The organism is Lentilactobacillus fungorum (assembly GCF_016860605.1).
In the GTDB taxonomy this organism is placed as follows: Bacteria; Bacillota; Bacilli; order Lactobacillales; family Lactobacillaceae; genus Lentilactobacillus; species Lentilactobacillus fungorum.
The window spans coordinates 173,014-226,767 of the sequence record NZ_BNJR01000010.1 but is presented as its reverse complement, the minus strand read 5'-3'; the positions used below and the strand labels follow the sequence as shown (position 1 = coordinate 226,767).

The following is a 53,754-nucleotide window of genomic DNA, read 5'->3' as shown; positions in this document are numbered from 1 at the left end:
ACCGCCCAAACCTACAACTTCCACCCAGCCTAGCCGCCCTAAAAAGTACACCTTCATTATGCCACAGATAAAGCGCAACCAAAACACTTTGAAAGTTTTTTCACGAAAGGATTGTTATCAATGACTTCATTTGAAAAATTTCATCCCGTCTTAACAGCCCACTACACCCTCGATTGGTTAACCCAAACACCCGTTAAACAAATCGACGACCTATTCAGCCAGCCTGTCGTGACAACCGTCAAGGCCGAACAACTGCCGACCGCAATCTTAGAGACGGTTAAACGTGTCAACCGGGTGATGCAAAAAGTCATGAACGGCACTGAACTCACGTGGGGGATTACTGATTCTCGTTCACAAATTTTTATTGGAATTGTCACTATCTCTGGATTTCAAAATAATAGTGGCATTGGTAACTTGGATTTCATCGTTACTCAAGTCGCCGCGAATTCAATCGGGGAAGTCGTTGAACGGGCTCGTCAGTTCGTGAGCGATCATTTTGATTTTGAGCGTCTTCAAATTCAATTAACCAAGCAAAACAATCAGGTTATCGATTCATTAATTTCAAAAGGATTTTCTCAGTCTGCACCATTAACTTTTATCATAAAATTATGAGCTATGCCAGTTAGTTTAAATTGATTTTAATTATTACCTTAATTAATTCATTGTGGCGAGCTTATTATTGAATAATTCGTCAAAACATATTAGAATGATTCTAAAGTAAAGGTTACGATTAATACTTATCCTTGGCAAACGGTTTTTATGCACTTAAAATAAGTCGTATCACTAATTAAATTTGTCAGCTATCCCGCTAACTTGTGATTGATAAGGAGGCAACTTATGCCCGCTACAACTAATACCACTTTAAAACATTCATTGGCCCGCCTCAAAAAACAGGGAATTCGAATTACGCCACAGCGAGAAATCATCCTGGAATATTTAATCACGCATCATAACCACCCCTCGGTTGAAACGATTCGCGATGGGATCGAAGCTAAGTTGCCCAATTTAAGCGTGGCAACCATTTATAATACTCTCAGGTTGCTAGTCGATAATGGGCTCGTCATTGAACTTCCTAACAACGACGGCGGCATCCGCTATGACTTTTTTGGGTTCCCCCACTATCATGCGATTTGTGAAAATTGCGGTAAAATTATCGATATTTTCGATGATGATTATCCAGCGCTTGTGCAACATGTTCAGGCAACCACCAGAGAAAAAACGGGGTTTCTCATAACGGGAACCCAGCTTGAAGTTTCCGGTATCTGCCCCGAATGCCAGCAGAAACTACACATTGCCAATCTTAAAAAAGATTAATTATTACAAGGGGTAATCCGTATCATACCAACGGATTGACGCTGTTTCTCGCAATTTTGTCAACAACTCTTAATATGATTGATAATAAGTATCGCAAACCCCATCAGGGTGCGTTAAATCGCGCTTGATGGGGTTTTTATTGACTTGAATTCTATAGTAGTAATCGTTTATATTAACACTCGTAGCAATTAACAATGTAAATATATAATATATGAACTAACTTTAACTAATAAACGTTTTACCAAAACAATATTGATCATTCTGAAGGGGACATCATTTTGAAAAAGCAAACTATCTTGACTGCCATCTGCTCGCTGTCATTGGCGGCAATTGGCCTATTTTCAGTTAACAGCGTCACAACCCACGCCAGTAGCGTCAACACTTACATTGCCAGCAACAATATTAACCACACCAGCATTACGTCAGCTATTTGGAGCGGGTTTCCGAAAAACAAATACCGTAACAGTAAGCCAGAGGGCGTCGTCGTTCACGAAACCGCAAACCCGAATTCAACAATCTATAATGAGATTGCCTATATGAAGAAAAACTACTCGAATGCGTTTGTACATACATTTGTTGACGCAAGTAGAATCATTAATATCGCTAACACTAATTACTTGGCTTGGGGGGCGGGTTATCCTGCCAACGCCAGGTTCGTGCAGTTTGAACAGGTTCGCGTTCATAGTAAATCTGCCTTTGCCCACGAAATTGCCAACGCCGCTTATTATACTGCCTATATCTTAGACAAATACGGTCTCACACCAAACGATGCCGCTTATGACGGTAAAGGCACCGTTTGGTCACATGGGGCTGTGTCCAAATACCTTGGCGGCACCAATCACACTGATCCCAAGGACTACTATGCTTCAATGGGTAAGAAATACTTTGGTGCCAGCTACACCTTTGCCCAGTTCTACCAGTTAGTTAAAACCAATTATGACAACTTAGCAACTAGTGATGGTTCAGCCCACGGAGCAATTACATCCAACGTGAAAAAATCGTATGATAACGTGTCATATGCAAAAGCTGATTCACAAGCGTTATTAGGAGATAACTACAAATCATACCGATTATATAACCACGTTAAAAACTCCCGGGCTAACGTCAAAAAGTATTCTTGGTCTTCAGTTAGCGCTAAAGTTGGCAAGAAAGTCTATATTGATGATATCGGCACCAAAGATAACGGCCACGATTGGTATCGTATCCGATTTACCAACAGCGACAACGCCAAAAAATATTGGGTCTATGAAGGGGCACTTGATTTAGAGCAATAGTTACCAAATCAGTTGACAATTAATTTTTCATAGGATATGATTACGGTGTTTTAGAAGACCAAGTAGTGTCAATTTAGAGAGGGCCCCAACTGCTGAAAGGTGCCTTTAGCACACGAATCCTATCTTCGATCTTAATTGTCTTAATTCGACACGGATTTTTCCGTTATAAAATCAAAAGTGTGAAGCCTAGCTTCAAACGAGAATGGTACCGCCCATCTGGGTGTCTCGATTGAAGCTAGGCTTTTTTTGCACAAAATTCAGGTGAAAATAATGACAAGTAGACATATTCAAGCAAACCGCATTGTAATTAAGGTTGGCACCAGCAGCCTTATCCACCCCAATGGCGCCATTAACCTAGAAACTTTTGACCAGCTGGCATATACATTGAGCGCCTTAAATAACCAGGGCAAGGAATTAATTCTGGTCTCTTCAGGGGCAATCGGGGTTGGTTTAAACAAGATGCATCTTAAACAGCGGCCAAGCGAAATTGGCGCCCAACAAGCATTGGCTGCCATTGGCCAATCAGAACTAATGACATTATTTACGCAACGCTTTGATCACTATTTAACGGACATTGCCCAAGTCTTATTAACTCACGATATTTTTGATTATCCTAAGAGCAATAAATTCGTTATGGATACGTTTAACTGCTTGCTCAACGACAACGTCATCCCAATTGTTAACGAAAACGATACGGTCGCTACTGACGAATTAGATCACCACACCACTTTCGGCGACAACGACCAGCTTTCAGCCATCGTTGCCAGTCATATGAATGCCGATCTCTTAATTGTCTTATCCGATATTGATGGCTTTTATGATCGCAACCCGAAGAAATTCGCGGATGCCAATTTAATCCAAACCGTTTCCAATGTAGGAGACGATGACTTTACAATCGCTGGCGGTTCTGGCAGCCGATTTGGGACCGGCGGGATGCGCACGAAGCTACTGGCTGCCAAACGAATGATTGATGAAGACCGGCAAATGGTGCTGGCAAACGGCCAGGATCCCCAAATTATTTTTGATATCCTAGCTGGTAAACCCGTTGGAACGTTATTTTCAAAGGAGTGTGTTTCTCATGAATGAAGCGTTAATCCAAATTGGCCAACAAGCCAAGACAGCTGCTTATCAACTCAGTTTGTTAGACACAGTGACCAAGAATCGCATCCTAACACTGTTTGCCGAAGCGCTGATTGACCATACCGATGATATTTTAGCCGCTAACCAAAAAGATCTCCAAAACGCCGATCAAATGCCTGCCAAGTTCTCCGACCGGCTTAAACTAACTGAACAACGGGTTGCCGATATGGCTGCTGGCCTTCGTCAGGTTGCTACGCTGCCTGACCCAATCGGCAATATTGATAAAGGTTGGCAAAATGATGCCGGCCTCATGATCGAAAAAAAGCGGGTTGCCCTAGGCGTTATTGCCATGATTTTTGAAGCCCGGCCAAACGTAACCGTGGATGCTTCGGCGCTCACGTTTAAAAGCGGCAATGCCGTCATCTTACGTGGTGGAAAAGAAGCGCTTAACAGCAACCTCGCTCTCACCAATATTTTACGAACGGTCCTTAAACAAAATGGCTTGGATCAAAACGCAATCCAGATTCTTCATGATACCAGCCACGAAACGGCTAATGAGTTGATGCATCTGAACCAATTCGTTGATGTCCTCATCCCAAGAGGCGGCGCCGGCCTCATTCAAGCAGTCGTTAAGAACGCCACCGTCCCAGTGATTGAAACGGGTGCTGGTAATTGCCACGTTTACGTTGACAAGGCGGCCGAAGCACAAATGGCCGTCGACATTATTGTCAACGCCAAAGTCCAGCGGCCATCCGTCTGCAACGCTGCAGAAAAACTACTCATCCATCAAGATGTTGCCGAGAAGCTTTTGCCGCCAATTGCCAAGGCCCTTAGCGACCATGGGGTTGAATTGCGCGGCGATGACCGCAGCCGCCAAATTGTTGCAACCATCAAACCGGCAGTCGAAGCCGACTGGTCAACCGAATACAATGACCTGATTATGGCCGTCAAAGTCGTTGATGATGAGCAAGCCGCCATTGAACACATTAATCGCTATTCAACCGGTCATTCTGAAGTAATTATCTCAGACGACTATCAAAGCGGCCAGGAATTCCTCAACCAAATTGATTCCGCCTGCGTTTATGTCAACGCCTCTACTCGGTTCACTGACGGCTTTGAGTTTGGGTTTGGTGCCGAAATTGGGATTAGTACTCAAAAGCTACACGCTCGTGGTCCGATGGGCTTGGCTGAATTAACCACCACTAAATACATTATTCGTGGGAATGGTCAAATTCGAAAATAGTGTAAGGAAGAACCTCCATATTTGGATTAAGGCTGCGAAAGCGGCCTTAAAACACCCAGCCTATTTGACAAACGGCTAATTCCAATTCTGACCATTTATATTTTATATTCAAAAGGGTTCTATCACTCATGCCAACAATCTTGGAGGTGATAGAACCCTTATTTGATTTTAATTATTTCGGCTTCTTTGCCTGCAGTCGCTTTAGTCGAAAGCTCATCATCCAAGTTGTAATGGGAATGGTCAAGACAACCCCAATCAACGACACGACAATCGCAATTAATTCGGCGGCAAAGATCTTATCGTTTATGATTTCTCCTAGTGAATAATTCAAACCGTAAAACCAAATAAATAAAGCCAAGGCACTGCCAAAGAAGCCAAAGAACAATGTATTAACGGCGGTGCCAATGATTTGCTTGCCAATAAAGACCCCATCGGCAAATAACGCATCCCCCGTAATTTGGCGATGCTGGGTCACAATTTCATCTAACCCAGAAGCGATCGCAATGGCGGCTTCAGCAATCGCGCCTAGCGAACTTAAAATCGCCGTGGCAATCGCAATTTTGGTGAAGTCAATCCCGACATAGATGGACAACCCTTCAAGCTCCTCGCTGTCCTCCAAGCCAAAGCCGCCCACTTGTGCCCAATATTCAATTGGAATGATAATCGCAATCAGCAGCACTAAAATCACACAGGACGCCTGGAAGGCTGTAATTGAGGCGTTGTCACTGGCACTACTCCAAAAAATCGTAATCGATAAAAGCACAACGCTAGCGACAACCGTGACGATAATCGGTGGCAAGTGAAATGCAATCAGCACGATTGAGAAAAATAAAATACCAAAGTTGACCACCATGCTTAAAAACGACGTGATTCCCTGCTTGCCGCCAACTAGTACCATGAGTGCCAATAACACGATTCCTAAAGCGGTAATCGCCCCCATTAGCGTTCATCTCCTTTAATCCATAGTCCGGCAAATAAGCTCGATAAAATAACTGTGAGTACGATGCCAATGCCACTAATCAAGCTGGAGGTCATCCCCAACGACATGTTCATCGAAAATGAATATTGCCAACTATTGCCATTTTTAAGATAGAGCAAGGTCATCGGCAACGTTTCGGCCATGAAGATAAAAAACAGCACGTTAATCAAAGGACCCATAATTGATTTACCAATTTGGCGGCCCGAAGTAAATACCTGCATCTTTGAGAGCTCGGGGCGTTCAGCCTTTAACGTTGCCAATGAAGCAACAATATCGGTCGCCTCGTCCATAACGGCTCCCAACACCCCAATTAAGACTTCGGCGATAAACAACGGCTTAGGCAGTTGGGTGACGTATTGCATGGATTCATAATAAATCCCCTTTTCGTGGGTCAAAGCAAAAACCGTCAACGTTATTAAAATCGTAAGCGCCGTAGCGGCCAAAACTGCCGATAACGTCACTAACATCTTCTTACTCCAGCCCATGACCAGCAGTAAGGTTACGAAGCAGAAAATGACGGCCAATACGCTAAAGATCATAATAACGGCTGCCCCATCGTTATTGTGGTCAATCATAATTGCAATCCAAAACAACATCGTATTGACTAGGATGCTGGCAATCACCGTGACGCCCTTCCACTTAAGAATGACAAACAGTAAGCTAATCGCCAGCGCAAACAAAAAGGCAATTGGCGCATCACGTTTCAAATCTTTAACCGTTGCGTGCAGGTGGGGCTTGGTATGTAGCGTAATGAAGAGTTTTTGTCCTTTTAGATAATGATGATCCATCGCATGGGAATCTGAATAGGCATTATTAATGGCCAAATGTTTGCCCGCGTATCGACCATTGGTAATCTCGCCGTAAAGTGTTTGTTGATGATAATGGTCCACATTTTGAAATTCGTCGGTCATTTTGCTTTTTTTGCCCGCCTGAACCCGAGATACTTGAAAAATTGGCTGGGTATACAAGGCATCATTATGCATAAACACAACTGTCGTTAAAAAGCAAAACAGCACGACACCGATTACTTGAAGCCAAGTCATTTTACTCGTTAATTTAGAATTCATCTCACCCATCTTTTCAACTTAAGTTAGTGTTATTGTACCATTTGGCATTCCGAGTTAAAGGGTAATGATTACAAATTAAAAGAACCGCAAACTTTTGCTGTTTGCGGCAAACTGATCGATTTATGAAAACAGACGAAGTAAGCAGGAAACTACATCACCCCGATGACTTTGCTTCCAGCCGCTTGAGTTGGAACCGCGGAGCAAAGCAGGAAGCTGCACCTAAGGCCACTTGACCAAAAATCCAAGCCCGGGATTTCTGGTTTCCGCCACTACTTTGCCAAGGACCGCGGAGCAAAGCAGGGATCTGCGTGTAAGCACCTCTAACAAAAATTCCCAAACCGGGGATTTCTGTGGACCCCCTGCTACCTAGCCGAGGACCGCGGAGCAAAGCAGAAAGCTGCACCTAAGCCACTTGACCAAAAATCCAAGCCCGGGATTTCTGGTTTCCGCCACTACTTTGCCAAGGACCGCGGAGCAAAGCAGAAAGCTGCACCTAAGGCCACTTGACCAAAAATCCAAGCCCGGGATTTCTGGTCAAGTGGCCTTAGGCTCCGCTTTCTAAACGCTTTGCTCCGCGCACTACTTTTTATAATCCACCACCATCACGTTCACTTCAGAATGGCGAACCACATAAGCCGTAGTTGAGCCAAGAATTGCTCTTGAGATGCCGTTAACACCTGATTTACCCATCACGATTAATGACGCGTCATACTTTTCTGGTAACGTCTTTGAAATTTGAACTTTAGGCACGCCGATTACAAAATGGGTCTCGAACTTGACGCCTTGCTTTTCTGCCATATCGGCTGCATCGGCTAAGATCTCTTCGCCACGCTCACGGAATGACTCCATCACATCTTGACCCAGTGTTACCCCATACTGAACATAGCGTTGATCACTAGCCACCGAGACAAGTTGCAACGTTGACCCAAAACTTTTAGCTAACCGAACGGCTTCTGCCACCGCCTGTTTCGAATTTTCACTACCATCAACCGGCACTAAAATTGTTTCGTACATACCCAACACCTCCAAATTGATTTTTCACTTTTAGTTTACCATTTTGCTCATCATTGGACATACAATATGCCACTTAATAATTCAAATGACCAAGAATTGCCTTATTAGCCATTAAGTCCGTTTTCCTTGCTGCCAAGCGCCGTTCATAGCCCGAACAAACAAATCGTTCTTCTTCGCTTTCCGGGATCAACTCAGGCAGTTGAATAGGCGTATGCCGATCCGTCACAATCAACGTGCAAAACGCAATTAGTGCTGGCGTCAGCTTGCGGCTGTCTTTGTTAAACGTCGTAAACTTGGTAAATACTTCAATTGTTCGACCATGGGCACCCGTAACGTAAGAAGTACACTTTAAGATGTCTTCAGGCGTCGCCGGATTAATAAACTGGACGTGATCATACCCAGCCGTTACAAATGATAAGGCTGGCGGGATGAATTTAGCGGCCGCCAGACCGGCATTCGCATCCAGAATTGCTAACGTTTTGCCACCAAATTGAATGCCGCCGTTATTAAGGTCAGCCGGAAAAACATAGCTTTCATGAATGGCATAAGTCTGCGAACACGTCACTGCTTCGATAACAATCTCCTCCAAACGCTAAGTGAATTGGTCTTTTGCTAACTATGATAACCTTTTCAACCGTCTAAAGCGAGTTTGAGCCATCCTTAAATTAACCAATCCCTGTAATCTAAGTCGAAAAGTTTTCTAAATGAATCATTTTTGGTCTTCATGGTTGTATTTCCACGTTCATATGTTATGATGCTCATATGAAGAAGGTGACATATGTGGTTGCTGATTTAACACGACTAGACCGAATTGCTTTAATCGATCAACAGCACTTATCAGAGTCAGAGCGGATTTTCAAGCTACTCAGCAACGCCACTCGCCTACAGATGCTAAAAGCACTGGAACAGCGAGAGCTAAACGTGACCGAGCTAAGCGAGCTACTGAAAGTTGAACAATCAGTTGTGTCACATCAATTGGCACTATTAAGAAAGCATCAATTGGTTTCAGCCAAACGCGTTGGCAAGGCCAATTACTATCAATTAGATGATCCACATATTTTAGACGTAATCAATGAAATGCTGGCGCACGCAGATCATGTGATTAGGGGGAAACAGCATGGCGAGTAATTCACAAAGCCAATCATTAGTCGGTCGAGGCCTCCGCACAGAATATTTTTCAACTGGGTGGATGGCCTTTGAGTTTATGATTGGCCTGTATTCTGGTCTCAAAGCCGGATCGATCCTGCTCATCGCCTTTGGCCTGGACAGCTTTTTGGAAATCATCTCTGGCAGCACCTTAATTTGGCGGCTTAAAAAGGAAGGTCGGGGAGCCTCTCAATCAGTAATCAATCGGGCTGAACGCCGATCGTCACTAATCGTTGGCAGTATTTTATTGCTATTGGCAATGTACGTGATTGCCGTTTCGCTTTATAATCTATTGACTCACCAAGCGGCTGAACCCAGCCTGTCAGGGATGGCAATCGCGATGGCATCCGTTATTTTGATGCCCATCCTAACGTTAAAAAAGCGGTCACTAGGAAACGCCCTTCATTCCAATGCATTAGTAGAAGATGGGATGTGCAACATCACCTGTGCCTATATGGCTGCAACGGTGCTTGCTGGAGCTGTCCTCGTCGCCTTGTTTAATTGGTGGTGGGCAGACTCGCTGGCAGCGCTTGTTCTTGTCTACTTCATTGGCAGTGAAGGCTGGGAGTCGATTCAGGCGGCTAAAAAGAATGATTAGATTAAGAATGTCGGTATCATACGATTAAAAAAAGCTGGAAATCATTCGTTCCAGCTTTTTTAATCGTTATTTTTCAACAATGTGTGTATCATGGCGGGCGGTACTTGCTTATCTGTCTAGTCCAGCTTCTAAGCCCGTCTTTGCAAACTTATAATTGCTTCTCCATCCACAAATCCGTCGTCTCAAAACCACTTTTTTGATACACATGAATCGCTCGTTCGTTATGCCCAAACACGTGCAAAGCAATCTTTTTGAATCCTAACTGCTGGGCCTCTTGATCGATCAACTGTAGCGCTTTGGTTCCAAATCCCTGGTTCTGATAAGCCGGGGAAATGGCAAAATCATAGATAAAGGCTTCTTCGGCATCCGCCCCTCTGGCAGCAAGCCACACAACGCCAACTTTGGTATTGCTGGCCACGATATCATAGAAATAATGCCCGGGAGTCGATAACCCATCTGGTAATAATTTTTCGAATTCTTGTTTTGCTTGTTCTTTAGCTTGATCGGCTTTCCAAGTACCAGCTCTAACCTTTTCGTTGGCATAATTTGCCGCCGAATCCTGACGATACCTCTCAAAGTCTGTTTGCGACATTTTCTCTAGTTTTAGCAGAATCATCATCTCCTAATCCAGATAGTATCGTACAATATTAGGAAACTTATTTAAAGAAGGAACTCTAAAAATGAGAAAAACAATTGGTTTGTTAGCCCCGCTACACCCCCAAAAGCAACCGCAACACGCCGAGTGAAATCACCCCAACAATCACAATCACCAGCAGGTTTTTCCAAATAATCGCGCTCACAATGCTTGGAATGGAAGCCAACAAGTTGCCCCATTCAATCGACGGCAGCTGGCCAATGTGCTGCACAAACAAGTTTTCAAACCATAAAGCCGACATAATCGCAATCGGCACAAAGCTCAAGAATTCAACGACGCCGGCAGACAATTTGAACTTTTTCAAAATAACAAACGGCATAATTCGTGACAGCCAAGTGACCGCGCCAGTGCCAATAATTGTGAACAAGACAAAATTAAAAGACGACATGCTTCATCACCACCCCAAACGTGCAGGCTACTAACGTAACCAGTAGGATTAACAAGCTGCTGGGAATAAAAATCAATCCCAGATAAATGGCCACCAATACAAAGCCCACGACAGTTAATTGAAGTTCAAATTTAATTGATTTGTCGCTGATCAACTGCAGATAAAGCAGGCCAATAAACATGGCAACCAGCGCAAAGTCTAAGCCATACTTTTCAGGATTGCTGATGAAGTTACCTAACACGGCCCCGACAAGTGACGAAATAATCCAAGTCAGATAAGAAATCACGTTGGCAGTATTGAACCAACTAAAGTTCAGTCGCCCGGCTGTATAGTTTAATTTGTTCATCCCCAATGCGAAGCTTTCATCGGTAAGCAAAGTCCCCACCAGGACATTTTTGAGTAAACTCTCCCTTTTAAAATAAGGTGCCAGCGTGGTACTCATCAAAATCATCCGCGAGTTCACCAAAAAGACTGAAAAGATAATCGATAACATTGGGCTGTGAGTCACTAACATACTCACGATCACAAACTGAGCGGAACCCGCATATGTAATAATCGACATCAACGTTACTAAGAGTGGACTGAGCCCAGATGCCTTGCCGACAATTCCAAACGCAATGCCAATGCCAATGTAGCCAAAAACGGTCGGTAACGTTTCTTTGGCTCCGCTTGGTATGGTTAATTCATCGTTCATTAAAATCCACCTGCTTTCTCCATTAACCTATGTCCATTTTATGAATGCCAACACCTTACACCGTGCTGTTTAGAAACATTAATAAAATTCTAATCTTGCTCTTATTTATTGTCAATGGCAAAGCGAGCGGTTTCTAAAAATGGCACCAACTGACGTTAACTTAATCCTAACGTGAGTTGATGCCATTTTTTAAACGAATAAGGGCCATCTAAATCACTCAGCCAATGCCCGCTGATAAGCCGCATAAGTCCCCGAATCGAAGCAAACCATTGTTACATCTAATGGCGCATCAAATTCGCGAATGGCCTTAATCGCAATTTTCGCCGCTTGATCCAGCGGGTAATCATAAACCCCCGTACTAATCGACGGAAAGGCGACCGTTTGGCAGTGATTTTCCACCGCCCGTTTCAAACTATTCACGTAAGAATTCTGCAGTAATTGTGGTTCATTGCGACTACCACCATGCCAAATCGGCCCTGGCGTGTGAATCACATACTTAGCTGGTAGCCTAAAGCCCGGTGTTACCTTAGCTTCACCGGTCGGGCAGCCGTTTAATTTCCGGCAAGCCTCGTCTAGCTCAGGGCCGGCTGCTCGATGAATCGCGCCATCAACGCCGCCACCACCAGAAAGGGCGGTGTTAGCCGCGTTCACAATCGCGTCAACGTTCATCTTGGTAATGTCGCCTTTAATCAACTTAAAATGAGCCATGATCTCACTCTCCTTGTCGATGGGTCTGCTCCCATTGTTTAATTTGTCGCAGCCGTTTTTTAAACCTGATTTCATTGCCTTGTTCAGTCGGTTCATAATACGTATGCCCGATCAATGAGCCCGGCATCGTTTGCATGGTTGTTAACTTATCCTTAGCTTCATGGGCATATTGGTAACCCTTGCCGTACCCCAAATCGGCCATCAATCCCGTCGGCGCGTTTCTTAACTGCAACGGCACCGGCTCATTAATTGAATGCTTCACATCCGTTTCAGCTTTTAGGGTTGCCTTATAAACCGCGTTGGATTTCGGTGCCAGCGACAGATAAATGACCGCTTCGGTCAAATGAACGTTACATTCCGGCATCCCTAAGAACTGACAAGCTTGAAACACGTTGATCGCAACGTTTAGGGCATTGGTATCCGCCAGCCCAATGTCTTCGCTGGCAAATCGCACCAGCCGCCGGGCAATATATAACGGGTCTTCGCCACCACTTAGCATCCGTGATAGCCAATAGACCGCGGCATCCGGATCACTATTTCTCATTGACTTATGAACCGCCGAGATCAAGTTATAGTGTTCTTCGCCATGCTTATCGTACAAAAATGACTTGGTATTCATCAATTGATGCAGGCTGTCAGCAGTCACCACCACGCGCTGACCAGCCTTGTCACCATTATTAACCGCCATCTCTAGGGTATTTAACGCAACCCGGGCATCACCATTCGCAAATTCAGCGATGGCCTTAACCGCTTGGTTGTCAATGACAACCGTCTGCTTGGGAAAGGCCGCCGGATTATTCAACGTCTGATGGATTAATTGGCTGATATCGTCAACTTGCAGCGGTTTTAAAACAAACACCTTACACCTAGACAACAGGGCCGAATTAATTTCAAACGATGGATTTTCAGTCGTTGCCCCAATCAACGTGATACTCCCCCGTTCCACAAACGGCAAAAAAGCATCTTGCTGGGCCTTATTAAACCGGTGAATTTCGTCGACAAAGACGACCGTTTTGCCGCCCATTTCCCGATTGGCCTCGGCGTCTTTCATAATACTGCGGATTTCTCGAATCCCACTGGTCACCGCGCTAAACGTGATAAATTTCGCCTGCGTTTTTTTGGCGATAATCTCCGCCAGCGTGGTCTTACCAACCCTGGGCGGTCCCCAAAAAATCAGCGATGGCAACTGATCGCTTTCGATGATCTCTCTAAGGACTTTGCCCTTGCCAACCAGCTGCTCTTGGCCGACAAATTGATCCAGCGTCGTTGGCCGAACCCGATAGGCTAATGGCTGATTGGTTTTATTACTGCCGGCAAATAGCGATTCTTGTTTCAAATGACCACCTTCTCACTTTTGCGAACATGCGTTTGCCTTCTTTGAAATCATTATACCTGACAATTCGTCACATGTTAATAGTAACGCCATCGCCATTTCATTGCAGTTTTTTTACCACTTATTAATTGCTGCCAACCACTTGGCGATTTTTTGGCAGCTTTTCAGTAGAACTCTGCTATGCTGTTGCCAACAAAGGAGATGACGATGATGATCATTCAAGCGAAGAACCTTACTAAGGCATTCGGCAATCAGATTGCCGTTAACCATCTTAATTTATCAATTGAACAAGGCAGCTTAACAGCCATTTTGGGACCCAATGGGGCTGGTAAAACCACGACAATTTCAATGTTAACTGGATTACAATCACCAACTTCGGGAACAATTGAACTTAAGTACGGAACCAAAATCAGCATGGTTTTCCAACAAAGTATTCTCGACAATCACCTGTCAGTTTACGAAAATTTAGCCATTCGCAGCCGGATGTATCACCCAACACCTGCCGACCAGCTGGATATGCTGGTTCAAAAGGTTGGTCTCCAAAGCTTCATCAATCAAAAGTACGGTCACCTATCCGGTGGTCAAAAACGCCGGGTTGATATCGCGAGAGCCTTAATCAACCAGCCAGACGTTTTATTCCTCGACGAACCCACAACTGGTTTGGATATTCAAACCAGAAACGCAATTTGGCAGCTGCTTCATAAACTTCGCGAAGCTGATGGGCTAACAATTGTCCTGACCACTCACTATTTGGAAGAGGCCGATCACGCCAATGCCGTTTATATTGTGGATCATGGCAATGTCATCGCAGAAGGTACGGCTGAAGCGATCAAACACCGGTATTCCAGAAATCGGCTGACCCTCGCTATGAGTAGCTCATCTTCAATTCCCGCCCAACTATCAAAAGCCGCTCACTTTGACCCACAAACTGGCAATCTTATTTGTTTTCCAAGCAAAACTGCCGACGCCATTGACCTGTTGACAAAGTTCCGCGATCAGATTAAGCGCTTTGAGTACCAGCAAGGCAACCTGAACGATGCCTTCCTAAACTTAACCGGAAAGAAGATGCGTTAAAATGCGAGCACTATGCCAACGAAACTTACTGCTTTATTTTCGAGATCGATCGGGGGTCTTCTTTTCACTCTTGGGGGCCATGATCTCATTTGTTTTGTACATTATTTTTATTAAGAAAAGCATGGTAGCCGAATGGCAGCAAGTTCCCGGTTCTCATCAACTATTGGATCTCTGGCTGATTGGCGGGACGTTATCGATTACTGCCGTGACAACCACCCTAGCAGCTTTGGGGCAGATGGTGAAAGACGAAGAACGCAATATTATTAAAGACTTTTACTTAACTGACGTTTCGCCATTTCAACTAAAAGTAAGTTATATGCTGAGTGCCGGTGTGATTGGCTTTACCACGCAGCTAATCATGTTGGCCGTCATGTTAGGATATTTCAACGGCACCGATAATTTAGCAATTCCCTGGGAAAAATTGCCGCTAATCGTTTTGGTTGCCCTGTTGAGTGCCTGCTTATCAGTCGTTTTGAACATGCTGCTCATCCAGTTTATCCATAAAATTGACTCATTAAGCAAGGTTAATTCAATTATTGGGACTGCCGCTGGCTTTTTAATTGGCACTTATCTTCCAATCGGGGCGCTACCCCAATTTGCCCAATGGCTCATCAAACTTACTCCGGGTGCTTACGTTGCGGCAATTTACCGCCAGATTTTAATGACGGCAAAAATTCACTCAGCTTTTCAATCACCAATTAAAGAAGCCCACTTCAATCAATTAATGGGTGTCAAATTAGATTGGTCGCATTTACTCAATCTAACAGCCACGGCCGAATTTTTGATATGCTTATTTGTGGGTAGCATTCTGCTCATTTTCGTGACAGAATTAATCAAGAAGTACCAAAGTGCCATTCAATTGGAAAAATAACGAAAATTAGGGGATGCAATTGGGATGAAAATTCATTTTCAGAAAAATGAACAGCTGGCAGATGATGAAATTGACATCACTTTAGCCGCGGCTAGCAAATCGCTTAAAGTAGACGAATTGATTGCCTACCTCCAAAAGTTTGATTCCATGCCGCCGACCATCATCCCAATTAAATCTGTGGATCAAGTTGTCTTGGTAAAGCCGCAAGATATTGAACTCATCGACGTTTCTGGCAGTACCCTTTTGATTTATGCCAACCAAACAGTTATTGAAACCAAAGGCCGACTGTATGCATTTGTTGAAAAATTGAAAAATCCCAATTTCGTTCAAGTTTCTAAGCATGCCGTCATTAACATTAATCACTTAAAATCGCTTGAGGACAGCTTTGCCGGTGCGATGACCGCCGTTTTGGCGGGGAATGTCAAAACTAGCATCAGTCGAAAATATCTGTCGTTACTAGAACATCGACTGGGATTGTGAGGGCAATAATGATGTGGATATTCAAAACAACTTTAAAATTCTTCTTCGAAGGTGTCGAAATTGGGTCGGCCATCTATTTAATGATCCTATTAACTGGCCTCCAATCTTCTGCACCCACTTCAAAAAACATCGCCAGCGTGATGGTCATGGCCGGCCTGGTTGGCTTATGTTCTTGGCTATTTACAACGGATCGGATTTCGTTTCTAACGGCCTTTATCATCCACTTCTTCATCACGTTTGGGTTAGTCACCATCATGATGACGGTTAATGGTTGGCTCATTTGGAATAGCCTAACCTTCTGGACTGAACTCATCGTTCTTTACTTAATCATTTATGCAATCGCTTGGACACTAGTCAGAATTGGTGGCTACACGAAGCTCAAGCGGATTAACGCGATCTTAAAAAAACGAAATCAATAAAGTTCCCATACAAAAAGTGAGCCGCCATTTCGCCTTACACGAAATAGCAGCTCATTTCTTAGTACCGTAACGTCAATTTAAGTTTAATGAATAGGTGGGGGAGACTTACTCAAATCAACTCGATTTATAACTTTGTATTAATCAAGTCAGCTGCAACATGGAACACATCAGTTAATGACATATTCTTGTCAGCAAACTTCTTGTTCAACAATAATTGTCTGAAGTCTTCGATCGAAATGTTTTCAGTATCCTTTATTGGGAATCCTTGACCGGTGAATGAACCGGTTGTCAAAGTAACGACTAGGCCATCACGGCTATCAAGGCGAACGTTATAGGTTTCAAAGTAATACCCATCATCGTAATTCCCGCTTAATTCTTTGTGATCCTGGAAGTAACTTGTAATAAACTTATGGAATTCTTCCTTAGATTTGACTGAATCTTTCCATTCAGTTTGAACAGTGTTTGCCATACTAAAGCTCCCTTTCTCTCTTAAACAAACTTAGTACAAACTCAAAATACTCGTAACATAGTTAGAAATGTAAATGATTTCCTATCTATCACTTACAATTTTCATTCTAAACACTTTACCCTTGATTTCAAGGGAAAGTATTCATGTAAACGTTGCCAGTTCTACATTTGTAACATAACTTATTCAGGCGGCTTTCTGAAATAAAATGAAAACATTCTTACCGGCAGCACAACTCATTTTTTGGTTGGCTACTTTATTAAAACGGGTAGCTTTTGACCCGTTTATTTCCGGCCCTTTTAATTACTCTTAAGCTCTTCCAACGCCTCATTAAGCTTCTGCTTTTCAGCCGGATCAAGGTCTGGATAACTCAATGGCAGCTCCTTCATTCGCTGATCAATAATATCTGACACACACAATCTGGAGTACCACTTATCATCCGAGGGAATAATGTACCACGGGTTTTTCTTAGTTGCCGTGTGGTTAATCGCGTCCTCATACGCCTTTTGATAATCATCCCAATACCTGCGTTCTTGAATGTCGGCTGATGAAAACTTCCAATTATGATCCGGCAAATCAATTCGGCGTTTGAAGCGGTCCTTCTGTTCATCCTTAGACATATGTAAAAAGAACTTCAAGACCATAAAGCCATTTCGATTCAAATAATCTTCAAAGAAGTTAAAATCTTTGAAACGATCCTCGTAAAAGTGGTCATCTACCTGACTTAATTGGGTAATCCCACCAATATGCGCGTCAACAATCAATTGCGGATGAACCCGGCTGACCAAGACATCCTCGTAATAAGACCGATTAAAGATCCCAATCATCCCCCGTTCTGGAACATGGCGATGAATGCGCCATAGATAATCATGGGAAAGTTCAATGCTGGTTGGCTGCTTAAAGCTTGTCACTTCACAGCCTTGGGGATTAACCCCGCTTAAAATGTGACGAATCATACTGTCTTTGCCAGCGCCATCCATCCCTTGAAAGACAACCAGCACCCCATAATGCGTCTGGGCATAAAGCTTCCCCTGCAAATCTTGAAGCGTCTCAATATTTTTTTCGATTCGGGCTTTAATATCATCCTTTGACAGCTTTTCATTCACGGCCGACGTGGATGCCTTGTTTATTTTGAAATCATTTTTGCCAGTGAACCGATACGACTTTTCACGGTCAATTATTTTTTTGTTATCCATCGTCTATTATCTCCCAGCAATTTGTATTCACAATTTAATGGATTCTAAGGCTTATCAACCAAGTCAAAGCAACCCAATTTCTCCTGGCGGTATCCTCAAAACACCTTCAATTTACCACAAATTCTTGAAGAATGGCGTTTATAACTCCACTTGTTTATGATATTGAGTATACTAGGTTACATAGAATCATTTAACAATAAGGGAGGAATTCACTTGGATAATTCATTTACTCGCGCCAACCAAGCAACCGGCGGCGGTAACCAGCCGACCAATGATTCAATCGACACTGCATTACTAAAGGACGACTTATATCAAGCCGTCAACGGCCGCTGGGAAAAGACCGCCAAAATTCCCGCTGACCATTCGTCAACCGGTGGCTTCATGGACCTCAATGACAACATCGATAAGCAATTGATGAGCGATCTTGATGACATCATCGCATCTAAAAAGACCTACGAGGGGCCTTTCGCTGAATTCTTAAGGCTTTATGAACTCGCCCGCAACTTCAAAAAGCGGGACGCGGATGGTGCTAACCCCGTCAAGCCTTATCTAGAAACCATTGAAAATTTATCGGACTTCAATGACCTCAACTCAAAGTTAGTGAACCTTGTTAAATCCGGCTACCCACTGCCAATCGGCTTTGGTGTCGAACCTGATATGAAGAACACCAAGGTTAACGCGTTATTTGCCAGTGCCCCCGGTCTCTTCCTTCCTGATCGAACTTACTACGAAAATAACAACCCGGCCTACCAGCAATTAATGCCAATCTTTACCAAGATGGTCAGCCAATTACTGGTCTTAGCCGACTACAGCAGCAATGAAGCCGATGAAATCGTTGAATCTGCCAAGAAATTTGATGCGGCGATCGCCCCTCATGTGAAATCTGCCGAAGAAGCTGCCGATTACTCCAAGATGTACAACCCAATGGCCTTTAGTGACTTTGCCAAATCAAGTTCTCACTTTGACCTCACTGGGCTGGCTGATGGGTTATTTGGCCAGGCACCTAAACAAGTCATCGTCACTGAACCTAAGTACTATGAAGCACTAGATTCAATCGCCAATGACGAGACGTTTAATGACATGAAGAATTATCTGCTGGTCAACTTGATTACGTCGGCGGCTGGCTACTTATCAGAAGAATTCCGCCAGACCGGTTCGACCTTTAGCCGTGCCCTATCTGGTCGAAAGGAAGCAACCCCGCAGAAAAAGTCAGCCTTTTACCTGGCATCCGGCACTTTTGGTCAAACAATCGGTGACTATTACGCCAAGAAGTATTTTGGTCCAAAGGCAAAGGCTGATGTTGAGCACATGGTCAAGAACATGATTGGTGTTTATGAAGATCGATTACGGGCTAACACTTGGCTGGGCAAAGCCACCAGGCAAAAAGCCATCCTTAAGTTGCAAAAGCTTGAATTACAAGTTGGCTATCCGGATCACATCGATGAACTTGAATATAAATTCAAGATTAATCCCGAAAACGAAGGCGGTACCCTCTTTGACAACATGACCAAAATTGGTCAAATCGCCTTAGCTGACAACTTTGCCAAACTGGGCAAGCCGGTTGATCGGACGCGTTGGGAAATGAGCGCGGCCACGGTTAACGCTTATTACGAACCCTTCAAAAACATCATCGTATTCCCAGCCGCAATTCTGCAAGCACCATTCTACAGCTTAAAACAGACTTCCAGCCAAAATTATGGTGGCATTGGCGCGGTCATTGCTCATGAAATCTCCCACGCTTTTGACAACAACGGTTCTTTGTTTGATGAATACGGAAATCTAAACAATTGGTGGACCAAAGAAGACCATGAATACTTTTCCAAGCTGGCTGACAAAATGGTCAAAGAGTTTGATGGCATCCCATTTGCCGGCGGTAAGGTCAACGGTAAATTAACCGTTTCTGAAAATATTGCCGATGCCGGCGGGCTAAGCTGTGCCAATGAAGCCGCCAAAAGCGAGGGCGACTACAACTTATACGACTTCTTCATCAACTGGGCCAAAATTTGGCGGATGAAGGCTACTAGTCAGTATAAACAACTGCTGCTCAACATTGATGTTCATGCCCCGGCAGAATTGCGAGCTAATGTGCAGGTAAAGAACTTAGACGATTTTTATTCAACCTTTGAAGTTAAACCTGGTGATGGCATGTATCTAAAACCAGCAGACCGGGTAAAAATTTGGTGATGTTCACCACAAATTCAGGCCCACTGTATGAGAACAACGCATTTGAGTTGTTCGAAATATTTTAGTACCATCAAGCCACTACTTAATCACCCAAAAAATGACCCCCAGTTAGCATTAAGCTGGAGGTCGTTTTTGTGATTTCTATCAATTAATCGGTTCACATAATTGGTTCACACTTCATCAATTAAAAACAGTTGGGTATTAAAGTCAGCCGATTGGCCTCTTGGAACCCGCTTTTGAACTTGCGGGACAAAGTATCCAGCCTGCATTAATTCCTCGCCAAAAAATTGTTCCGAACTACCATTAACCGTATACCGTTTTTGAGGATCAAGCCCTTTGAACTTAATATGAGCGTACGGAGGATTGGCCACATTAAGCAGTTGGTAGCGAGCCGCAATTGCATGTTTCTTTTGTTTATCCACAACTTCCCAGCTTACAATATTCCCTGGCTTTTGGTAAGGACTATCGATCCGATAAAAGGTACCAAATTGGAACAATTGTCGATGAGCTTTATAAAATGCCACTTGTTGTTTAATCAGCGCTTGCTGGTCGGTGGATAACTTTGTGATATCCAATTCATACCCAAAGTCGCCGAAAAAGGCAACGCCTGCTCTGGTATCAAACGACGTTATCCGCCGGTTTTGGTCGTTAGGAACGTCTGAAACATGGGCCCCCATCATCGATTGAGGATAGCCAAATGACGTACTGTATTGAATGAATAGCCGCTCAATAGCATCCGTATTATCACTTGTCCAAGCCTGAGGGGCATAATACATCATGCCGAGATCAAAGCGGCCGCCGCCTGAAGCACAGGATTCAAATAAAACGTTCGGAAATTGACTAATCAAGCGCTGGTATAGCTGGTAGACGCCTAAAATGTAACGGTGAGAAAATTCTAATTGCTGATCCGCGGCCAGTTTAGCCCCAAACATTTCGGTAATATTCCGATTCATGTCCCACTTAATATAGTCAAGATGATTGGCTTGAATCATCTGGCTCATAACCGAATACAAATAATCCACAACCTCTTGGCGGGTCATATCCAACACAAATTGATGCCGTTGAGGCGTACTTCGCCGCCCAGGCGTTTTTATCATCCAGTCTGGGTGATCCGCATACAAGCGGCTGTCTTTTGAAATCATCTCTGGTTCAAACCATAAGCCAAATTTCAGCCCAAGTGAATGCACCTTGTCAACCAGTTCCTTGAATCCTCCCGGAAATTTTTTCTGATTGACAAACCAGTCGCCCAGCGAACTGCGATCACTGTCCCGATGGCCAAACCAACCGTCATCAACAACCAACATTTCCAACCCGAGCTTCTTGGCCGCTTTAGCAAAATTAACTAATTTTTTGTCTGTGATGTCAAACGTCGTGGCTTCCCAATTATTAATCAGCGTCGGGCGCGGCTGCTTAGCAAATTTAGGGTTAACTAAGTGCTTTAAATAAAATTTCCCTAGTTGTTGGCTCAACTGATTAAAGCCCTGATTACTGTAACTTATGACAGCTTCTGGCGTTTGAAAGCTTTCGCCGGGCTGTAAATTCCAGCCAAAGCCGGCTGGGTTGATACCCGTTAAAATCCGGGTAGTGTCAAATTGGTCAACTTCTACTTGGTCAAGGAAGTTGCCAGAATAAATCAAATTAAACCCAAACACCTCTCCGGCATCCTCATTGGTATCCGGTCTTGCCAGCATCAAAAAAGGATTGGCCTGATGACTGGAAGCGGTGCGCTTGCTGCTAATGCTTTGAACCCCTGGATGAAGAGACTCTCGATAAAGATGACGTTCCCGAGCCCATGTGCCGGAAAACTGAATCATCTGATAATGATCATCCGGCAAATCTAGCTGGCCGCTTAATGCTCGGTTTAAGACTACTTTCGCCTGGCCGTCATTGATAAACTTGGCGCTTCGAATAATGACGTCTTGATGATCGAAAACTGCGTAGCTTAAAACCAGGGTTAACCCAGCCAAATCGTCTTTCATCATCACTTCAATGGTCGTCGCCTCATCGCCTGAATCATCAAAAGTTGATGGCAATTCAGGCAGTCGGTTTTTTCCTTGGTGAATTTCGTAATGATCAAACTGGAAGCCTGAAATTGAACTGCCATTTGCCATTGTCACCTGATAAGCTGGATCCCGAAAATCCCCCTTACCAAAGCTGGCATACTCTTGCTTCAATAATTCAGGTTGGACATCATTTAGATCTTCAGAAAATGATGGCGTGTCGTTATGCCACTCCCGAGTTGCTAAGTTAGGATAATCCGCTTTAACTGGAATTCGATTGCCATAGTATAGTTGACCAAGCTCACCAGTTGGTAAAATTGTAAAAATATAGCTGGTATGGTCAGTTTGAAGATGAAAAATCCGTTGCTCGCTAACATGAATTGTCATTTTCTGTGTCTCCTTACATTTTTATTAGCAAACCAAATGTAACCGGTTTCCAAGGTAAAGTCAAATTATTTTAGTAAACATTCAACTTGCTCGAGGATCCCAATCAACCGTTTTCTTTTTCACGTTTTGAATGATATTAACAGCTTTTAATTCATCAAGGTGTATCACCATAATGATCATTGGGTTACTGCGATGGATGACATGTGAGCGGGGCGCCTCTTTCCCCGATAATGATGTTAATCATTGTTATTCAAACTTGGCTATCCCACACTATAAATATTCGTAACAGCTTTCAATTCAAATTAACGATGATGTTAATCTTCCATTTTTAAACAGCAAGTAGCAGCCAGCTATCTTAACATTTATATTAATTAGATAACTTTTTTCATTTTTTAGTAAAAAAATATTTACTTCGGAATTTGTAAGCGCTATATTAGAAATGTTAAAACTTTTACCGGTAGAAATTAACAATTATTTTATGTTGTTGTTAACAATAACGTTAATGACCAATATCTCAAAAAATGAAAGGATGAGAAAGATGACAGTTGAGATCATCCTACAGAAAACTGGTCCTCAAATTAGCAAGTACATCTACGGTCAGTTTTCTGAACATCTAGGAAATGGTATCTACGGTAGCTTGTACGTTGGCGATCACTCTGACATTCCAAATGTTAATGGCATGCGCAGCGACGTTGTCAACGCGTTAAAGAAAATTCATGTTCCAGTGTTACGGTGGCCAGGTGGTTTGTTTGCCGATACTTATCATTGGCGTGATGGTATTGGTCCCAAAGATGGCCGGAAAAAGATCGTTAATACAAACTGGGGTGACGTAACCGAAAATAACCATTTTGGAACCCACGAATACTTTGAATTGTTAAGACAGCTTGGTGCTGATGCTTATATTAATGCAAACATTGGTAGCGGTACAGTTCAAGAAATGGCCGAATGGGTTGAATACATGACAATGCCAGGCGAATCGCCAATGGCTAACTTGCGCCGGCAAAATGGTCAAAAAACACCATGGCCGGTTAAATTCTTCGGTATTGGTAATGAATCTTGGGGTGGCGGCGGCAACATGCGCCCCGAATATTATGCCGATGTTTACCGTCAGTATCAAACATTTTTGCCACAGTACGATAAGGAACATCCCATCTATAAAGTCGCCTGCGGACCTAACGAAGATGATTATCACTGGACAGATACAGTGATGAATGCCGCTGGCCAATATTTAGACGGTATCAGTTTACATTACTATACGTTACCAACGGGAACTTGGGGCCAAAATAAGGGCGATGCAACTAACTTCCCCGAATCTCAATGGTCATCAACCATGACCAGGGCTAAACATATGGATGAATTAATCACCAAGCATTCAACGATTATGGACCATTACGATCCTGAGAAAAAAGTTAACTTGATTGTTGATGAATGGGGCACTTGGTATAACGTTGAAAAGGGAACTAATCCAGGGTTCCTTCATCAGCAAAACACGATTCGTGATGCAATGGTAGCTGCAATTAATTTGAATATTTTCCACAAACATGCGGATCGAGTATATATGGCTAATATTGCTCAGATGGTAAACGTTCTTCAGGCAATGATTTTAACCAAGGGGGATCAAATGCTGAAGACCCCTACCTATTATGTCTTTGATATGTATCAAAAACACATGGATGCTGAATTACTTGAAGGCATCGGCCAAGTTCCAGATAACGTCACTTACACCGCTTCTCGTAAGAATGGAACGGTGACAATTTCAATTTGCAATTATGATGCTCATGAAAATCAGGTAATTACTTTTAATGGTTTGAAAACCTTGAAAACGATTGACTCGGCTCAGATTCTTACTGCTGACAAATTAGATGCCCATAATACGTTTGAAAATCCAAACGCGGTTTCTGAAGCGACATTTACTGGCGCCAAATTCGATCACGGTGAACTTCAACTGGCCTTGCCATCAAAAAGCGTGGTATCGATTACATTGAAATAGGGCTATCAACCTATTTCTTTATTGAAAATGAAAGCGTTTTAGCAAATAAAACTATTTTCACAGGGAGGATTAAAGATGTCAAAGAAAAATGGATCAGATGTCGAACAAACACCAGCTGAACCGGAACCAACGAACGCAAAGGTTACCAACGCCGAACAGCCAAAGTTCCCAAAGCTCTTTGGTCTAGCTATGTTAATCGGCCCGTTTGTTTGGCTAGCTCCGGCAGGTAACGTTCGAAACACATTATTACCGCAATATTTTAGTCAAATTGATCCGAGTGGTAAAGTTGCCGCTATTGCAATTATGGCATCAGTATCGTCAATTGTTGCTGCCATTGCAAACATTATTTTCGGCGGTCTATCAGATATTACCCGAACCCGTTGGGGAAAACGAAAGCCTTGGATTTTAGGCGGAACGATCGTTGAATCAGGCTTAATTTGCTTGGTTGCCAACTTACATGATCTTTGGATAATAGTTGTAATCTGGGGATTTGTTGCCGCAGCAGAAAATGCCGTCGCAGCGGCGATGGTCGCCCAAGAAGCTGACCGAATTGCGCCAAAGTGGCGGGGAACAATTTCAACATTATATGGAATTGGGTACACCGCTATTCAAGTGATTACAATGATTGCAGCTCAATTCTTGGGCAATCCTAAGCTTGGAATGTACGTCATGGCTGCTATCGGGTTTGGAATGGGAATTCTCCATGTTCTATTTGCACATGAAGGTAGTAATTTAGATGAACCAAGGGAAAAATTCTCTTGGGGCGCTCTTTGGCTGCATTTCTCATTACCAACTAAAGGTGCCCGAGATTACTGGTATGCTGTTGCTGGTAAACTAATGATGGTTATGGGCGGCACAATTGCTACCGCGTACATGCTGTATATTTTAACTGACTATATGCATTTAGGTCAGCAAAGTGCCGGTAAAACTTTATCAGAGATCTCAATGATTAACTTAGTATTTGGTGTTATCTTCACTGCAATCTCAGGGCCTGTTGCTGATAAGCTTGGGCGATTAAAAGCACCAGTTGCCCTGTCAACTTTACTGATTGGAATTGCTCAATTCTTCCCATTCTTTGATAATAAACCGTGGACGATTTTAACTTACGCTGTTTTGGCTGCAATTGGAAATGGGGTCTATAACGCCGTTGATGGTGCTTTGAACTTAGCCGTCTTGCCAAATAAAGAAACATCAGGTAAAGATATGGGCTTCATCAATTTAGCAAACACGATATCTCAGATTTCTGGTACCGTCGTAGCTTCACTGATTGTAACTTATCTTGGCGGTTATAAAGCGATCTTCCCTGCTTCATTTGTCATTGAATTAATTGGAGCGATCTTAATCTTTAGAATTAAATCTGTAAAATAATTATTGTAGATAAAAGGATGAACTCACAACTTCCGTTCATCCTTTTTGTGTATTTAGAATTCGGCCAACTCTAAATTAGATATGCCTTACCAACTGGCATCGAATCGACTCAATAGTGCTTTGCTTCAAGCAGCGCTTATAAACCCCATCAGCAACTTCGACATTGATGGCCAACACTTGATTAATTTCAGAAAAAATGGCACAACAATTATTTGAACTTCGGATTTTAAATAATTTGTTTATTTGTCTACACTTGGGTTCCAAACGTTGCCTAAGCAAAATAGTGGACCAACCAGCACTTCTTGCCAAGTAAGCTGATTAGTCCACTATTTTTAGATCACCCATTCAGCCCGTTTTACCGCTGCTAGTTTGATTGTTATCAGCAAACTTGACAGCCCATTGACATTGCTATGAATTAAACAGCCGATCACTATCTTTATTGAACCGGGCACCAACGAACACAATTTCAAGGGTGACGATCAGCATCTGTGTCGCCGGCACATAGATTAGCCCAAGAACAACCAAAATAACTTGGATCAACACTAATTTCCAATTAGACATAAATCGATAAATTCGCATCTGGCGAATACTATTTGCTGCTTTTTCATGACGATCAGAAATGTTAGCCAGAATCAACGTCTTCGACAACAGCAGGTACGCCAAAGACCATAGAAAATACACGATACCATAAAAGATTTCTGGTCCTTGCTCATTGAACCCTCGCCCAACCCACGACGTAGCAACCGGAAGAAACGACGTTGTAAACATCCAAAAGTTATTGGCCCAGTAAACGGCTTTCGTAATTCGGTGAGTCTTGGCAAACATATAATGGTGATTGTACCAAGCCGTGCCAATAAATAAATAACCAATTGCATAAGAAATCAAATAGGGCAACTGGTTGTCAATCGCCCAAATCGAAAATGACACCGGGGTCTTAAACTCCAAAATCATAATTGTCAGAATAATTGCCAAAACGGCATCCGTAAAGGCTTCAACCCGTGATTTATCCATGCTAACTCCCCCAAAATGAATTAATAGGTTCACTATAAACCTCGTTGCGAAAAAATATTGGAAATTAGCAATTAATTTTGCGAGCTTCATCGTCGGCACATGTCAGCTGCTGGTACTCACTGATTAACAGTTAAAGCTTAAGGGTGTGAGGAGTCGCAGGAGTTATTAGCTTTCAAGTTTCAGTCAACCATTCACCCCGCTTCAACGCCACCAACTTCTTAGACAGCCACTTATAAGACAATCCCAAACTACCGCAATGTTTCCTATTTTTTAACGTAATAATCAATCAGGCTAATCAACGCCTCCAAAAACATTCCGATGACCATCAAATACATGACCACCATGCTCATACCTATGTACAGTAAGATCCCCATCACCAAATAAAAACAGACGAAGAACCACCGTAACCAAATGTTATCAACCATCTTTTATAATCCTCTTTGACATAATATTATTTAACTTCTTTAATTAAAAATACCATAGTTCAATTTAAATGAGTCTCGATGATAATCATAATCGCAACCGCCCACACAACGAGGATAATGCCAATCACTAGATTTGATAATGCTATAAAATAATTAATCATCGTCAATACTGCAAAGAAGGGAATTGAAATGCCATAAAACATTCGTTGTGCATGCTCCCAGTTAGCTAACGAAGATCGTGTTCCTTCACTTCGGTAACCAATCCAACGAGAAACTTTATGAGTTGAATCAACTGCATAAATTCCGCATCCTATAATCAGTACGATTAACACTGTAATCAGAATTATATTCATGACAATATACCTCACTTTGCATCGGGCCACTGAACATTTTTAATTGTACACTGGATGCTACTTTCTACCTATTCTAAATGCATTTCAATATAGACAACGATGGCCATTACTCCTCCAAAAATAACAAATGCTGCCACTGGACCTGATAGTGGAACAAAGTAATTAATCAATGCCATGATCGCAAAGAAGGGGAATGACGCACCATAAAACATTCTTTGGGCATGTTCCCAATTAGCTAGTGATGTTCGAGCTCCTTCACTTCGATAACCGAACCACTGAGAGATCTTGTGAATTGGATCAATCATATAAATTCCCCACATTATAATTCGTATGATCAAAACAATAACCTAAATTGAATTCATAACAAAAGAACCTTCTTCATACCAAATCATTGAACACTATTAACTAAATCACGAATCGTCATTTGTGTTCCAAGCGAGTTAGGTGAAAGTGCTCCAACTCCTACTAATACTGAAACCGCTGCCAAGACATCAACCAATACTACTCCTGCGGCAACGACATCCATTATATCTACTACCCTATTAATTGTTGCGTAAAAGTCTTTCCCCTTTTTTGCTTTACAGTTATACAAAGTGGACAAGAATTATCATAATATGCTCTTAATTTACTCATGATCTCACCTCCAATTCAAAGTTATTATAATTCATTTGTAATACTAATCAAATAATTTTGCTTACGCTAATGCTTTATCTGTCATCAATGGCAATATATATCAGAAGATGTTGAATTAAAGCAAACTACATTAGAACAATTCCAATCTAAAAACAAATCAATTGCTAATTTTAGCAATGATGAGTAAACTAATAGTCGTCCATATATATTTCATGAAAACCAATCATTAATGATATATAATATAAGTAAAGAGATCCAATCCTGCGAGGTGATACCATGAAGCTAACTGAATATCTTCATAACCAGTTGCAATTTCTTAATGATCAAATGAAGTCCGCTAAAAATGACAAGGATGAAGCTACTCAATATCTGGTTGATTCCAAAATCGCGGAAGTCAAATTAATCCAAGAAGCTCTCCAGAAGGGCATCATCGACGAGATGAGTTAAAAAGTGGCCGCTTGGCCATTTTTTATGTTTTAATGGTAGATAGGTCTCGAAGCTAAACTCAATCAAAACAAAAGGAAGTAAATTCATTGATTACATTAAAATCACCACGTGAAATTGAAAAAATGGCTGAATCGGGGGCGGTTCTTGCCGGCGTTCATAAGGAACTTCGCAAGATGATCAAGCCTGGCTTGGATACTTGGGACATTGAGCTGTTCGCCCGGCGATACATCAAGGAACATAACGCCTACCCTTCAGAAATGGGCTTTGACGGCTACAAGTTTGCGACATGTATTTCAATCAACGACGAAGTGGCCCATGGCATTCCTCGTAAAGGGCTAAAGCTAAAAAATGGGGATGTTGTCAAGGTCGATATGTGTGTGAACAAGGATGGCTTTGAAAGCGATTCTTGCTGGACATATGCTGTTGGCGACGTTTCAGATGAAATCAAGCAATTAATGGATGTGACTCGCAAAGGGCTTTACTTGGGGATCGATCAAGCTGTTATCGGCAATCGGCTTGGTGACATTGGCGCGGCTATTCAAACTTACGTGGAAGACGAAAACCACATGGGTGACGTTCGTGAATTGATTGGCCACGGCATTCAGCCATCCATCCATGAAGCACCAAACGTACCCGCTTACGGGGTTCCCGGTCAAGGCCTTCGTCTAAAAGAAGGCATGACTATTACCATTGAACCAATGGTCAATACAGGTACTTGGGGCATTAAGGATCGGTATGACAAAAAAGATGATTGGACCTACTATGTTTCAGCCGATGGCACCCCATCAGCGCAATACGAACATACTTTGGCAATTACCAAAGATGGTCCTAAGATTCTAACTTCGCAAGACCCAGAAATTGACAAGAAGTACCTTTTGAACTAATTTAATGGATAACCAAAATAAGGCTGTGAGCAAAACATTGACGTTTTGTTCCAGCCTTTTAAAGTGGTGAAACCGGCAACAGTCTTCGATGCGTAATCGACTCCGACAATTAAAAACCGTTTACGTTGCTTGTCTCATCGTTTGCACTATACTGGTATAAAAGGACTGATGTAACGTGAATAATAAAAATTTTCGATTCCCGGACACGGCCGCGTACAATTTCGTTATTAACGCCTTAAACGATCGCGGCGTCACGTATGAGGACATTGCTCAAATGGCGTACAACCTCCAAAAGAAATATATCCCAGACATTTCAATGGATGAGGTCAAAAAAGACACCATTGATGTCCTTCATAAACGAGAAGTATTAAATAACGCGATGGTTGGCCTTGAGCTCGACCGATTGGCAACCCAGGGATTGCTTAAAGAACCCTTAGAAAGCATCATTATGAACGACTCGGGTGTTTTTGGCGTCGACGAAGGCATTGCCCTAAACATTGCCAACATTTATGGCACAATTGGTATCACCAATTATGGCTACGTTGACCGCGACAAGAGCGGCGTCGTCAAAAAACTTGATGAAGAAAAAGATGGTACCTCCAATACCTTTATCGACGATATTGTCGGTGCCATCGCAAGCGCGGTTTCGGCCAAAATTGCCCACCGCAACAACTAACGCCAACCAAAGTACTTTTGGTCGACGTCTCGTTTGGCAATTCCCGAAACGTAAGGATTGCCCTTAACAAAATATCTCAGCGGCTTGGTTGCCCAGTCGCCTTGATTAGCTACCCCAATGCGATTAGAAGATTCAATCGTTGTGGGGATTTTTTTGGTTTGTTTATCAATGTTTAATCGACCATCGCCGAAAATTTCAAAGTTCATCTTTTTATCGGCAATGCCAAAAGCCTCCATTAGTTTACCGGGCCCGTTGGTTAAATTAGTCCCCGGCTTATGACGATTTGCCAACATAATATCCACGCCAATCGCCGGTTCAATTGCTCGAATTAAGATTCCTTGAGGGGTATCTTTGGCCTGAGCCGCAACATCTAGCAAATACCTGCCGTGAATAGAATAGATATAAACCGTGCCGGGCGGTCCGTACAGGGGTTCATTAGAAGCTGTCCGCCGACCATTAAAGGCGTGGGCCGCGGAATCTTTTTGGCCCAAGTAGGCCTCAGTTTCAACAATCCAGCCACCAACTTTGCCTTTTGGCGACTCATATGTAAGCAGCATCCCCAACAATTGCTTTGACAATTCAGTGGTAGGGGCGCTGGCGTAAAATGGATCAAGCTCACTCAAGCTTTAATCCCCCTTTCAGTATTGCAATCCCGTAATTTGTTCTATAATTAAGACAGTGAGCGGAGCCAGGCGCTTAGAAACTGGAGCATATGTCTCCTCTAACGGGAATCCCCGGGTTTGGGATTTTCGTTAGAGGTGCTTATGCGGAAGTTTCTGCCTGGCGCAGCTGTCCTACAAACAGTGAGCGGAGCCAGGCGCTTAGAGACTGGAGCATAAGTCTCCTCAGACAGAAATTCCCGGGCTTGGAATTTTTGGCTGAGGTGCTTATGCGGAAGTTTCTGCTTTGCGCAGCTGTCCTCAGCAAAGCGCTTAGCTCTGCCCACCTCTATGCTTAGGAGGCAAAACATGACATCATTAAAATTAGAAAGAATCTATGATAAACCCCAAGATCTATCAGGCTACCGCATTTTAGTCGATCGTTTGTGGCCGCGAGGAATTTCGAAGGTCAATGCAAAACTGGACGAATGGGAAAAAGAAATTGCGCCGTCTAAAGAACTGCGTGCCTGGTTTGCCCATGATCCTGCGAAATTTTCGGCATTCAAGGAAAAATACGTCACCGAACTGGACACCAACCCTAAAACGGCGGATTTCGTGCAATTAATTGGTGATAAATTAAAAAATGATAACGTCATTCTCCTATATGGCGCCAAAGATCGAGAGAATAATCAAGCTGTTGTTTTAAAACAGTATTTAAACACTCATTTAGGCCAAGCTTGACGGATGTTAGCTAAGGTCAACTCTTTAGTGGTTGTGAAGTGAATCGCGGCCTCAGACAAAATCTTTGGATCCCCGACGCCAATCGACGTCATCTGGGCGGCGTTAATCGATTTTACACCAACCACCCCATCGTCGATTCCGACACACTGATCGGGGGCTAGATGCAGCATTTCAGCTGCTTTTAAGAATACGTCTGGCGCCGGCTTATTATGTTTAATCTTATTAATGTCAACAATTAAGGGAAAATCGGCCTGTAGCTGTAGTTTCTGGATTTCCTTGGGGGCGTTAGCAGAAGCGGAAGCAATAATCATTTGATAACCATTCGCCTTAAGTTCAGCCAAGAAGTCCAAAATGCCCGGCAGAATATCTTTAGGGCTCATCTTGTCTAGCATTGTTTGGTAAATGGCGTTCTTTTGATCTGCCAACTGCTGTTTCTCTGCTTTTGAATAGTGATTAAGTTGACCGCCAGCTGCCAAGATCACGTTTAACGAATCAAGCCGATCACGGCCTTTGATTTGTTCTTCCAGCCGCTTGCTCCAGCCGATTCCAAGTTGGCTGGCAATTTCTTGCCAGGACTTGCTGTGATACAGCCAAGAATCCGTAATAATGCCATTGAGGTCAAACAAGACCCCTTTGATCTGATCAAATTCAGCCATTCGCCCCATCTCCTTACTAAATTGAATATAACAAAAGGCTGAAAACAAAACAATTGCTTTGCTTCAGCCCAAGGTCACATTCAACTTACTTAATCGCGTTGAAGATCCACGTGATCCCGTACTTATCAACGATTTGGCCGTATTTATTGCCAGAAGATTTCTTTTCGTAAGTCACGATTACCTTCACTTCTTCTGATTCAACAACCCGCTTGTATAAAGCCTCTAGGTTGTCAGCAGCATCCGAATCATGAAGATCAACTTGTAACATTAGCGAGATTAGTGTTGAAATAACCGGTTTGCCCATGAAACTATCGGCACAGTTAATCTCTTGCCCCAATACTTTAAAGCTCGCCTTCAACGTTAAATCAGCCAAATTGACGTCTTCGTTAAGTGACATGGCTTCAGCTTGTTTTTCAGTTGGTGACACCCGAGTGACGTCCGTGACGCCGAATACGTCTTGGTAATATTTGAGAGCTTCTCTTGTGTCTTCAAAGGTTAGATATGGAATTAATTTAGTATTATTCATTCGGTTAGCAACCCTCATTTTAAGATATTATACAAAAGCTAGAATACCGTTAATTGCAACCGTTGTCAATGTTAACAAAGCGGTCCAGCCTTGATATGAAGCTTAATATGACTTTAATTAACAAACGGATTACCCAAAAGTGATACACTATTCACTAAATACAGTGGGAGGAATAAAATCGATGAAACTTGCGGTCACTATTTTTATCTTAAACGCCTTATATATTTCAATTAATACCTTCAGAACCATGCTCGTTGTCAAAGGCCACCAATTTTTAGCCCCGATTGTCGCCGTCTTTGAAGAGTTTATATATGTTATGGCGCTGGCAATCGCGCTGCAGCACATTGACAGCCCCCTCAACATCGCCGCTTATGCGATTGGATTTGGGGTCGGAATCTATATTGGCATCGTCATTGAGGATAAGATTGCTTTGGGTTACGTGAACTTTCAAGTAACCGTCCAAATTGACCCAACCAATCCCATTCACGCTCACAACGAGGAATTGGCTGAACGGCTGCGAGACCTCGGCTATGGGGTAACCGTCAGCCGGGCTCAGGGCCGTTCTGGTGCCCGGCTTGTCCTAAGCATTTTAGCGCCTCGAAAAGCTGATCGACGCCTTATGGAACAGATCCAAGAAATTTCACCAGATGCGTTTATCATGGTTCAAGAACCGGTTCAACTATCCGGTGGCTTTTGGAGCAAGGAAGTTGATCGCAGATATCATCATGTTAATCGGCATCAACCTTGATCATCGTCAAACAATCCCAACTGCTTTAGGTTCTGTTCGATATCATGAACGGATTCTTGGGTATCATGATGAGGAGCTTTTGAAGCTGTCTGCGCCGCTAATCGATCAGCATTCGGGTTTATCACCGTTGGCCGATCAGATTGCGGTGCTTTTGTTTTCATCTGATCCATTGTCCGATTCAACAGTTCGTCGACGTAAACATTCCCTTCGTTATCGGCGTGGCCCTTGGTCCAATGAAAAGTGATGTGAGAAAAATGGCGGAGCTTATCGGCAACTTGTTGCCAAAGTTCTTTATTTTCTAGTTTGCCGCCGCCACTTTTAGTCCAACCCCGGCGCTGCCAGCCTTTCAGCCAGCCTTTGGTCACGGCGTTTAAAACGTACTTGGAATCTAAAACCGCCGTGATGGGGTCGTCTTGTAAACCTTGCGCATTAAGATAATTTAAGGCTTGATAGAACGCCATAACTTCCATTCGATTATTTGTCGCTCCCCATTCGCCACCAGAATTGGCAATTCGCTTGTCGTGGTTAACGATTAAATACGCCCAAGCTGCCTTATCATTGGCTTTTACATGGCCGCCTTTTACATTGCCGTGATTTCTGGAGCCGCCGTCGGTGTATAAAACAATCTCCGCATCAGCTATGCCTGACTTAGCAGCAACTGGCCGCTTTTCGGCAGCCGGTTTTGATTGGCCATTCAAGTACTGCTTGGCTTCAGCTTGCGTTTTGAAGCTTTTAAACTTAGCTGCTGGGTAGCCCTTTACCTGCTTTTCGGTCACGTCCCAAGAGGTAAAAATGCCTGTTTGGCGGCCTTTTTTGACTGCGTAATATTTCATTATTGGAACTCCTAGTGTATAAATTTTTTATTAGGAAAATTACATTTATTGCCTTCTGTCCAAAAATCTAAGCCTGGGATTTCTGGTTCACCATTACTTGGCAGAGGACAGCTGCGCAAAGCAGAAAGCTGCACCTAAGCTCACTTGCCCAAAAATCCCAAGCCCTGGATTTTCGGTCAAGTCACCTTAGGCTCCGCTTTCTAACCGCTTTGCTCCACTCACTATTGTAGGACAGCTGCGCAAAGCAGAAGCTTGCACCTAAGCCATCTCGGCCAAAAATCCAAACCCGGGATTTCTGACCAAGATAACTTAGGCTCTAGCTTCTAACCGCTTTGCTCCGCTCACTACTTTAGGACAGCTGCGCCAGGCAGAAAGCTACACGTAAGCACCTCAGCCAAAAATCCCAAGCCCGGGGATTTCTGGCTGAGGAGACTTACGCTCCGCTTTCTAAACGCCTGGCTCCGCTCACTACTTATTAATAAATGTTTATAATCTATCTATCTGCTTTCCAATTAGATAAATCTATGCGAAAATAGATATAAAAGGGGGCAAAATTGATGACCCAAACAAAAGCCACATTGATCACGGTAACAGAGGCGAAAGCCCTCTTAAAAGACCGTTCCGATCAAATAAACGAACGTTTTCCACAATTGAAAAATAAAGGTAAGTATATTTTACCCGATTACCGCCTGACGCGTAAACGAGAAGCTTTCAAAATTCGTAAGCATACCTTTTTACAACGACACGCCCGCTCATACGTTGCCTTTGACTCAGAAAACGGCCAGACACTCTGGATGCACAACTTTTCCAGCTTGACCGAATCACTATTCTGGCTCGATACCGGCTTAAAGCCAACTGACACGGATACCAATACCTCCTACAAGCAGTGGAAGGTTATGCACGAAGAAGATATCAATACCCTCAAAGATATTTTGAAGGAACGCTCAAAAAAACGCAAGGAAGCCGCTGCCGCTCAAAAAGAAGCTGCTGCCCAAAAAGCGGTGGGACCCAAGAAGTCACCAGTATTAAAGAAAAAGTCCAAGAAGCTTTAAATCATTTGAGGAACATCCGTTACACCCAAAATGAGATCCGGTTAGAATTTGATCCATGATCACTTTCTAACCAGACCTCATTTTTACGTTTTCAGCTAGATTGCTGATTAAGTCGGCATCGAAAAAAACGTGATTAAAGAAATCCCAATTAACCCTAATGCAACAACGACGGCCAATACCGCACCCTTTCCCAATCGATGCCCCGTCAATTTGGCAATCACAAACCACAAGCCGACTAGGGCAACAATTGACAAGCCAATTGCCAGCATGCTAATAGCCTCCCTTGCGACACACATTTTAAGCGGCCTACATTCTCCAGTCGCCCAAATATTCCCTTAACTTAAGAATTAAAATGATTGTGGACTTTTTTAGGATCAGTGGCCACTAAAATCTGCCCATTGTGGATTGAATATAAAACCTCGGCCCGTTCATTTAACGCATTATAAAAATTATTTTGATTCATAATAATACAATTAGCCGGTTTACCAACTTCAATCCCATAGTGATCTAAAATATGCATGGCTTTGGCAGCATTAATGGTTACAAATTGATAAGCATTCATAATATCGTTGTAGCCCATTAGGTGACCAACGTGGATGCCCATTTCAACCGGGTCGAGCATATTACCATCCCCCATTGGGTACCACGGATCCTTGAGATCGTCTTCACCAAACGCCACGTTAATGCCATCTTCGGCCAATTCCTTGACCCGCGTCATTCCCCGCCGCTTGGGATAGGTATCAAAGCGGCCGCTCAAGTTCGTGTTAACCAGCGGATTAGCGATAAAGTTAATGTGCGATAATTTCAACAGCCTAAATAATTTATAAGTATACGCGTCGTTATAAGACCCCATTGCCGTGGTGTGGCTGGCCGTGACTTTGTCGCCCATGCCGCTTTCCAGTGCCAAAGTGGCTAAAGTTTCTAGGCTTCGTGACTGGGGGTCGTCAATTTCATCGCAATGAACATCGACTAACTTATCCTTTTGTTCTGCGAGTTTCATTAAGAATTGCAGGGAAGCCACCGCGTATTCACGGGTGAATTCAAAATGGGGAATGCCGCCAATAACATCGGCCCCTAACTCAGCAGCTTGCGTCATCAATTTCTTGCCGTTAGGAAATGAGAGAATCCCTTCTTGGGGGAAAGCCACTAGTTGAAGTTCAACTTGATCCTTGATTTCTTCTCTGACTTCAATTAAAGCTTTGAGGGCTGTCAGATTCGGATCCGTCACGTCTACGTGGCTTCTAATAAATTGAATGCCATTTGCCACTTGGCGTTTAATTGCCTTTTTAGCCCGTACCTTAACATCTGCCACCGTTAGGGTTTGCTTGCGTTCACCCCAAATCCGTATGCCATCAAATAAAGTCCCAGTCTGATTCCACTCTGGATCACCAGCCGTTTGCGTGGCATCCAGATGCACGTGGGGATCGACAAATGGTGGCAGCAGTAGCTTATCAGTGGCGTTGATGACCTTTTCATTGTCAGCCGCTTTAATTGTTGGCGCAATTTCAGCAAATTTGCCAGCTTCAATTCGAACATCTTTGGTTGTTTCGTCATTTTGAATATGAACATTTTTGATTAACATCAATTGGGTTCCTCACAATCATTATTTTCATCATTATTATAGCTTATTTTAGCCGATTCGTTGGGGCTTTTCAGATAGAATGTGAGATAATGAACGCAGATACTTCAATTCGAAAGGTTCTGATCCATTGGCACCTCGCTTAAGGCTTGCTTTGCCCCAGATTTTAACGCTAGGGTTCTTGAGCATTATTTTAATCGGCACGATTTTGCTGTCACTCCCGATTGCCAGCCGAACTGGCCACATGACCAGTTACATTAATGCGTTTTTCACTGCGACTTCGGCAACCTGCGTCACTGGGATGACCGTTGTCAATACGGCGATGCACTGGAGTGTGTTTGGAAAGATTGTTATCCTAATGCTGGTAGAAATCGGCGGCTTGGGCTTTATGACTTTTGCGGTTCTCTTATCCGTCTTTATGCGGCGAAAGGTCGACTTAACCACCCAATTATTGACCCAGCAATCTTTAAATTTACAATCGTTTGCCAATACGCGTAGTGTCGTTTCCCTAGTAGTTCGGCTTTCTTTGTCAATTCAGCTGCTGGGAACCCTGTTAATTTTTGTCGACTTTTATCCAAGATATGGGTTTGTCAAAGGATTAGGCTATAGTATTTTCCACTCAATCAGTGCGTTTTGTAATGCTGGTTTTGATCTATACAATAATAGTTTGGTGGGCTTTCAAGATGACCCATACTTGCTTTTTGTCCTTACCTGCTTAATTATCTCAGGGTCCCTGGGCTTTTTAGTTTGGAAAGACATTTTATTTTACCGGGAAGATCATTACTTAAGCCTACATACCAAATTAGCTCTAACCACTTATTTGGGGCTGATTGTGATCAGCTTTGTTGTTTTTATGCTGACGGAAGGAAACTTTGGCGGCCAAATTCACCTGAGCTTTTTTGACCGCCTGATGAACTCCTACTTTTTTGCGGTTACGCCGAGAACAGCCGGGTTTTACACGGTGCCGCTAACCCAAATTTCGCTTGGCGGCACCTTTTTTACCATGATTCTCATGCTGATTGGCGGCACGCCGGGATCAACGGCTGGCGGAATCAAAACCACCACCGTGGGAATCTTGTTAATCCGAGTTTGGGCAACGCTGCGCGGCAAACGCGATGCTACATTTTGGGGGCGTCGATTCAGTAATGACAATGTATCGCGGTCGCTTACTTTGGTCTTCTTAGTCGCCGTGGTCCTCTCGATCGCAACCTTAATCTTAACCTTTACTGAAACAGTTCCCAAAGCCGATGGCATTCAGTACATCCTCTTTGACGTCGTGTCAGCGTTTGGCACCACTGGATTTACGCTGGGCCTAATCGCCCACTTGAGCTTGATTGGTAAATTAATTTTTGCAGCCTTGATGTTCATGGGCAGAGTCGGGATCTTCACGGTAATGTATTCATTGCTCACCTCAAAGCGACCAGAAGACGCGTTTAGGTATCCAGAGGAAAATGTGATGATTGGTTAAGCGAGCTTTCGAGCTGGGCAGCCCAAGTCAGGCAAAGCTGGGTAATTCACCGCCTTCAAAATTGCCCCCACTGCCCTTTCAATCATGTTCCAAAAGAACTTACACGCCAGCTGGTTATGCCAGGACTATCAAAGAGCTGACTTTTAATCCATTAAAATAGCATTTAACAAGGAGCTTTCTCATGAAAAAGAACTACGCAGTCATTGGCCTCGGCCTCTTCGGCAGCAGTATCGTAAATACCTTACTCGCCCACAACCAAGAGGTCTTAGTCATCGATAAAGATGAAAACCGCGTCAATGAATTTCGCGACGTTGCAACCGAAGCAATTGTCGCTGATACGCAAAATGAATTGGCGTTAAAACAGCTTGGTATCGGCAACTTCGATAACGTATTCGTCGCAATTGGCACCGATTTGGAAGCTAGCATTATGACGACGATGATTTGTGAGGAATTGGGTGTCAAAAAGCTCATTTGTAAAGCTGAAAATGCCCGTCACGCTAAAGTATTAGAAAGACTGGGTGCCGATGAAGTCATCCAACCCGAGCGCGATATGGGAAACCGAATTGCTTTACACGTGATGGAACCCAGAATCTTAAACGATCTGCGGCTTCGTGGCAAATTGGCTGTCGTTGAATTCGAATTATCCAACCCTAAGTTCTTTAACAAGTCCTTACAAGAGCTCAACTTTACAAACCGTTATGGGATTCAAGTGATTGCCCTCTCCCACGCCGATACACCCGGCGCAGAAATTCCAAATTCAGCCACCGTCATTAAAAGCGGTGACGTCATCACCGTTATTGGTACCGAAAAGGACGTGGAGAAATTCGAAGATTTGGCGACCAAATAATTCGTTCGCTGTTGCCTTAGGGCAATTCCGCTTTCTAAACCTCTGGTGCCACTCACTATTTTTAGGACAGCTGCGCAAAGCAGGGATCTGCGTGTAAGCACCTTGGCGAAAGATTCCAAACCCGGGAATTTCTCCCAAAGGAGCCTTACACTCCGATCCCTAACCGCTTTGCTCCGCTCACTTTTTAGGACAGCTACACAAAGCAGAAACTTCCGCATAAAACATCTTGACCAAAATTCCAAGCCCGGGATTTCCGGCCAAGATGCCTTATGCTACAGTTTCTATGCGCTTTGCTCCGCTCACTCCCCGTCAAGTGCTGGCGGGGCCTTTTTTATAGAATGCGTGCTAAACTAGGGTCAATGACAATTCTAAAGTAGTCATGCCAGACAGAAAGCTACCCGTAAGCACCTCGAACAAAAACCCTAGGCCCGGGGATTTCTGCTCGAGGAGCCTTATACTACGGTTTCTAACCGTCTGGCTTCGCTCACTATTTTTAGGACAGCTACGCAAAGCAGAAGTCTGCGCGTAAGCACCTTTGCGAAAAATTCCAGACCCGCGAATTTCCCGCCAAGGAGCCTTACACTCCGACTTCTAACCGCTTTGCTTCGCTCACTTTACTTAGGACAGCTACGCAAAGCAGAAACTTCCGCATAAAACATCTTGGCCAAAAATCCAAGCCCGGGATTTCTGGCCAAGATGCCTTATGCTCCAGTTTCTAACCGCTTTGCTTCGCTCACTATATGAAAGGAGGAGCCAACATGGATCAGGTACTCTTGTTGACCATTATATTAGCAGCTGTCGTAGCTGCTAATATTTTAGCTCGACACGTGTCAGCAATTCCGCTACCATTTTTCCTGATTATTATTGGCGCATTGCTTGCAGGGCTACCCGTTTACAATGACTTTCATTTAGACCCGTCAACCTTTGCACTCGCTATTATTGCGCCCTTGCTGTTCAATGAAGCTCAAAACAGCTCACGATTTTGGATTGGCCGGTCAATTACCAACATCTTATCATTAGCAGTCGGCCTCGTTATTTTCAGTGTCCTAGTGATTGGGACTGGCCTACACGTTGCTTACGCCGTGCTGCCGCTCAGCCTATCATTCGCGTTATTAGCAATCGTGACGCCAACCGATGCTTCAGCCGTTAATTCGATTTTTGAAGCTAACCCAATTGCTGAAGAGCAAGCCGGCATCCTGCAGCACGAATCACTTTTTAACGACGCTGCCGGGATTGTGATCTTTGATATGTCACTAACCGCTTTTATTTCCGGCGCCTTTTCCCTCAATCAAGCCGTCATCCTCTTCTTATGGGAATTCTTAGGTGGCCTGTTGTTTGGGAGCCTGCTTGGTGTCTTAATTGTCAGCGTTCGCTTATTCTTAATTCGCTACAATGACGACACCCCACTCATCATGGTGTTGATTCAATTGCTAACGCCGTTTTTGGTTTATTTACTGGCTAAAAAATTACTCTTTTCAGGCATCTTAGCCGTGGTTGCCGCCGGTCTTGCTCAAGGGTCTGAACGCGACAAGTTGCGGCTAACTTCGTCTCGGATGCAAGTTGTCACCAGCAACGTCTGGGAAATTGTTTCTGGTTTGTTATCTGGGGTTGTCTTTGTACTTTTGGGATTATCGCTGCCAGAAGTCACCCAAGCAATGCACCAATCAGCCAATCCCAACTTTGCCATTTATAAATTAGTGTTAATTGGGATTTCAGTTTACCTGGTTAAAGGATTTATTCGCCTGCTCTGGGCCCGTTTCTTATTAAAACGCCGGGTTCGATCTAAAACTGAATGGCGCGATAGCTTGGTTCTGGCGTTAAGCGGTGCCAATGGAACCATTACTTTGTCGCTGGCGTTTTCGATGCCCAATACAATCAATGGCCAGCCGTTTGAATTTCGAGGCCCACTCATTTTCATCGCGGCCGTCATTATTTTGACCAGTTTGATTATGCCAACCATCTTTGTCCCAGCCCTCTTGCCAAGCCAAGACACCAATCAGCCAAGATACCGATGGGTTCGTCGAATGATCCAAGCAGGGATTAGTGACTTAGCCAAAGAAAAAGACCACCCGGCAGAAGCCCAAGTGGTCATTGATTCCCTTCAGCAGCAGTTAGTTCTTGACAGCACACCCAATATGCGTTTGCGCCGCCAACTCATGAGTGAAAGCCATCAAGTTGAACAACAAGCTATCCAGAAATTACACGAGGATGGCAAGATTACCGAAGACGAACTGACTTACTACAACAAATTTATTCAACTGAATAATTTTTCCGCTGATGAAAAAATCTGGAAAAACGTGCTGCTAAGAATTAGATTCAGCCTCCATATTGGCACATTGTATAAGGATCTCAATCGGGCTCAAGAAGCCTTCTTAACGGCACCGGTTGCCCTAGAAGAAGTCTATTGGCGAGAACAATTCAAAAAACACGACGAGGATATTTTGCCCATTGAACAAGTCGGCTTTGATGCCGTTATGGATTATTTGAAGACTAAGGACGGACAAAGCGGTGTGGAAGCCAACATGGTCAAACGATTCTATCGAACCAGGCATCGACGAATCCACGGCGAAGATGTCGATGGCGACATTGTCTATCAAATGTTTATGCGGGCATTTCACGCCGAGTACGAATTGATTCAAGATTCACTACAATCGGGCAAAATTGATTCGGCCCTGGCAGAAAAGTTGCAACGCCGAATTTCAACCGATGAAATGACTTATCTGGAGAATGTAGAGGCGTTTAGGGGCTAGTGTGCAGGGGCTAAGCAGTTAGAACTCCGAGAAGCATTAGGCTTGATCGCCTAGCATTTTTACTGAAACGCTTGTGTCTAAGCTTCTAATCGATGAATCACCAAGCCACTCGACAACCGATTCTTCACAAAAAGAGCTAACCAAGCAATATTTGGTAAGACCAGCAAAAATTATGAGTGGAGATTTGTCTATTTTCTTGAAACTTGAATGATGGGTTAACTACCACACCCTTAAGATTACGGAGACAAAAAAGTGAAAATAATTGAAGTAAAAGATCGAAATGAACGATTAATAAACCAGCTTCTAGCAGTGTGGGAAAGTTCCGTAAAGGCAAGCCATGCCTTTTTATCAACGGCCGAAATCCAAAGCATTAAGGAGTACGTCCCCCAGGCGTTAAAAGAAATTCCTCGGTTAATAATTGCCGAAAACGAAAATCAAATTCCAGTGGGATTCATGGGGATTGCGGATCGACATCTTGAAATGCTTTTTGTTATTGCTGAAGAAAGAGGGAATGGTGTCGGAAAAGCTTTGTTGCAACACGGAATTGAAAAATATTCAGTAAATGATTTAGCAGTTAATGAACAAAATCCGCTTGCTAAAGGATTTTATGAACATATGGGATTCAAAGTGTATAAACGCACCGAGCAAGACGAACAAGGTAATCCATATCCACTTCTGTATATGACCCGCTTTTGATTACGACTACAACAATTACAAAGCTCAACATAGAGCAGGTAATCAGATGTGCGTACCGCTGCAAAGTGTGCAATGACGGTATTGAATCTAGCCGTTCAAGCTTAGCAAGTTGTGGCTGGGACATGCTGATCTTAAGCCGCAAAGCCTTTCTGGGTAATCCCCTTTTGAATCCAGACAGTTATGAGCTACGATAACGTTTCGATCGTGACCATGTCCTGTGATGGGATCGCAGTCATGTCTTTTTTCAGTCCAGTCTTCATACAGTCGATGGCTCGTAACACCTCCTACTTATCGGTTTTGTTTTGCCACTTCGTATAATGTGAAAGTAAGACAAATCGCTTATCAGAAGACAACTAGGTTAAACTGTTAAGTTGTTATTCAATGCCAGGCTTAACTACTGAGTATTGTAAATCATTATATGAAGTTCTTAATCACTTCGGTATAAAGTTGAAAAGATGAAAATCACCGACCATCAACCAAAGATGGCCGGTGATTTTTTATAAACCAATCAACTTCCTTCTAGGAAGAACAAAAGGTCTTAATTGATCAACTCTTTTGTGATGGGTTAGCTCGTTAATTGGTTTCCATCCGAACCTTGATGGCTTTTCACATTGCATTAGGCGGATTTTGACTCGTTATGGCCTACTTGGGGGGCCGCTTATCGACCACAAGTCACCTACTTTTTAAATTTTAAACAATCTAAAAAAGCGGCTGATTCCGTTGAAAGATTGCTAACCAACCGACAACTAATTTAATTTTTGAGTCGTCTGTGAAATCCAAAAATAGTCATAACTGATCCGCGTTATCTCTGATTCAATCAGCAATAATTAACCCCCATTTAAAATCGCTTGTGACCAAGCTCAGGCGCTGTCGACGACACTTTTTGGCCTTACTAACAGCTCCGAATTCAGTTCTTTTAATCTGAAAACACCTGCCATAAAGTCCACTCAACCAGCTAATTTTTTAACGAGCTTTAGCGACTCGAAAAAATCGGTAGTTACCTGACTTCTTAGCTCAAAAAATAAAATCTTTTCGGTGTCCTGATACATATTTCTGACTTGTTTTTATCCTGCGATGTTGAATAGAAACGTAGCCTTAATGTTCTAACCCTTATATGCCCATATTGAGAAGCTTGTTCACCTGACTGCTACCAAGCAAGAGGTAGCAATGAGGCCACTACAAAAAGCTAAAAATGCTATTAAGCTTATTTCTGTTCTTTACTAATAATCTAAAAAATGTTGATAGTAGCTATACAATTTGCCAATCATGACACTAATATCACCAGTTATGACATGTTTGGTGCAAAGATGAAAGATAGAGATAACATGAATGATGTTATAAATATTTAAGTAATGTTTATAACATCGCTTTTAAAATACATGTGGAAAGCCGCAACATAGCATTTTCACGGAAAGGTTAGGTATCGCGATGAGAAAAGTAAAGGTTCGTAAAGCAGAGAAAGTCGACGCTACTGCCTGGTGGATCGTAGTTTAATTTCACACATAATAACATGGTGAGCTTATCGTAACGATGACCTCACCATGTGTGTTTTTAAGCATATGAAATGGAGATGATCTTATGAAATATATAAACCCACGAATAAAGCCCATTTACCCTCTATATCAACTAAACGATAAGCTTTTCCGAATCGGGGCACAACTTGGAATTACTGTCGAATTTGAAGATCCTGAAGGACAACTTTGGTCCTTAGCTTCGAAATTAACTGGTCAACCGATTGATAACGTAGTGGCGGAAATGAAGACAGAATTTCCGGAAATTAATGAAGAGGATATTGAGTATGGCCTTAACATATTAGATAAACAAGGTGTAATTGAAGAGGCACTACCCGAAAAGAGTACTAAAGAAAGATATGTTCCAAATATAGACTACTTTAGCAGATTTATAAATAGTGGTGGCAATCGATTTAGCATTCAAGAAAAAATTAATAATTCCAGCATTCTATTACTTGGTCTGGGCGGTGGCGGGTCAAATATATTGACATTACTCGCTGGCCTTGGTCCTAAAAAGATTACAATTGTTGATTATGATCGAGTTGAATTAGGAAATTTAGGTAGACAATTTTTGTATCGTGAAACGGATATCGGAAAATTAAAAACAGCAGTTGCGAAGAAAGCAATAAATGAAATGAACTCTGATATTGAAATTGAAGTTCATAATCAAAAAATAACAAGTCCTAATGATGTATTACAATATACAAATGGTATTGACCTAGTGATCTGTGCTATAGATGAGCCACCGTTTCTTAGCCATCGAATTGTTAATAAGGCAATTGTTAAGGCAAATATTCCCTGTGTTTTTGGTGCATCACAAGTAAGCAGAGGACGTGTTTACACCGTAATTCCAGGAGTAACTGGGTGCTTTGATTGTCTTAATTTAAACTTTTCCAAACATGATCCTAAATTTATTGAACAGTTTGTCGGTTTTAGGAATATTAATTTTAATCCACCCTCAATTGCCTATGGCCCAGGCATATTTCAGCTAACCGCCGAAATTGTTGATGAAGCCGTCAGAGTATTAACTGGATATGCACCTGCAAGAAGTCTCGGTACCCAATTTGAAATCAATTATGAAGACGGCTCGTCCTTTACACATACAACGTGGCCTCGATTCCCTAAAGAATGCCCAACATGCGGAAATGGCAATGAAAAGGATTGGGAAATTTTTAATTATTACAAAAACAAGGAAATAAGTTATGACTGACATTGTCGAGCTTAATCAAGTGGGGAGTCGCCAACTCAGAAATGGTGATTGGATTCTATTGACTGGAGCCAACCAACCAATAGTTGTTAATGACGCTACTAAAACCTCTCTTATGGCCTCTAAAATTGATCTTGATTTGTATGATACCGATTTCAAATTAACACTACAACAGAACGGATTTTTAAAAAACGTTAATCAGTTTAAAATAATCCCAGAACAGTTGACGACTATATGTATCCTTTGTAGGAAAACCTTGCTATATCTTGGAGTAATATCCAGTGTTGGAGTAATTTTTTTAATGTTCATTATAGGCATTCCGTTCGGAAATAAGCTAATATCCTCAAATATCCAGATCGCTGAAAACTTAATATTCATTGTTTTTGTCTCCATACTGACCACTATTCTCCATGAAATTATGCACATAATTTTTAGCCAAAATTTCGACAAGGTTAAATTAATTACATCGTTTAAAATGGCAACGGCTAAAGTCTCGTTATCTAACATTTGGATTTGGTCAAGACTAGGAAGAGTCTCAGCAGTTAGTGCAGGAATGATTCTTGACACACTTTTACTACTAATACTTAGTTACGCCCAGCTATTTGTGAATAATTGGATGCTTTCAGTAACTAGTTCGGTTCTACTGGTCAGAATTTTATGGCAATTTAGATTTCATAAAAGATGTGACGGCCAATTACTTGTAGCAATGCTCATAGACGATCCATTTTTAAATGAACGAATGATTGGTTCCACCCACACTTTTGGAACACAATTTTTAAAGGTTATTGGTCATTTAACCTCATTATTAATTTTGCTTGGATGGGGCATTCCATTTGTCTTGGCAATCTTTCTAAAGATCTGGTGATTAATTATATTTGGAGGTGTAACAAATGGTTACTAGCCTATCCACATACTCAATAAGTAAGAACTACAAACATGGCAGAATCAATGCTAATAAAAATATTACAGTAGATTTTAGTCCAGGGGAAATTACTGCGCTAACTGGACACAATGGTGCAGGGAAAACAACGCTGCTGAAACAAATAATGGGCGTGGTAAAACCAGACAGTGGGTCAATTACTTATAGAGGCATTTCATTCATCCGTGAGTCAAATAAGGCAAGAGAGTTAATTGCAATGATGCCACAGTTTCATGCTCCCTTAGTTGGAGTGACACTTAGACAAGCAATTGAAGCAGTGGGGAAAATCCGAGGTATTTCACATTTAGAAATGAATGAAAGTATTGACCAAATTGCCCATGATTTAAAAATTGAAAAATGGTTAAATATTCCAGGCCAAAAATTATCTGGAGGTCTACAAAGATTAACTTCTTTCGCAATGACGGTGGTAGCACCACCACCAATTTTACTTTTTGACGAACCCACTAATGACGTTGATCCTGTTAGGAGAATTATTGTATGGGAATATTTACGAAAACTAGCAAACAACGACCATATCATTGTAGTTGTGACACACAATCTATTCGAAGTGGAACGATACGCAGATCGATACATCCTTCTAAATGAAGGCAAAGTCACTCAAGATGAGCATACGAGCATTTTAAGAAAGGAGCTTCTTAGCTCATCTTTATTAAGTATTACTAGCAATAAGCCATTAGACGAAGCAAAAATTCCCGATAATTTAAATACCAACATTAAGGATGGTGCTTTGGAATACAGTATTCATTTAACGAATGATCAGATTCCTAAGGCTATTGAATGGTTACTTCAGGGAATTAAAAGCAATAAAATTACGCATTATAGTTTATCACCTTTCCCACTTGACATGCTTTATAGGGGGTTAACGGATGGTTAAAAAAATACACTCTACTACACTCAGCTTTGATCCACCAAATTACATACAGAGGTTTACTGGTGTGATTTGGTGGAGCCTAGTTCGTCACAAATACCTGTTGCCCACGTTTAGTCTGGTTGAAATAATTTTATCAATTGCAATTGTTTATGGGTTGGGCTTGTTTCTTCCATCGATAGGACCCCAAGAAGCAGTCTACTTATCTTCGGGAACAATTACAATTGGGATTATCGCTGTAGGGTGTGTGCTGGCTGCGCAAATAATTAGCACAGCAAAACAAGATGGTATTGTTAATTATCAAAAAACTTTACCGGTTAGTCGAGGTGAAATCATTATTGCAGATACCATTATTTGGGGGGTAGCGGCACTGCCGGGTATTGTAATGGGAGGGATAGCGGCCGTTATCAGATTTAAAATTCACCTATACATTTCCCCGACTAGTATCCTTGTAATTATTATTTCGCTGGCTACTATGATCCTGATTGGATTTTCATTAGCCTATTGGCTTCCCACAAACATTATGTCTTTAATAACTCAAGTAATCATGATTGGTGGACTTTTGTTTTCACCAATTACGTATCCTGCAAGTCGAATACCGGATCTTTTATATGCACTCTATCAGTTTCTCCCGTTTGTTCCCACGAGTGATTTGATACGAGCAACACTTTTCAAATCAAGCCAATTTTCATGGGCTGATATGTTCGTGGTGCTAAGCTGGGGACTGATTGGATATGGATTATCACTTAGTGCTTTGTCGCGAAAGGAGTAATTAATGGAACAGTTAAGACTTCAGAACCTCAAGAAATCCATTAATGGAGATTTGATAATTAATATTGAGGATATAGTAATTAATGAGCCAGGAATATATGGGATTATTGGTCCAAACGGTGCCGGGAAAACTACTTTACTGAAATGTATCTGTGGTCTATTAAGACCTGATGAAGGAGAAATATATATAGAGGAAACGCCTTTATCACCTGATACGCGCAGCAGAATATTAAAAAATATTGGCTCAGTCTTTGCCCAATCAGAATTTTTGCTCAATAGATCTGCATCAGAGGTCCTTGAAGAGCATTATTACTACTACGCATTAACACCTCCTCAATCTTGGGATAACTTGTTAAGTAAAGTTCATTTGCAAATTTCATATAAAATGAAATTAGGCGCTATGTCATTAGGCATGAGGCAAAAATTCTTATTAGCAGTTGCACTTTCACATCATCCCAAAATTCTTATTTTAGATGAGCCATTTAATGGATTAGATGTTGATACAGTTGAATCTATAACAAAAACGCTTATTAATTTTGCAAGGACTAATATTGTTATTGTTACCAGTCATGTGTTCGAAGACCTCGGAAACATGGTGTCCAGTATCGCAGTTATGAATAAAGGCTATATTGGGGGGTTCCAAAAGCCCTATCAAATAAATGGAAAGTTCTCAGACGGCATAAGAAAAATCTATAATGACCAAATTAAGAACCTGGATGAGCCGTTCTAAGTAAGGAGCCTTAACTATGAATTATTTCAATCATGAATTCAATGCTATGAAAAAAAAGATGCAGTCAATAATCCTTTACGCATTTTTTACTGAGTGTGTTTTTCTTTTCTTTTTTGCTGTTGTTGGCAAATTTGACGAATCGGACAGTGGAAGTTTGTTAACTAGATTTTCAGGGATTGTCAGCTTATCTGGAACTGTGACAATGTGTGTGGTTTCTGTTTATGGAGCTATTTGTGCTAGCAAGCTGATTGTTAATAACTATATTGGATTCGGTAAAAATGAAACCTTTCTTCTGCCGATAAATCGAAGTTCTTTGTTTTATACTAGATTAATTGCATTATCAGTAATAATAACGAGTGAAGAATTTTTAGGAGTATTAATTGCGAATATTGTTTTTATGACATCTAATATGTTTCTAAAACTAGTTGTTGGATCATTATTAGACTATTGGATTGCATGTATTCAAACACTAACCATCATTGTAAGTATGTCATTGGCTATAGTGTTACTGTCAGTCTTTATTGGACTCCAACGCTCATCGAAAGTTGCAACAGTAATTTCTAGTGTTGTATTTGTAGTTCTAGTGTCAAATATTACCGCAATACTGTCCATCACTACTGCTAACCTAATGATTATTTGTGCAATTTCGTTGTTACTAATTACTGGCTTTATTGGCAGAGTCTTTGGTAAACGAATTGAGAAAACTGATGCCGAATAATTCCTTTGTAAAAGCATTCAACGAGGAAACTATGAAGACCATGAGACTTATACAATTAACGGCTAGTACTCGGAAAACGTCACTTGTATGGCAACTACCAATAATTCTTTCATCTCAAGCAATATCTCAAATAATATTTTTGGGAATTTTCTGGATATTCAACAGAACAAATGATCAAATGAACTTTCAAAATAATTGGTTTGTTAAAGGAGAACTATTTTCAACAAGTGTTTCGTTAATTTTAGTTGTGTTATATTCTTATGTCATTGAGAAACGTAGTCTACATTCCTTAGGGATCACCAGAAAAGATATCGGTTCTGAAACTTATAAGGGACTAATAATCGGCTGTCTGCTTATTTGCGTAATTGTCGCCATCAATGTAGTTACTGGAAGTATTCAGTTAATCTGGGTTCCAAACATATCACTCTTGAATACATTAATTTATGGAATAGGCTTTATGATACAAGGATTAAGTGAAGAAGTAATTTTTCGAGGATATCTAATGATTGGACTTTGCACCAGATTTTCAATAAAAGTATCAATTGTATTGAGCTCGCTAATATTTACACTTGCTCATACTAGTAACGGTGGATCATCCATCGTGAGTATCACGAATCTTTTCTTATTTAGCATCGTATGTTCACTCATTGTTTACTCACATCAAAACATCTGGATAATTGCAAGCCTTCATGGTGCATGGAATTTTGTTATGGGCGTTGTATTTGGTAGCGAAATAAGTAATCTTTCCCTCCCATCATCGTTATTTCAATTTCAGTTAGTACCAACGCGGAGCATATTGAGTGGCGGCAACTTCGGAATAGAAGGCGGAATTATAACAACTGTAATTTTATTAACAACTTGTATTCTTCTGAATAACCTCATTAGTCACGAGTTAGTCACGAGCAACATTAAACAATGCAATGTCAACATGATAAGTAGCCCCTTCCGTCCACTGCTTATAAATGCCATGGTAATCATTAACGATAGTTTTTACATTATTGGTACCTAAACCGTCATATTGGCGGCTTTTTCTGGTGATTACTTCCTTTGGATCATAATAATTTGATATATCTATCAAGAGATTCTTGTGTAGCTGTTTGATAACGAGGGAAATGGATCGCCTTTTTCCAGCTGAGAGACGAGCAACTGCTTCCAATGAATTATCAATTAGATTTCCAATTAATATTGCGAAGATGTCATTTTCAATTTCAATATTGTGTGAAACAAATACTTTAATGTTGAACTGCGTATGATTTCTCTTCGCAATTTTACTCTTTTCGTTCAATATATAATTTAGGACAGGATCTTCAGAATACATAACTTGGTGTGTAGAAACACTATCAAGAGTCTTATTCAAATACTCTTTTGCTGAATCAATATCATTTTGATCAAGTAGTCCCAGAATGACCAAGAACCTATTTTTTAGATCATGTCTAATAGATTGAATCGTCTTCTGAGTTTTTTTTATTTCAGTAATGTACTTTCTTTCGGCTTTCAGAGCATTGTTCTGAAGAGTTATTTGATTAATTTTCCGCAAGTGACTTGTTAAGTTATTGTAAAGGTATAGGATACAAATATTCATGTATAGAATACCCAAAACGACAAATAGTTCAAAATAATTATTTTGAATGTTAATATTAAGCTTGGATAGTAAGAAGCTGAACAAAATCATAACTGAAATAATTGGAATAGAACTTAGTGTAAGTAGCGCAGGTATTGTTAATGATTGATAATAGGATTTGTTTTTAAAAAAAATAAGTTTTGCCCCTATAATCAGCAAAATTTCAACAATCATAGTAATTCCTGTTGTCATTATCTTAAATAAAAAGCTTGTAGGACCAAATTGTGGTGATAACAGGCTTTCAAATAGTGAAACGGACAAAGTTTCACAGATGAAGTCAATTGCTAAGAAGATAATGGTTAAAAAAATTGCTTCCTTCGCTGGAATATTATGATGTTTAGCAATTGTGACTATTAAACCAACAGTTACAATAATATTGATAACCGGCTCAACACTTTCAGGGACGAGACTCGTATTAAGCGCAATAATAATCATAAGTATACAAACAAATACTATAGTTTTAAGCTGAATCTTTAAATCAATAGATCCATCTAAAAAGAAAAAATTTAGTAAGAATACATAAATTATAAAGCTTGAAAGTCTGATTACGACGTCAACTATCATATTTCGTTCCTCAACTGGGTTATTATTTTATCTCGTGCCGAGTGTTTGAACTTTCGACTAATTGGGATTTCTTGTGATTGATCAGAAAAGGTTAGAATAACAAAATTGTTTCCAATTTCTTGAACATATCTAGGGTTGATAATGAATGAATTGTGTACTTGTACAAACGAATTATCCAACTTATTTAAAATCGTTGTGGTTGCCATGTTAGCTATTAAGTTTCCGGTGAGCGTATGGATAATCACCTGCCGTCGGCGCTTTTCGAAAAAAATAATATTATTTAACTTTAGATTGTACGAAATTCGATTAAACGTAAATGAAAAATGATTATCGTCAAGATTCAGATACTTAACGACTTTATCTAATACTGGAAACAGTGTGTTTGGACTAATGGGTTTGATAATATAATCAAAGGTCTGAACTTCAAATACCTCGGGCATGTATTGGCTGTAACTTGTTAAGAAAATAATTGGGACATTATAATTACTTTTTCTAATTAGTTTTGCGATATCAATGCCAGAGTGTTCAGGTAATTCAATATCTAAAATAAAAAAATCGTAATCAGTGCTTGCAAGACTTCTCATTAGTTTTTCCGAGGTCAGAAAAACATCACAATGAAATAAAGAACTATCATACTTTGTCAGTAAGTCCTCAACTTGTGATGTCATTTCCGGAATGTCATCACATATCGCAACTTTGATCATAATCCGTTATCCTCCTGTACACTCCAATACAATATCAGTATAATTATAATACCATTAATTTTTTATTTTTAAATTAAAAATCAGACAACGCTTTTTCAAGTTATCACAGATACCCAAGAATAATGGTTACTTATTGTTCAATAAATGCATTGGGTTCGAAAAGTTATGAGTGAAGGGAATTTAGCAGTATCTTTGCGACCACAATGCCGCCAAAAGCATCTTAGCAAAGGGGATCATCCCTTTGTCCGTCTGGTAACCTGCGGACATTAAAGGCTTTGATAACTAGCACGTAAGACCTGCTGTATCTAAGCAAATCATAGCTGTAACACTATTCTCACAAGCTTCTGAATTTATTTAGAAGTGGTTGACAAAGACACCGTATCAGTATTTTCAACTAGAATCTCCAAAGACCAATACAATAAGCCGTCAAAAAATCCCAGCCAAAGATCATCTCCGGCTGGGATTTTTTACCTTACTTAGCAGGCTTTTGCTTCAAGAAGTGTTGCAAATCTGCTAGTTCTTTATTCCGCTTAAGGTCTTTTTTACGGTTGATTGGGCGACGGCCCTGAACACCGTGTGGATGACAAATACGCATAGTTAAACTCTCCTTATTATTTATTACTTTTCTAGAATTCCAATAGACTAAACTATTATAATACACCTGCAGGTACTAACGCAAATCTATTTCACATTTCACTATCAATTTCCGTAAATTATGGTATTGTTAGTAGTTAAGAAACGATATGAGGTGAATTAATATGGCAAACGAATATCCACAAGCGCTCACAATTGCAGGTTCAGACAGTGACGGCAGTGCAGGGATGCAGGCAGATCTGCACACCTTCTTTAGACGCAAGGTCTACGGCACGTCCGTAATGACCGCCTGCGTGGCCGGCAACAGTTACGGGATCCACGATGCAGTCAATTTACCGACGTCCTTTATTGATAATGAATTCAAAGACCTGGCTGATGACTACCACGTTCGGGCAAGCAAAACGGGAATGCTTTCTGATTCGGAATTAATCCGCACCGTTATCAAGAATTATCAAAAATATGACTTTGGCCCCTTGGTTGTTGATCCAGTCATTACTACCAAGCATGGTAATATGCTGCTGGAACAGAGTGCTTATAAGACTTTGCGGGATGAACTAATCCCTCTCGCCGACGTCATCACGCCAAATTTCTTTGAAGCGCAAAAGTTGGCTGAGATGGACATTAAAACCGACGATGATATGAAGACGGCGGCTGAAAAGCTCCGAAGCCTTGGG

General features: G+C 41.9%; 58 protein-coding genes (1 of these 58 only partly in view). 32 read left to right on the top strand and 26 right to left on the bottom strand.

Annotation, left to right across the window (positions count from 1 at the left end; all coding sequences use genetic code 11):
* Positions 1-120 precede the first annotated feature (120 nt).
* From YK48G_RS05365 to YK48G_RS05345, 5 genes are all read left to right on the top strand, one after another.
* Positions 121-612 carry an N-acetyltransferase gene (locus YK48G_RS05365; protein ID WP_203629695.1) on the top strand — a complete coding sequence of 164 codons (492 nt, stop codon included), beginning with the start codon at positions 121-123 and terminating at the stop codon, positions 610-612.
* 225 nt (positions 613-837) lie between these two features.
* Positions 838-1,314 carry a Fur family transcriptional regulator gene (locus YK48G_RS05360; protein ID WP_203629694.1) on the top strand — a complete coding sequence of 159 codons (477 nt, stop codon included), beginning with the start codon at positions 838-840 and terminating at the stop codon, positions 1,312-1,314.
* 278 nt (positions 1,315-1,592) lie between these two features.
* On the top strand, positions 1,593-2,588 hold the full coding sequence (locus tag YK48G_RS05355; protein WP_203629693.1) for a peptidoglycan recognition protein family protein: 996 nt from the start codon (positions 1,593-1,595) through the stop codon (positions 2,586-2,588).
* Positions 2,589-2,858: 270 nt separating this feature from the next.
* Positions 2,859-3,674 (top strand): glutamate 5-kinase, encoded by an 816-nt coding sequence (gene proB / locus YK48G_RS05350; RefSeq protein ID WP_203629692.1) that lies wholly within the window; start codon positions 2,859-2,861, stop codon positions 3,672-3,674.
* Complete coding sequence (locus tag YK48G_RS05345; RefSeq protein WP_203629691.1) at positions 3,667-4,911, top strand: glutamate-5-semialdehyde dehydrogenase; 1,245 nt, start codon at positions 3,667-3,669, stop codon at positions 4,909-4,911. The genes proB and YK48G_RS05345 overlap by 8 nt, the downstream gene beginning before the upstream one ends.
* A gap of 172 nt (positions 4,912-5,083) precedes the next feature.
* Here YK48G_RS05345 and YK48G_RS05340 read toward each other — a convergent pair whose 3' ends face one another.
* From YK48G_RS05340 to YK48G_RS05325, 4 genes are all read right to left on the bottom strand, one after another.
* Entirely contained in the window at positions 5,084-5,851 is a 768-nt protein-coding gene (locus YK48G_RS05340; protein WP_203629690.1) for a YibE/F family protein, read from the bottom strand.
* A complete protein-coding gene (locus tag YK48G_RS05335) occupies positions 5,851-6,966 on the bottom strand; it encodes a YibE/F family protein (RefSeq protein ID WP_203629689.1) in 1,116 nt (371 codons plus the stop codon). Before YK48G_RS05335 ends, YK48G_RS05340 begins: the two co-directional genes overlap by 1 nt.
* Positions 6,967-7,536: 570 nt before the next feature.
* Entirely contained in the window at positions 7,537-7,971 is a 435-nt protein-coding gene (locus YK48G_RS05330) for a universal stress protein (RefSeq protein ID WP_203629688.1), read from the bottom strand.
* 73 nt (positions 7,972-8,044) lie between these two features.
* Positions 8,045-8,536, bottom strand: coding sequence for an acyl-CoA thioesterase (locus YK48G_RS05325; RefSeq protein WP_232365291.1), 492 nt, complete (start codon positions 8,534-8,536; stop codon positions 8,045-8,047).
* Between the two features lie 197 nt (positions 8,537-8,733).
* On the opposite strand from YK48G_RS05325, the gene YK48G_RS05320 reads away from it, so the two are divergent.
* Together YK48G_RS05320 and YK48G_RS05315 are read left to right on the top strand one after the other, a co-directional pair.
* A complete protein-coding gene (locus YK48G_RS05320) occupies positions 8,734-9,099 on the top strand; it encodes an ArsR/SmtB family transcription factor (protein ID WP_203629686.1) in 366 nt (121 codons plus the stop codon).
* The gene (locus YK48G_RS05315; protein ID WP_203629685.1) at positions 9,089-9,715 is read left to right on the top strand and encodes a cation efflux transmembrane domain-containing protein; all 627 of its coding nucleotides are present in this window, start codon (positions 9,089-9,091) and stop codon (positions 9,713-9,715) included. The genes YK48G_RS05320 and YK48G_RS05315 overlap by 11 nt, the downstream gene beginning before the upstream one ends.
* Positions 9,716-9,863: 148 nt before the next feature.
* Here YK48G_RS05315 and YK48G_RS05310 read toward each other — a convergent pair whose 3' ends face one another.
* The 5 genes from YK48G_RS05310 to YK48G_RS05290 form a co-directional block, all read right to left on the bottom strand.
* Positions 9,864-10,334, bottom strand: a complete 471-nt coding sequence (locus YK48G_RS05310; RefSeq protein ID WP_203629684.1) for a GNAT family N-acetyltransferase — start codon at positions 10,332-10,334, stop codon at positions 9,864-9,866.
* A 91-nt stretch (positions 10,335-10,425) separates the two neighbouring features.
* Positions 10,426-10,758 carry an AzlD domain-containing protein gene (locus YK48G_RS05305; protein WP_203629683.1) on the bottom strand — a complete coding sequence of 111 codons (333 nt, stop codon included), beginning with the start codon at positions 10,756-10,758 and terminating at the stop codon, positions 10,426-10,428.
* Positions 10,745-11,452 (bottom strand): AzlC family ABC transporter permease, encoded by a 708-nt coding sequence (locus YK48G_RS05300; RefSeq protein ID WP_203629682.1) that lies wholly within the window; start codon positions 11,450-11,452, stop codon positions 10,745-10,747. Before YK48G_RS05300 ends, YK48G_RS05305 begins: the two co-directional genes overlap by 14 nt.
* A gap of 213 nt (positions 11,453-11,665) precedes the next feature.
* Positions 11,666-12,160 carry an O-acetyl-ADP-ribose deacetylase gene (locus YK48G_RS05295; RefSeq protein ID WP_203629681.1) on the bottom strand — a complete coding sequence of 165 codons (495 nt, stop codon included), beginning with the start codon at positions 12,158-12,160 and terminating at the stop codon, positions 11,666-11,668.
* 4 nt (positions 12,161-12,164) lie between these two features.
* A complete protein-coding gene (locus YK48G_RS05290; RefSeq protein ID WP_203629680.1) occupies positions 12,165-13,496 on the bottom strand; it encodes a replication-associated recombination protein A in 1,332 nt (443 codons plus the stop codon).
* A 207-nt stretch (positions 13,497-13,703) separates the two neighbouring features.
* Here YK48G_RS05290 and YK48G_RS05285 point away from each other — a divergent pair, with 207 nt between their 5' ends.
* The 4 genes from YK48G_RS05285 to YK48G_RS05270 are packed head-to-tail and all read left to right on the top strand — an operon-like array spanning position 13,704 to position 16,337.
* On the top strand, positions 13,704-14,567 hold the full coding sequence (locus YK48G_RS05285; protein ID WP_203629702.1) for an ABC transporter ATP-binding protein: 864 nt from the start codon (positions 13,704-13,706) through the stop codon (positions 14,565-14,567).
* Position 14,568: 1 nt separating this feature from the next.
* The gene (locus YK48G_RS05280) at positions 14,569-15,438 is read left to right on the top strand and encodes an ABC transporter permease (protein WP_203629679.1); all 870 of its coding nucleotides are present in this window, start codon (positions 14,569-14,571) and stop codon (positions 15,436-15,438) included.
* A 24-nt stretch (positions 15,439-15,462) separates the two neighbouring features.
* Positions 15,463-15,918: a LytTR family DNA-binding domain-containing protein gene (locus YK48G_RS05275; protein ID WP_203629678.1), complete on the top strand. Its 456-nt coding sequence runs from the start codon at positions 15,463-15,465 to the stop codon at positions 15,916-15,918.
* A gap of 8 nt (positions 15,919-15,926) precedes the next feature.
* Positions 15,927-16,337 (top strand): DUF3021 domain-containing protein, encoded by a 411-nt coding sequence (locus YK48G_RS05270; RefSeq protein WP_203629677.1) that lies wholly within the window; start codon positions 15,927-15,929, stop codon positions 16,335-16,337.
* 124 nt (positions 16,338-16,461) lie between these two features.
* Here YK48G_RS05270 and YK48G_RS05265 read toward each other — a convergent pair whose 3' ends face one another.
* Complete coding sequence (locus YK48G_RS05265; protein ID WP_203629676.1) at positions 16,462-16,806, bottom strand: hypothetical protein; 345 nt, start codon at positions 16,804-16,806, stop codon at positions 16,462-16,464.
* A gap of 296 nt (positions 16,807-17,102) precedes the next feature.
* Complete coding sequence (locus tag YK48G_RS05260) at positions 17,103-17,999, bottom strand: polyphosphate kinase 2 family protein (protein ID WP_203629675.1); 897 nt, start codon at positions 17,997-17,999, stop codon at positions 17,103-17,105.
* Positions 18,000-18,212: 213 nt separating this feature from the next.
* Here YK48G_RS05260 and YK48G_RS05255 point away from each other — a divergent pair, with 213 nt between their 5' ends.
* Entirely contained in the window at positions 18,213-20,183 is a 1,971-nt protein-coding gene (locus YK48G_RS05255; RefSeq protein WP_232365290.1) for a M13 family metallopeptidase, read from the top strand.
* A 170-nt stretch (positions 20,184-20,353) separates the two neighbouring features.
* Here YK48G_RS05255 and YK48G_RS05250 read toward each other — a convergent pair whose 3' ends face one another.
* A complete protein-coding gene (locus tag YK48G_RS05250; RefSeq protein ID WP_203629673.1) occupies positions 20,354-22,570 on the bottom strand; it encodes an alpha-galactosidase in 2,217 nt (738 codons plus the stop codon).
* A 538-nt stretch (positions 22,571-23,108) separates the two neighbouring features.
* Between YK48G_RS05250 and YK48G_RS05245 the strand changes: the two genes are divergently transcribed.
* The gene (locus YK48G_RS05245) at positions 23,109-24,560 is read left to right on the top strand and encodes an alpha-N-arabinofuranosidase (protein ID WP_203629672.1); all 1,452 of its coding nucleotides are present in this window, start codon (positions 23,109-23,111) and stop codon (positions 24,558-24,560) included.
* A gap of 75 nt (positions 24,561-24,635) precedes the next feature.
* Positions 24,636-25,928, top strand: a complete 1,293-nt coding sequence (locus YK48G_RS05240) for an MFS transporter (RefSeq protein WP_203629671.1) — start codon at positions 24,636-24,638, stop codon at positions 25,926-25,928.
* Positions 25,929-26,336: 408 nt separating this feature from the next.
* Here the strand turns inward: YK48G_RS05240 and YK48G_RS05235 are convergent, their stop codons facing one another.
* The 4 genes from YK48G_RS05235 to YK48G_RS05220 all read right to left on the bottom strand — a co-directional run bounded on the left by YK48G_RS05235 (position 26,337) and on the right by YK48G_RS05220 (position 28,243).
* Positions 26,337-26,939, bottom strand: coding sequence for a TMEM175 family protein (locus YK48G_RS05235; RefSeq protein WP_203629670.1), 603 nt, complete (start codon positions 26,937-26,939; stop codon positions 26,337-26,339).
* Between the two features lie 263 nt (positions 26,940-27,202).
* Entirely contained in the window at positions 27,203-27,364 is a 162-nt protein-coding gene (locus YK48G_RS05230; protein WP_203629669.1) for a hypothetical protein, read from the bottom strand.
* 421 nt (positions 27,365-27,785) lie between these two features.
* A complete protein-coding gene (locus tag YK48G_RS05225; protein ID WP_203629668.1) occupies positions 27,786-28,022 on the bottom strand; it encodes an SdpI family protein in 237 nt (78 codons plus the stop codon).
* 83 nt (positions 28,023-28,105) lie between these two features.
* Complete coding sequence (locus YK48G_RS05220) at positions 28,106-28,243, bottom strand: hypothetical protein (protein ID WP_203629667.1); 138 nt, start codon at positions 28,241-28,243, stop codon at positions 28,106-28,108.
* A gap of 383 nt (positions 28,244-28,626) precedes the next feature.
* Here YK48G_RS05220 and YK48G_RS05215 point away from each other — a divergent pair, with 383 nt between their 5' ends.
* From YK48G_RS05215 to YK48G_RS05205, 3 genes are all read left to right on the top strand, one after another.
* Entirely contained in the window at positions 28,627-28,797 is a 171-nt protein-coding gene (locus YK48G_RS05215; protein ID WP_203629666.1) for a hypothetical protein, read from the top strand.
* An 86-nt stretch (positions 28,798-28,883) separates the two neighbouring features.
* Positions 28,884-29,681 carry a type I methionyl aminopeptidase gene (gene map, locus YK48G_RS05210; protein WP_203629665.1) on the top strand — a complete coding sequence of 266 codons (798 nt, stop codon included), beginning with the start codon at positions 28,884-28,886 and terminating at the stop codon, positions 29,679-29,681.
* Positions 29,682-29,856: 175 nt separating this feature from the next.
* A complete protein-coding gene (locus YK48G_RS05205; protein ID WP_203629664.1) occupies positions 29,857-30,357 on the top strand; it encodes a phosphatidylglycerophosphatase A family protein in 501 nt (166 codons plus the stop codon).
* Here YK48G_RS05205 and YK48G_RS05200 read toward each other — a convergent pair.
* Positions 30,354-30,980, bottom strand: a complete 627-nt coding sequence (locus tag YK48G_RS05200; protein ID WP_203629663.1) for a DNA-3-methyladenine glycosylase — start codon at positions 30,978-30,980, stop codon at positions 30,354-30,356. The two genes, YK48G_RS05205 and YK48G_RS05200, sit on opposite strands and share 4 nt — an antisense overlap.
* Positions 30,981-31,325: 345 nt before the next feature.
* On the opposite strand from YK48G_RS05200, the gene YK48G_RS05195 reads away from it, so the two are divergent.
* Positions 31,326-31,697 carry a DUF488 domain-containing protein gene (locus YK48G_RS05195; protein WP_203629662.1) on the top strand — a complete coding sequence of 124 codons (372 nt, stop codon included), beginning with the start codon at positions 31,326-31,328 and terminating at the stop codon, positions 31,695-31,697.
* Here YK48G_RS05195 and pgmB read toward each other — a convergent pair.
* Entirely contained in the window at positions 31,679-32,353 is a 675-nt protein-coding gene (pgmB, locus tag YK48G_RS05190) for a beta-phosphoglucomutase (protein WP_203629661.1), read from the bottom strand. The genes YK48G_RS05195 and pgmB overlap by 19 nt on opposite strands.
* 85 nt (positions 32,354-32,438) lie before the next feature.
* On the bottom strand, positions 32,439-32,879 hold the full coding sequence (locus YK48G_RS05185; RefSeq protein ID WP_203629660.1) for a VOC family protein: 441 nt from the start codon (positions 32,877-32,879) through the stop codon (positions 32,439-32,441).
* Between the two features lie 181 nt (positions 32,880-33,060).
* Here YK48G_RS05185 and YK48G_RS05180 point away from each other — a divergent pair, with 181 nt between their 5' ends.
* Positions 33,061-33,627 (top strand): DUF2179 domain-containing protein, encoded by a 567-nt coding sequence (locus YK48G_RS05180; protein ID WP_203629659.1) that lies wholly within the window; start codon positions 33,061-33,063, stop codon positions 33,625-33,627.
* On the opposite strand, the gene YK48G_RS05175 is transcribed toward YK48G_RS05180, so the two are convergent.
* Positions 33,618-34,460 carry a ribonuclease H family protein gene (locus YK48G_RS05175; protein ID WP_203629658.1) on the bottom strand — a complete coding sequence of 281 codons (843 nt, stop codon included), beginning with the start codon at positions 34,458-34,460 and terminating at the stop codon, positions 33,618-33,620. The two genes, YK48G_RS05180 and YK48G_RS05175, sit on opposite strands and share 10 nt — an antisense overlap.
* Positions 34,461-35,017: 557 nt before the next feature.
* On the opposite strand from YK48G_RS05175, the gene YK48G_RS05170 reads away from it, so the two are divergent.
* On the top strand, positions 35,018-35,512 hold the full coding sequence (locus YK48G_RS05170; protein ID WP_203629657.1) for a hypothetical protein: 495 nt from the start codon (positions 35,018-35,020) through the stop codon (positions 35,510-35,512).
* Positions 35,513-35,619: 107 nt separating this feature from the next.
* On the opposite strand, the gene YK48G_RS05165 is transcribed toward YK48G_RS05170, so the two are convergent.
* Both YK48G_RS05165 and codA read right to left on the bottom strand, forming a co-directional pair.
* Positions 35,620-35,781 (bottom strand): hypothetical protein, encoded by a 162-nt coding sequence (locus tag YK48G_RS05165; protein ID WP_203629656.1) that lies wholly within the window; start codon positions 35,779-35,781, stop codon positions 35,620-35,622.
* Between the two features lie 71 nt (positions 35,782-35,852).
* Complete coding sequence (gene codA / locus YK48G_RS05160) at positions 35,853-37,094, bottom strand: cytosine deaminase (RefSeq protein ID WP_203629655.1); 1,242 nt, start codon at positions 37,092-37,094, stop codon at positions 35,853-35,855.
* 127 nt (positions 37,095-37,221) lie between these two features.
* On the opposite strand from codA, the gene YK48G_RS05155 reads away from it, so the two are divergent.
* The 4 genes from YK48G_RS05155 to YK48G_RS05140 all read left to right on the top strand — a co-directional run bounded on the left by YK48G_RS05155 (position 37,222) and on the right by YK48G_RS05140 (position 42,852).
* Complete coding sequence (locus tag YK48G_RS05155) at positions 37,222-38,559, top strand: TrkH family potassium uptake protein (protein ID WP_203629654.1); 1,338 nt, start codon at positions 37,222-37,224, stop codon at positions 38,557-38,559.
* Between the two features lie 181 nt (positions 38,560-38,740).
* Positions 38,741-39,406 (top strand): potassium channel family protein, encoded by a 666-nt coding sequence (locus YK48G_RS05150; RefSeq protein ID WP_203629653.1) that lies wholly within the window; start codon positions 38,741-38,743, stop codon positions 39,404-39,406.
* A gap of 758 nt (positions 39,407-40,164) precedes the next feature.
* Entirely contained in the window at positions 40,165-42,156 is a 1,992-nt protein-coding gene (locus tag YK48G_RS05145; protein WP_203629652.1) for a cation:proton antiporter, read from the top strand.
* Positions 42,157-42,408: 252 nt separating this feature from the next.
* Positions 42,409-42,852 (top strand): GNAT family N-acetyltransferase, encoded by a 444-nt coding sequence (locus YK48G_RS05140; RefSeq protein WP_203629651.1) that lies wholly within the window; start codon positions 42,409-42,411, stop codon positions 42,850-42,852.
* On the opposite strand, the gene YK48G_RS13515 is transcribed toward YK48G_RS05140, so the two are convergent.
* Positions 42,779-42,976: a hypothetical protein gene (locus YK48G_RS13515; RefSeq protein ID WP_232365289.1), complete on the bottom strand. Its 198-nt coding sequence runs from the start codon at positions 42,974-42,976 to the stop codon at positions 42,779-42,781. The two genes, YK48G_RS05140 and YK48G_RS13515, sit on opposite strands and share 74 nt — an antisense overlap.
* A 1,454-nt stretch (positions 42,977-44,430) precedes the next feature.
* Between YK48G_RS13515 and YK48G_RS05130 the strand changes: the two genes are divergently transcribed.
* From YK48G_RS05130 to YK48G_RS13665, 7 genes are read left to right on the top strand one after another with little or no spacing between them, the layout of a single operon-like run.
* Complete coding sequence (locus YK48G_RS05130; RefSeq protein WP_203629650.1) at positions 44,431-45,573, top strand: ThiF family adenylyltransferase; 1,143 nt, start codon at positions 44,431-44,433, stop codon at positions 45,571-45,573.
* Entirely contained in the window at positions 45,566-46,435 is an 870-nt protein-coding gene (locus YK48G_RS05125) for a hypothetical protein (protein WP_203629649.1), read from the top strand. The genes YK48G_RS05130 and YK48G_RS05125 overlap by 8 nt, the downstream gene beginning before the upstream one ends.
* 25 nt (positions 46,436-46,460) lie before the next feature.
* On the top strand, positions 46,461-47,384 hold the full coding sequence (locus tag YK48G_RS05120) for an ABC transporter ATP-binding protein (protein ID WP_203629648.1): 924 nt from the start codon (positions 46,461-46,463) through the stop codon (positions 47,382-47,384).
* A complete protein-coding gene (locus YK48G_RS05115; protein WP_203629647.1) occupies positions 47,377-48,150 on the top strand; it encodes an ABC transporter permease in 774 nt (257 codons plus the stop codon). Before YK48G_RS05120 ends, YK48G_RS05115 begins: the two co-directional genes overlap by 8 nt.
* Before the next feature lie 3 nt (positions 48,151-48,153).
* Positions 48,154-48,879, top strand: coding sequence for an ATP-binding cassette domain-containing protein (locus YK48G_RS05110; protein ID WP_203629646.1), 726 nt, complete (start codon positions 48,154-48,156; stop codon positions 48,877-48,879).
* A gap of 16 nt (positions 48,880-48,895) precedes the next feature.
* Positions 48,896-49,597, top strand: coding sequence for a hypothetical protein (locus YK48G_RS05105; RefSeq protein ID WP_203629645.1), 702 nt, complete (start codon positions 48,896-48,898; stop codon positions 49,595-49,597).
* A complete protein-coding gene (locus YK48G_RS13665) occupies positions 49,587-50,606 on the top strand; it encodes a CPBP family intramembrane glutamic endopeptidase (protein WP_373300169.1) in 1,020 nt (339 codons plus the stop codon). The genes YK48G_RS05105 and YK48G_RS13665 overlap by 11 nt, the downstream gene beginning before the upstream one ends.
* Here YK48G_RS13665 and YK48G_RS05095 read toward each other — a convergent pair.
* From YK48G_RS05095 to YK48G_RS13595, 3 genes are all read right to left on the bottom strand, one after another.
* Positions 50,490-51,782, bottom strand: coding sequence for a sensor histidine kinase (locus YK48G_RS05095; protein WP_203629643.1), 1,293 nt, complete (start codon positions 51,780-51,782; stop codon positions 50,490-50,492). The genes YK48G_RS13665 and YK48G_RS05095 overlap by 117 nt on opposite strands.
* A complete protein-coding gene (locus YK48G_RS05090; protein WP_203629642.1) occupies positions 51,779-52,486 on the bottom strand; it encodes a LytR/AlgR family response regulator transcription factor in 708 nt (235 codons plus the stop codon). Before YK48G_RS05090 ends, YK48G_RS05095 begins: the two co-directional genes overlap by 4 nt.
* A gap of 472 nt (positions 52,487-52,958) precedes the next feature.
* Positions 52,959-53,081, bottom strand: a complete 123-nt coding sequence (locus YK48G_RS13595; RefSeq protein ID WP_284692015.1) for a hypothetical protein — start codon at positions 53,079-53,081, stop codon at positions 52,959-52,961.
* 163 nt (positions 53,082-53,244) lie between these two features.
* Here YK48G_RS13595 and thiD point away from each other — a divergent pair, with 163 nt between their 5' ends.
* Positions 53,245-53,754, top strand: the 5' portion of a protein-coding gene (thiD, locus tag YK48G_RS05085) for a bifunctional hydroxymethylpyrimidine kinase/phosphomethylpyrimidine kinase (RefSeq protein ID WP_203629641.1). Its footprint extends 303 nt past the window's final position; only the first 510 of its 813 coding nucleotides appear in the window; it begins with the start codon at positions 53,245-53,247; the stop codon falls past the right edge of the window.

What these genes read in the sequence shown, in the direction of transcription:
- YK48G_RS05250 (WP_203629673.1), bottom strand. Translation starts at nt 22,570, where the DNA reads ATGACAATTCATGTTAGCGAGCAACGGATTTTTCATCTTCAAACTGAC.
- YK48G_RS05170 (WP_203629657.1), top strand. Translation starts at nt 35,018, where the DNA reads ATGACCCAAACAAAAGCCACATTGATCACGGTAACAGAGGCGAAAGCC.
- YK48G_RS05150 (WP_203629653.1), top strand. Translation starts at nt 38,741, where the DNA reads ATGAAAAAGAACTACGCAGTCATTGGCCTCGGCCTCTTCGGCAGCAGT.
- codA (WP_203629655.1), bottom strand. Translation starts at nt 37,094, where the DNA reads ATGTTAATCAAAAATGTTCATATTCAAAATGACGAAACAACCAAAGAT.
- YK48G_RS05175 (WP_203629658.1), bottom strand. Translation starts at nt 34,460, where the DNA reads ATGAAATATTACGCAGTCAAAAAAGGCCGCCAAACAGGCATTTTTACC.
- YK48G_RS05330 (WP_203629688.1), bottom strand. Translation starts at nt 7,971, where the DNA reads ATGTACGAAACAATTTTAGTGCCGGTTGATGGTAGTGAAAATTCGAAA.
- YK48G_RS05265 (WP_203629676.1), bottom strand. Translation starts at nt 16,806, where the DNA reads ATGGCAAACACTGTTCAAACTGAATGGAAAGATTCAGTCAAATCTAAG.
- YK48G_RS05310 (WP_203629684.1), bottom strand. Translation starts at nt 10,334, where the DNA reads ATGATGATTCTGCTAAAACTAGAGAAAATGTCGCAAACAGACTTTGAG.
- YK48G_RS05215 (WP_203629666.1), top strand. Translation starts at nt 28,627, where the DNA reads ATGAAGCTAACTGAATATCTTCATAACCAGTTGCAATTTCTTAATGAT.
- YK48G_RS05165 (WP_203629656.1), bottom strand. Translation starts at nt 35,781, where the DNA reads ATGCTGGCAATTGGCTTGTCAATTGTTGCCCTAGTCGGCTTGTGGTTT.
- pgmB (WP_203629661.1), bottom strand. Translation starts at nt 32,353, where the DNA reads ATGGCTGAATTTGATCAGATCAAAGGGGTCTTGTTTGACCTCAATGGC.
- YK48G_RS05335 (WP_203629689.1), bottom strand. Translation starts at nt 6,966, where the DNA reads ATGGGTGAGATGAATTCTAAATTAACGAGTAAAATGACTTGGCTTCAA.
- YK48G_RS05280 (WP_203629679.1), top strand. Translation starts at nt 14,569, where the DNA reads ATGCGAGCACTATGCCAACGAAACTTACTGCTTTATTTTCGAGATCGA.
- YK48G_RS05225 (WP_203629668.1), bottom strand. Translation starts at nt 28,022, where the DNA reads ATGATTGATCCAATTCACAAGATCTCTCAGTGGTTCGGTTATCGAAGT.
- YK48G_RS05110 (WP_203629646.1), top strand. Translation starts at nt 48,154, where the DNA reads ATGGAACAGTTAAGACTTCAGAACCTCAAGAAATCCATTAATGGAGAT.
- YK48G_RS05300 (WP_203629682.1), bottom strand. Translation starts at nt 11,452, where the DNA reads ATGAACGATGAATTAACCATACCAAGCGGAGCCAAAGAAACGTTACCG.
- YK48G_RS05275 (WP_203629678.1), top strand. Translation starts at nt 15,463, where the DNA reads ATGAAAATTCATTTTCAGAAAAATGAACAGCTGGCAGATGATGAAATT.
- YK48G_RS05360 (WP_203629694.1), top strand. Translation starts at nt 838, where the DNA reads ATGCCCGCTACAACTAATACCACTTTAAAACATTCATTGGCCCGCCTC.
- YK48G_RS05340 (WP_203629690.1), bottom strand. Translation starts at nt 5,851, where the DNA reads ATGGGGGCGATTACCGCTTTAGGAATCGTGTTATTGGCACTCATGGTA.
- YK48G_RS05240 (WP_203629671.1), top strand. Translation starts at nt 24,636, where the DNA reads ATGTCAAAGAAAAATGGATCAGATGTCGAACAAACACCAGCTGAACCG.
- YK48G_RS05220 (WP_203629667.1), bottom strand. Translation starts at nt 28,243, where the DNA reads ATGGATGTCGTTGCCGCAGGAGTAGTATTGGTTGATGTCTTGGCAGCG.
- YK48G_RS05245 (WP_203629672.1), top strand. Translation starts at nt 23,109, where the DNA reads ATGACAGTTGAGATCATCCTACAGAAAACTGGTCCTCAAATTAGCAAG.
- YK48G_RS05305 (WP_203629683.1), bottom strand. Translation starts at nt 10,758, where the DNA reads ATGTCGTCTTTTAATTTTGTCTTGTTCACAATTATTGGCACTGGCGCG.
- YK48G_RS05260 (WP_203629675.1), bottom strand. Translation starts at nt 17,999, where the DNA reads ATGGATAACAAAAAAATAATTGACCGTGAAAAGTCGTATCGGTTCACT.
- YK48G_RS05365 (WP_203629695.1), top strand. Translation starts at nt 121, where the DNA reads ATGACTTCATTTGAAAAATTTCATCCCGTCTTAACAGCCCACTACACC.
- YK48G_RS05195 (WP_203629662.1), top strand. Translation starts at nt 31,326, where the DNA reads ATGACATCATTAAAATTAGAAAGAATCTATGATAAACCCCAAGATCTA.
- YK48G_RS05125 (WP_203629649.1), top strand. Translation starts at nt 45,566, where the DNA reads ATGACTGACATTGTCGAGCTTAATCAAGTGGGGAGTCGCCAACTCAGA.
- proB (WP_203629692.1), top strand. Translation starts at nt 2,859, where the DNA reads ATGACAAGTAGACATATTCAAGCAAACCGCATTGTAATTAAGGTTGGC.
- YK48G_RS05180 (WP_203629659.1), top strand. Translation starts at nt 33,061, where the DNA reads ATGAAACTTGCGGTCACTATTTTTATCTTAAACGCCTTATATATTTCA.
- YK48G_RS05120 (WP_203629648.1), top strand. Translation starts at nt 46,461, where the DNA reads ATGGTTACTAGCCTATCCACATACTCAATAAGTAAGAACTACAAACAT.
- YK48G_RS05185 (WP_203629660.1), bottom strand. Translation starts at nt 32,879, where the DNA reads ATGAATAATACTAAATTAATTCCATATCTAACCTTTGAAGACACAAGA.
- YK48G_RS05090 (WP_203629642.1), bottom strand. Translation starts at nt 52,486, where the DNA reads ATGATCAAAGTTGCGATATGTGATGACATTCCGGAAATGACATCACAA.
- YK48G_RS05145 (WP_203629652.1), top strand. Translation starts at nt 40,165, where the DNA reads ATGGATCAGGTACTCTTGTTGACCATTATATTAGCAGCTGTCGTAGCT.
- YK48G_RS05295 (WP_203629681.1), bottom strand. Translation starts at nt 12,160, where the DNA reads ATGGCTCATTTTAAGTTGATTAAAGGCGACATTACCAAGATGAACGTT.
- YK48G_RS05285 (WP_203629702.1), top strand. Translation starts at nt 13,704, where the DNA reads ATGATCATTCAAGCGAAGAACCTTACTAAGGCATTCGGCAATCAGATT.
- YK48G_RS05230 (WP_203629669.1), bottom strand. Translation starts at nt 27,364, where the DNA reads ATGGTTGATAACATTTGGTTACGGTGGTTCTTCGTCTGTTTTTATTTG.
- YK48G_RS05235 (WP_203629670.1), bottom strand. Translation starts at nt 26,939, where the DNA reads ATGGATAAATCACGGGTTGAAGCCTTTACGGATGCCGTTTTGGCAATT.
- YK48G_RS05115 (WP_203629647.1), top strand. Translation starts at nt 47,377, where the DNA reads ATGGTTAAAAAAATACACTCTACTACACTCAGCTTTGATCCACCAAAT.
- YK48G_RS05320 (WP_203629686.1), top strand. Translation starts at nt 8,734, where the DNA reads ATGAAGAAGGTGACATATGTGGTTGCTGATTTAACACGACTAGACCGA.
- YK48G_RS05315 (WP_203629685.1), top strand. Translation starts at nt 9,089, where the DNA reads ATGGCGAGTAATTCACAAAGCCAATCATTAGTCGGTCGAGGCCTCCGC.
- YK48G_RS13595 (WP_284692015.1), bottom strand. Translation starts at nt 53,081, where the DNA reads ATGCGTATTTGTCATCCACACGGTGTTCAGGGCCGTCGCCCAATCAAC.
- YK48G_RS13665 (WP_373300169.1), top strand. Translation starts at nt 49,587, where the DNA reads ATGCCGAATAATTCCTTTGTAAAAGCATTCAACGAGGAAACTATGAAG.
- YK48G_RS13515 (WP_232365289.1), bottom strand. Translation starts at nt 42,976, where the DNA reads ATGTCCCAGCCACAACTTGCTAAGCTTGAACGGCTAGATTCAATACCG.
- YK48G_RS05345 (WP_203629691.1), top strand. Translation starts at nt 3,667, where the DNA reads ATGAATGAAGCGTTAATCCAAATTGGCCAACAAGCCAAGACAGCTGCT.
- YK48G_RS05105 (WP_203629645.1), top strand. Translation starts at nt 48,896, where the DNA reads ATGAATTATTTCAATCATGAATTCAATGCTATGAAAAAAAAGATGCAG.
- YK48G_RS05270 (WP_203629677.1), top strand. Translation starts at nt 15,927, where the DNA reads ATGATGTGGATATTCAAAACAACTTTAAAATTCTTCTTCGAAGGTGTC.
- YK48G_RS05130 (WP_203629650.1), top strand. Translation starts at nt 44,431, where the DNA reads ATGAAATATATAAACCCACGAATAAAGCCCATTTACCCTCTATATCAA.
- YK48G_RS05095 (WP_203629643.1), bottom strand. Translation starts at nt 51,782, where the DNA reads ATGATAGTTGACGTCGTAATCAGACTTTCAAGCTTTATAATTTATGTA.